General features: G+C 45.7%; 48 protein-coding genes (2 of these 48 running past the window's edge). 33 read left to right on the top strand and 15 right to left on the bottom strand.

Annotation, left to right across the window (positions count from 1 at the left end):
• Window positions 1-1,308 carry the 3' portion of a PhoH family protein gene (locus EP13_RS03030; protein ID WP_044055962.1) on the top strand. It extends 90 nt beyond the left edge of the window, so only the last 1,308 of its 1,398 coding nucleotides appear in the window; its start codon lies off the left edge, out of view; it ends in the stop codon at window positions 1,306-1,308.
• 82 nt (window positions 1,309-1,390) lie between these two features.
• Here the strand turns inward: EP13_RS03030 and EP13_RS03035 are convergent, their stop codons facing one another.
• The 3 genes from EP13_RS03035 to EP13_RS03045 all read right to left on the bottom strand — a co-directional run bounded on the left by EP13_RS03035 (window position 1,391) and on the right by EP13_RS03045 (window position 5,699).
• A complete protein-coding gene (locus EP13_RS03035; protein ID WP_231497916.1) occupies window positions 1,391-2,365 on the bottom strand; it encodes a hypothetical protein in 975 nt (324 codons plus the stop codon).
• A gap of 60 nt (window positions 2,366-2,425) precedes the next feature.
• On the bottom strand, window positions 2,426-3,814 hold the full coding sequence (gene cysG / locus EP13_RS03040) for a siroheme synthase CysG (protein WP_044055963.1): 1,389 nt from the start codon (window positions 3,812-3,814) through the stop codon (window positions 2,426-2,428).
• 121 nt (window positions 3,815-3,935) lie between these two features.
• The gene (locus EP13_RS03045; RefSeq protein ID WP_044055965.1) at window positions 3,936-5,699 is read right to left on the bottom strand and encodes a DEAD/DEAH box helicase; all 1,764 of its coding nucleotides are present in this window, start codon (window positions 5,697-5,699) and stop codon (window positions 3,936-3,938) included.
• 219 nt (window positions 5,700-5,918) lie between these two features.
• On the opposite strand from EP13_RS03045, the gene prsT reads away from it, so the two are divergent.
• The gene (gene prsT / locus EP13_RS03050) at window positions 5,919-8,696 is read left to right on the top strand and encodes an XrtA/PEP-CTERM system TPR-repeat protein PrsT (protein WP_044055967.1); all 2,778 of its coding nucleotides are present in this window, start codon (window positions 5,919-5,921) and stop codon (window positions 8,694-8,696) included.
• Between the two features lie 69 nt (window positions 8,697-8,765).
• Here prsT and EP13_RS03055 read toward each other — a convergent pair whose 3' ends face one another.
• Window positions 8,766-9,596 carry an ion transporter gene (locus tag EP13_RS03055; protein ID WP_044055969.1) on the bottom strand — a complete coding sequence of 277 codons (831 nt, stop codon included), beginning with the start codon at window positions 9,594-9,596 and terminating at the stop codon, window positions 8,766-8,768.
• 90 nt (window positions 9,597-9,686) lie between these two features.
• Here EP13_RS03055 and EP13_RS03060 point away from each other — a divergent pair, with 90 nt between their 5' ends.
• A complete protein-coding gene (locus EP13_RS03060) occupies window positions 9,687-9,866 on the top strand; it encodes a hypothetical protein (protein ID WP_044055970.1) in 180 nt (59 codons plus the stop codon).
• Between the two features lie 65 nt (window positions 9,867-9,931).
• Here the strand turns inward: EP13_RS03060 and tolC are convergent, their stop codons facing one another.
• The gene (gene tolC / locus EP13_RS03065; protein ID WP_044055972.1) at window positions 9,932-11,305 is read right to left on the bottom strand and encodes an outer membrane channel protein TolC; all 1,374 of its coding nucleotides are present in this window, start codon (window positions 11,303-11,305) and stop codon (window positions 9,932-9,934) included.
• Between the two features lie 280 nt (window positions 11,306-11,585).
• Between tolC and nudF the strand changes: the two genes are divergently transcribed.
• The 9 genes from nudF to EP13_RS03110 all read left to right on the top strand — a co-directional run bounded on the left by nudF (window position 11,586) and on the right by EP13_RS03110 (window position 24,317).
• A complete protein-coding gene (gene nudF, locus EP13_RS03070) occupies window positions 11,586-12,212 on the top strand; it encodes an ADP-ribose diphosphatase (protein WP_044055973.1) in 627 nt (208 codons plus the stop codon).
• Window positions 12,213-12,253: 41 nt separating this feature from the next.
• Window positions 12,254-12,649: a DUF1249 domain-containing protein gene (locus EP13_RS03075; protein ID WP_044449284.1), complete on the top strand. Its 396-nt coding sequence runs from the start codon at window positions 12,254-12,256 to the stop codon at window positions 12,647-12,649.
• Window positions 12,646-13,404 carry a metallophosphoesterase gene (locus tag EP13_RS03080; protein ID WP_044055975.1) on the top strand — a complete coding sequence of 253 codons (759 nt, stop codon included), beginning with the start codon at window positions 12,646-12,648 and terminating at the stop codon, window positions 13,402-13,404. The genes EP13_RS03075 and EP13_RS03080 overlap by 4 nt, the downstream gene beginning before the upstream one ends.
• 4 nt (window positions 13,405-13,408) lie before the next feature.
• Window positions 13,409-13,999 (top strand): YqiA/YcfP family alpha/beta fold hydrolase, encoded by a 591-nt coding sequence (locus tag EP13_RS03085; RefSeq protein ID WP_044055976.1) that lies wholly within the window; start codon window positions 13,409-13,411, stop codon window positions 13,997-13,999.
• A 141-nt stretch (window positions 14,000-14,140) separates the two neighbouring features.
• Entirely contained in the window at window positions 14,141-16,036 is a 1,896-nt protein-coding gene (gene parE, locus EP13_RS03090; protein WP_044055977.1) for a DNA topoisomerase IV subunit B, read from the top strand.
• 163 nt (window positions 16,037-16,199) lie between these two features.
• Window positions 16,200-20,699, top strand: coding sequence for a chemotaxis protein CheB (locus EP13_RS03095; protein WP_044055978.1), 4,500 nt, complete (start codon window positions 16,200-16,202; stop codon window positions 20,697-20,699).
• Window positions 20,700-20,731: 32 nt separating this feature from the next.
• Window positions 20,732-22,210: a GAF domain-containing protein gene (locus tag EP13_RS03100; protein ID WP_044055979.1), complete on the top strand. Its 1,479-nt coding sequence runs from the start codon at window positions 20,732-20,734 to the stop codon at window positions 22,208-22,210.
• A 67-nt stretch (window positions 22,211-22,277) separates the two neighbouring features.
• The gene (locus tag EP13_RS03105; RefSeq protein WP_044055980.1) at window positions 22,278-22,949 is read left to right on the top strand and encodes an HAD family hydrolase; all 672 of its coding nucleotides are present in this window, start codon (window positions 22,278-22,280) and stop codon (window positions 22,947-22,949) included.
• Window positions 22,950-23,024: 75 nt separating this feature from the next.
• On the top strand, window positions 23,025-24,317 hold the full coding sequence (locus EP13_RS03110; RefSeq protein ID WP_231497917.1) for a hypothetical protein: 1,293 nt from the start codon (window positions 23,025-23,027) through the stop codon (window positions 24,315-24,317).
• 10 nt (window positions 24,318-24,327) lie between these two features.
• On the opposite strand, the gene EP13_RS03115 is transcribed toward EP13_RS03110, so the two are convergent.
• Window positions 24,328-24,642, bottom strand: a complete 315-nt coding sequence (locus tag EP13_RS03115) for a hypothetical protein (RefSeq protein WP_044055982.1) — start codon at window positions 24,640-24,642, stop codon at window positions 24,328-24,330.
• A gap of 123 nt (window positions 24,643-24,765) precedes the next feature.
• On the opposite strand from EP13_RS03115, the gene EP13_RS03120 reads away from it, so the two are divergent.
• Complete coding sequence (locus EP13_RS03120) at window positions 24,766-24,957, top strand: hypothetical protein (RefSeq protein ID WP_044055983.1); 192 nt, start codon at window positions 24,766-24,768, stop codon at window positions 24,955-24,957.
• Window positions 24,958-24,959: 2 nt separating this feature from the next.
• Here EP13_RS03120 and epmB read toward each other — a convergent pair whose 3' ends face one another.
• Window positions 24,960-25,985, bottom strand: coding sequence for an EF-P beta-lysylation protein EpmB (gene epmB / locus EP13_RS03125; protein WP_044055984.1), 1,026 nt, complete (start codon window positions 25,983-25,985; stop codon window positions 24,960-24,962).
• 36 nt (window positions 25,986-26,021) lie between these two features.
• On the opposite strand from epmB, the gene efp reads away from it, so the two are divergent.
• From efp to EP13_RS03145, 4 genes are all read left to right on the top strand, one after another.
• Window positions 26,022-26,591 (top strand): elongation factor P, encoded by a 570-nt coding sequence (gene efp / locus EP13_RS03130; RefSeq protein ID WP_044055985.1) that lies wholly within the window; start codon window positions 26,022-26,024, stop codon window positions 26,589-26,591.
• 72 nt (window positions 26,592-26,663) lie between these two features.
• On the top strand, window positions 26,664-27,632 hold the full coding sequence (gene epmA / locus EP13_RS03135) for an elongation factor P--(R)-beta-lysine ligase (protein ID WP_044055986.1): 969 nt from the start codon (window positions 26,664-26,666) through the stop codon (window positions 27,630-27,632).
• 124 nt (window positions 27,633-27,756) lie between these two features.
• A complete protein-coding gene (locus EP13_RS03140; protein WP_044055987.1) occupies window positions 27,757-30,171 on the top strand; it encodes a TonB-dependent receptor in 2,415 nt (804 codons plus the stop codon).
• Between the two features lie 133 nt (window positions 30,172-30,304).
• A complete protein-coding gene (locus EP13_RS03145) occupies window positions 30,305-30,802 on the top strand; it encodes a GNAT family N-acetyltransferase (protein ID WP_044055988.1) in 498 nt (165 codons plus the stop codon).
• Window positions 30,803-30,863: 61 nt separating this feature from the next.
• Here the strand turns inward: EP13_RS03145 and EP13_RS03150 are convergent, their stop codons facing one another.
• The gene (locus EP13_RS03150; protein ID WP_044055989.1) at window positions 30,864-31,472 is read right to left on the bottom strand and encodes a peptidylprolyl isomerase; all 609 of its coding nucleotides are present in this window, start codon (window positions 31,470-31,472) and stop codon (window positions 30,864-30,866) included.
• Window positions 31,473-31,482: 10 nt separating this feature from the next.
• On the bottom strand, window positions 31,483-32,685 hold the full coding sequence (locus EP13_RS03155; RefSeq protein ID WP_044055990.1) for a methyltransferase: 1,203 nt from the start codon (window positions 32,683-32,685) through the stop codon (window positions 31,483-31,485).
• 29 nt (window positions 32,686-32,714) lie between these two features.
• Between EP13_RS03155 and EP13_RS03160 the strand changes: the two genes are divergently transcribed.
• Genes EP13_RS03160 through EP13_RS03175 form a run of 4 tightly spaced genes read left to right on the top strand, consistent with a single transcriptional unit; the run spans window position 32,715 to window position 34,962 of the window.
• Window positions 32,715-33,344 carry an alpha-ketoglutarate-dependent dioxygenase AlkB family protein gene (locus EP13_RS03160; protein ID WP_044055991.1) on the top strand — a complete coding sequence of 210 codons (630 nt, stop codon included), beginning with the start codon at window positions 32,715-32,717 and terminating at the stop codon, window positions 33,342-33,344.
• 7 nt (window positions 33,345-33,351) lie between these two features.
• Window positions 33,352-33,669 carry a BolA family protein gene (locus EP13_RS03165; RefSeq protein WP_044055992.1) on the top strand — a complete coding sequence of 106 codons (318 nt, stop codon included), beginning with the start codon at window positions 33,352-33,354 and terminating at the stop codon, window positions 33,667-33,669.
• 25 nt (window positions 33,670-33,694) lie between these two features.
• Window positions 33,695-34,366 (top strand): phosphatase PAP2 family protein, encoded by a 672-nt coding sequence (locus EP13_RS03170; RefSeq protein ID WP_044055993.1) that lies wholly within the window; start codon window positions 33,695-33,697, stop codon window positions 34,364-34,366.
• Between the two features lie 20 nt (window positions 34,367-34,386).
• Window positions 34,387-34,962 (top strand): nucleotidyltransferase family protein, encoded by a 576-nt coding sequence (locus tag EP13_RS03175; RefSeq protein WP_052364260.1) that lies wholly within the window; start codon window positions 34,387-34,389, stop codon window positions 34,960-34,962.
• Here EP13_RS03175 and EP13_RS03180 read toward each other — a convergent pair.
• Both EP13_RS03180 and EP13_RS03185 read right to left on the bottom strand, forming a co-directional pair.
• The gene (locus EP13_RS03180) at window positions 34,945-36,288 is read right to left on the bottom strand and encodes a nitrate regulatory protein (protein ID WP_044055994.1); all 1,344 of its coding nucleotides are present in this window, start codon (window positions 36,286-36,288) and stop codon (window positions 34,945-34,947) included. The two genes, EP13_RS03175 and EP13_RS03180, sit on opposite strands and share 18 nt — an antisense overlap.
• Window positions 36,289-36,571: 283 nt before the next feature.
• Window positions 36,572-36,859, bottom strand: a complete 288-nt coding sequence (locus tag EP13_RS03185) for a hypothetical protein (protein WP_044055995.1) — start codon at window positions 36,857-36,859, stop codon at window positions 36,572-36,574.
• Window positions 36,860-37,173: 314 nt separating this feature from the next.
• Here EP13_RS03185 and EP13_RS03190 point away from each other — a divergent pair, with 314 nt between their 5' ends.
• From EP13_RS03190 to mobA, 12 genes are all read left to right on the top strand, one after another.
• Complete coding sequence (locus EP13_RS03190) at window positions 37,174-38,739, top strand: SulP family inorganic anion transporter (protein ID WP_044055996.1); 1,566 nt, start codon at window positions 37,174-37,176, stop codon at window positions 38,737-38,739.
• Between the two features lie 296 nt (window positions 38,740-39,035).
• On the top strand, window positions 39,036-41,585 hold the full coding sequence (gene nirB / locus EP13_RS03195) for a nitrite reductase large subunit NirB (RefSeq protein ID WP_044055997.1): 2,550 nt from the start codon (window positions 39,036-39,038) through the stop codon (window positions 41,583-41,585).
• 15 nt (window positions 41,586-41,600) lie between these two features.
• Entirely contained in the window at window positions 41,601-41,957 is a 357-nt protein-coding gene (gene nirD / locus EP13_RS03200) for a nitrite reductase small subunit NirD (protein ID WP_156026794.1), read from the top strand.
• Window positions 41,958-41,992: 35 nt separating this feature from the next.
• A complete protein-coding gene (locus EP13_RS03205) occupies window positions 41,993-44,740 on the top strand; it encodes a nitrate reductase (RefSeq protein ID WP_231497918.1) in 2,748 nt (915 codons plus the stop codon).
• Between the two features lie 19 nt (window positions 44,741-44,759).
• Window positions 44,760-45,656 (top strand): uroporphyrinogen-III C-methyltransferase, encoded by an 897-nt coding sequence (cobA, locus tag EP13_RS03210; RefSeq protein WP_052364261.1) that lies wholly within the window; start codon window positions 44,760-44,762, stop codon window positions 45,654-45,656.
• Complete coding sequence (locus tag EP13_RS03215; RefSeq protein WP_044056000.1) at window positions 45,640-46,632, top strand: glycosyl transferase family protein; 993 nt, start codon at window positions 45,640-45,642, stop codon at window positions 46,630-46,632. The genes cobA and EP13_RS03215 overlap by 17 nt, the downstream gene beginning before the upstream one ends.
• Before the next feature lie 192 nt (window positions 46,633-46,824).
• Window positions 46,825-48,141, top strand: coding sequence for a methyl-accepting chemotaxis protein (locus EP13_RS03220; RefSeq protein WP_044056001.1), 1,317 nt, complete (start codon window positions 46,825-46,827; stop codon window positions 48,139-48,141).
• A 483-nt stretch (window positions 48,142-48,624) separates the two neighbouring features.
• Window positions 48,625-49,953 (top strand): CmpA/NrtA family ABC transporter substrate-binding protein, encoded by a 1,329-nt coding sequence (locus EP13_RS03225; RefSeq protein WP_375276771.1) that lies wholly within the window; start codon window positions 48,625-48,627, stop codon window positions 49,951-49,953.
• Window positions 49,954-49,986: 33 nt separating this feature from the next.
• Entirely contained in the window at window positions 49,987-50,982 is a 996-nt protein-coding gene (locus EP13_RS03230; protein ID WP_044056003.1) for an ABC transporter permease, read from the top strand.
• A gap of 15 nt (window positions 50,983-50,997) precedes the next feature.
• A complete protein-coding gene (locus tag EP13_RS03235; RefSeq protein ID WP_044056004.1) occupies window positions 50,998-51,864 on the top strand; it encodes an ABC transporter ATP-binding protein in 867 nt (288 codons plus the stop codon).
• Window positions 51,865-52,009: 145 nt separating this feature from the next.
• On the top strand, window positions 52,010-53,233 hold the full coding sequence (locus EP13_RS03240; protein ID WP_044056005.1) for an alginate export family protein: 1,224 nt from the start codon (window positions 52,010-52,012) through the stop codon (window positions 53,231-53,233).
• A gap of 13 nt (window positions 53,234-53,246) precedes the next feature.
• A complete protein-coding gene (gene mobA, locus EP13_RS03245) occupies window positions 53,247-53,846 on the top strand; it encodes a molybdenum cofactor guanylyltransferase (RefSeq protein WP_044056006.1) in 600 nt (199 codons plus the stop codon).
• Here mobA and EP13_RS03250 read toward each other — a convergent pair.
• The 4 genes from EP13_RS03250 to ccoG form a co-directional block, all read right to left on the bottom strand.
• Window positions 53,843-54,436: an HD domain-containing protein gene (locus EP13_RS03250; RefSeq protein ID WP_044056007.1), complete on the bottom strand. Its 594-nt coding sequence runs from the start codon at window positions 54,434-54,436 to the stop codon at window positions 53,843-53,845. The genes mobA and EP13_RS03250 overlap by 4 nt on opposite strands.
• Window positions 54,437-54,502: 66 nt before the next feature.
• On the bottom strand, window positions 54,503-55,135 hold the full coding sequence (locus EP13_RS03255) for a thiol:disulfide interchange protein DsbA/DsbL (RefSeq protein WP_044056008.1): 633 nt from the start codon (window positions 55,133-55,135) through the stop codon (window positions 54,503-54,505).
• 164 nt (window positions 55,136-55,299) lie between these two features.
• Entirely contained in the window at window positions 55,300-56,271 is a 972-nt protein-coding gene (locus EP13_RS03260) for a serine/threonine protein kinase (protein WP_044056009.1), read from the bottom strand.
• A protein-coding gene (gene ccoG / locus EP13_RS03265; protein WP_044056010.1) for a cytochrome c oxidase accessory protein CcoG crosses the window boundary here: on the bottom strand, window positions 56,268-57,671 show its 3' portion. It continues 30 nt past the right edge of the window; only the last 1,404 of its 1,434 coding nucleotides appear in the window; its start codon lies off the right edge, out of view; it ends in the stop codon at window positions 56,268-56,270. Before ccoG ends, EP13_RS03260 begins: the two co-directional genes overlap by 4 nt.

The raw sequence follows: 57,671 nt of genomic DNA on the forward strand, positions 1-57,671 counted from the left end.
GAACACGATGTGGTCATTCCCATGACAGTGTTAGAAGAGCTCGATTATATAAAAGACAGTAAAAAAGACGTGGCTCGTGATGCCAGGGTATCAATTCGCGCAATGGAAGATTTGCTACATGATGCCACACCGGAAGAAATGTTAGCGGGAGTCACGATGGAAGGCATGGGAGCGGGTTCTACCGCGCCCTCGGGAAGCCTCTCCATTTTCACTGATCTGAATATGGCGGAAACCCAGCAGGTTTTTACTAGCAATGAAAATGACAACCGCATTATCAATGTGGCGTTACATCTGCAAAAGACATTCGCGCCTCAGCAGGTGGTGTTGGTAACGAAAGACTTAAATATGCGCTTGAAAGCAAAAGGCGCAGGCTTAGCTCACGTTGAGGACTACCGAACCGATCAATTAATTACTGATATCAAATATCTGTCCCGAGGCTTTCATCAGTTCGAAGGCAATTTTTGGGATGCGGTTAAAAGTGTAGATAGCCGAACAGAAGGGCGTGACACCATTCACACGGTACCAAAATCTATGTTGCCAGAAGCCTACGTCAACGAGTTCTTACTGGACGACAGCAAACATTTTGCCGGGTTAGTGGAGGCTGTTAATCAGGACTCCCTTGAAATACTCGATTTAGGCTATGAGCGATTAATGAGTCGCCATGCCTGGGGCATTACGCCCAAAAATATAGGCCAGGCTATGGCGCTTCACGCGCTACTCGACCCCCATATCGATTTAGTGGTGCTGACAGGGCCGGCAGGCAGCGGTAAAACTCTTCTCGCCCTTGCCGCTGCTTTGGAAATGGTGGTAGAGCGTAACATGTACGATAAAATCATCGTGACGCGAAGTACGCCAGAAATTGCTGAATCCATTGGCTTTTTACCCGGTACCGAGGAAGAAAAAATGTTGCCGTGGTTGGCAGCCATTACGGATTCTTTAGAAGTGCTGCATAAGCACGATGAGAACACGAAAGGTTCGATGAATTACATCATGGAGAAAGCCAATATTCAGTATAAATCGGTTAACTTCATGCGCGGCCGAAGTATACAAAACTCCATTGTTATTCTTGATGAGTCGCAAAACCTAACTGCCTCTCAGCTTAAGACGATTATCACGCGCTGTGGCGAGGGGACGAAAATTATTGTGGGGGGGAATTTAGCGCAAATAGACAGCAATTACCTTTCGGCAGTCACCTCTGGTTTAACCTACTTAGTTGAGAAATTTAAGTACTTCTCAGGAAGTGCCACGATTAATCTTGATGGTGTGGTCAGAAGCCGCTTAGCCAGTTTTGCGGAAGAAAATCTATAAGCCTCTCAATACCAACCTGCTAAGCACACAAAACGCGGTATTTTATCCACGTTTAAGGGTGTGCAGCAGGTTTTTCACTTACTTAATCAATCACTTCTATTTGATAGCGACCGGTTTGCAGGTATCGTTGGGTTGACTCTGATACCTGCCCAAAAGGAAGCAGTGCAGGCCCCGTGGGGTCATACAGCACAAAGTCGCGTCCATCTATTTGTATGGTGCTATCGTCGATTAAGGGGGTAAGTGCAACGGCGAGCAATGCATGGTTCGGCAAGAATACCATTGCCATGTCGGTGGTAGGTAAAAACGCCCGTACCAACGCACTGGTTAATACCGCTTTACTGTCACAATCTCCCAGATTCTGGTTAAGTAGTCCAACCGGAGGCGCAAAACCCGAACCATTGCTGGCCACACGATCTTCTAAGGTGTCGTATGGAATGCTTTGTATCCACCCAAGCAGTAAATCGAAATAGTCTCGCGCATCAGCATCTTGTCTAATTTTTTCATAAAATGCTTGAGAAACAGGGACAAGGGCTTTAGTGGTTTCTTCAACATAGCGTAAGTGGTCGGGTTTCACGGCGCCTTGGTTGAATATGGTGGTAAAACGTACGTAGTAGTTTTGTTCAAGGTAGGTGTTAAAGGCTCGTACTTGCTCTGCTTGCAGTTCTTCTAAAATAACATCCGCGCGTGTTTCACTTTGCGCTCGAACTTCAATGTTAATGCGCTGATTATCATTTTTTATCGCGATACGGGCGTCTTTAGGGTCGTAGGTTTTGGCTTTCTTCATTAAGGCTACAGTAACGAAGCGCTGTGCTAAAGAAGGTTTATAGTTAGGCTGTAGCGTTGGCGCGGCTTTAAAGGCGGTATGGGGTAGGCGAAAGCGAATTTCTTGTACTTCGTTGTCAGCATCTAGCCAGCGATAATAATAATCGGTGGCATCACCTTTTTGTGTTTTTTGAAAATTCAATTGCTCCGCTAAAGCCGAGGGAGCCACACCTTGCAGCAGTAAGAAGCAAAGCATACAAGTATAGCGTAAGGGGGTTAAATACGTATCGGCCATAGCGCCTACAGAAGATTAAAGGTTAGTATCAGTATGCGCATGGCCGTTGAAAGTGCAAGTTTATGCTTGGGTAAACCAATCCAACTCTTTGTGCAAATTCACCACCGTACCCACAATAATAAGCGTGGGAGGCTTGAGGTTTGCGGTTTCAGGCAAAGAAGCAATAGTGTTAAGGGTGCCTGTTACCACTGTTTGATTTTCTGTGGTAGCGGACTGCACCAAGGCGATAGGCGTATCTTCATCGAGTCCGTTTTCAATTAACTTCTGGCAAATAATGGGTAAGCCAGTTAAGCCCATGTAAAACACTATGGTTTGATTGGCTTGGGCCAAAGAAGGCCAGTTTAAGTCTATGCTTCCGTCTTTAAGGTGGCCCGTAGCAAATACCACAGACTGGGCGTGATCTCTATGCGTTAGCGGAATGCCAGCGTAACTAGATGCCCCACTTGCTGCAGTAATGCCTGGCACAACCTGAAAGTCGATACCATGTTCAATAAGGGTTTGTATCTCTTCTCCACCGCGGCCAAAGATAAAGGGGTCGCCGCCTTTCAGCCTGACCACTCTATTGCCTTTTTTCGCTTCATCAACCATCAACTGATTAATATCCTGCTGTGGTAGCGTGTGATTGCTTTTTGCTTTACCTACATAAATCTTTTCAGCATCTCTGCGCACCAATTCTAAAATTTGCGGTGACACTAAGCGGTCGTATACCACAACATCGGCTTTCTGCATCAAACGTAAGGCGCGAAAGGTCAGTAAATCGGGGTCGCCAGGGCCTGCACCCACGAGATAAACTTGGCCTTCTAACTGCTGATTCCCTGCCGCAGCCTCCAGGGCTTTTAGAAAGGCATTATCGGCTTTTTCATCTTGGCCTTTTTCGACCATTTCTGCGATATCACCGTCTAATACATCTTCCCAAAAGTAGCGTCTTGCCGTCACGCTTGAAAGTGCGCTTTTAACTTTGTCCCTGAATTTTTCAGAAAAAGCGCCCAGCTTACTTAAGTTTGCGGGTATGACAGTTTCTAACTTCTGACGTAAGTAACGCAGTAGTACAGGGGCGACTCCTCCACTACTCATGGCAATAACGATAGGGGAGCGATCAACAATAGAGGGGGTAATAAATTGGCAAAGTGGCGTGTTGTCCACCACATTTACTAATACTTTTTGTTGGCGGGCAAGGTCATGAACGTATTGATTAACATCTCCCTTATCCGTTGCCACAAACACCATGTCTTTGTCATTGAGATCAGCGTCGCTAAATTCCCGTTCGATAAGGGTTACGTTAGGCGCATCAGCAAGTTGCTTTACCGTGCTGCAAACCCACGGAGCAACCACAGTGATAGTGGCGGGTGTTTTCATGATGAGCTCAAGCTTTCTGGCCGCTACTTCGCCAGCGCCTACAATTAAGCAGCGCATAGAACGAGCATCTAAAAACAGAGGGAAATAATCCATAATGAACAGGTACGCAAAAAAAAAGAACTAACGCTATTTTGCGCTAATTCTTTTTTATTAGAAACAACGAAATCAGCCTTTATATTCCCTTACGTTATATGCAGGCTGGTTTGTGTGCTATTTAGTTCTTACGTTTCTTGTCTCGGGTTCCGCGATTGTCACGGCTACCTTTCTCAGCACTACGTCCGCCGCGGCTTTCACGCTTAGGTGGCGTGTCTGACCAAGCACGAATAGACAAACGTTGGCCCGCAACACGGGTGCCCGTAAGCTTATCTTGCGTCTCTTTTGGCATACCTGCAGGTAAGTCAACCGTACTGAAGTTATCGTATATCTCGATAGCGCCAATGTGTTTCGAATTGATGTTACCTTCGTTGGCGATAGCGCCCACGATATTACCTGGCTTAGCACCATGTACATGGCCTACATCAATTCTATAACGCTGCATACCTTCTTCTGGTTTGCGGCTAGTACGAGTGGACTTGCCTTTACGATCTCGGCTTTCTCTTCCGTCACGGCGCTCTCGTTGTTCACGAGGTGGCTTGCTGTGAAGATCAGGGCGGTCGCTTTCTTTCAAGATAAGCGGTTCGTCACCTTGGGCAATTTTAAGTAGCGCAGCCATGATAACTTCAGGAGACGCTTCCGCTTCTTCCTTTATCATTTCAACAATAGGAATAAGCGATTCAATGCTATCGTCTTGGGCAGCTTCAACCACAGATTGTTTAAAGCGGCTAAGGCGAGTTTCATTGATTTCGCTAATTGAAGGAATGGGCATAGCTTCAATCGGCTGCTTGGTGGTTTTCTCTATAGAGAACAGCATGCGCTTTTCACGATGCGAAATAAACAAAATAGCATCGCCTTGGCGTCCAGCACGGCCTGTACGACCAATACGGTGAACATACGATTCACTATCGTAAGGAACGTCAAAGTTAACCACGTGACTTACACGCTCAACATCGAGGCCACGTGCTACTACGTCTGTGGCGACCAAAATGTCAATATTGCCTTGCTTCAATTTATCAACAGTACGCTCACGGGCGTTCTGTGGAATGTCACCATTAAGCGGTTCAACATCGTATCCACGCGCAGATAGTTTATCTGCAAGCTCTACGGTAGCGGTTTTTGTGCGCACAAAAATAATCATGCCATCAAAAGGTTCCACTTCCAGAATACGGGTTAACGCTTCAAGCTTATGGTGTGGAGCAACTTGGCAAAAACGCTGGCGAATCGTACTTGCGGTACTTACCTTCGATGCGATTTTAACTTGCTTAGGGTCTTTAAGATAACGCTGAGTAATCTTTTTAATAGGCCCTGGCATGGTTGCCGAGAACAACGCAGTTTGTCGCTCTTCTGGTGCATGGCTTAAAATAAGCTCTACGTCATCGATAAAGCCCATGCGTAGCATTTCGTCAGCTTCATCGAGAACCAAAAATTTAAGTTCGCTTAAATCTAATGTTTTACGCTTTATATGGTCGATAACACGACCCGGCGTACCTACAACAACCTGAACACCACGTTTAAGTTGGCGAATTTGGTTGTCATAAGACTGACCGCCGTATACCGGCAGTACTTTAATTTTTTGGCTAAAACTTGCGTAAACTTGGAACGCTTCGGCTACCTGAATCGCTAATTCGCGAGTCGGTGCGAGTACCAGTAATTGCGGCTTACGTTGCTCAGGATCAATATTTGCCAACATAGGCAGGGCAAACGCGGCGGTTTTTCCTGTTCCTGTCTGGGCCTGACCGAGTAAATCATGACCTTCAAGAAGTAATGGAATACTTTCTGCTTGAATAGGCGATGGTTTCTCGTAGCCAACTTTTTCAAGGGCTTGTAAGATAGGTTCTGGTAGTTTGAGATCTTTAAATGTCATGTCGACAGTTGTTGTCATTAAGGGTCCTGGTGCATTAAGTAAGGAGGGCGCGGCAAACGTGAACCGGCAATAGTTTGTGCCGGAGTATGCCTGCGGTATTGCAAAAAACGTTATTATATTCGAATAATGGGCAGGTTGCCACGAAATTGCACAATAATGATGAAAAAATGCACAGGCATTGGTGTAAGCTTCGATGAATAGACAACAAATAATTACATGCAGGGCAAAGGAAATAGAATGAACAAAAAATCTTCACACCGCTTTGTTAAGCGCGCATCAGTAGCTGCCATGCTACTCAGCAGCCTCATATTGACAGGCTGTGGTGAAAAATCGATGGAAGCGCACTTAGAAGATGCTCGGGCGTATGTACAGAAACAGCGTGTAGATGCTGCTATCGTGGAATACAAAAGCGCCATTCAGTTAAAGCCTGATGTTGCGCAACCGCGTTTTGAGTTAGGACGCTTATACCTGCAAAGTAACAACTATGTGGCGGCAGAGAAAGAACTGAATAAAGCCCTTGAGCTTGGTTATGCTGCCAGCGAAGTTATTCCATTACTTTCAGTGGCGTATCAGCAGTCAGGCGCGGAAACAGCATTGGCTGGGGTAGACTATCGCGCAGAAGGTATGACGGTGGTTGAGTCTGCAGAGGTGGGTTTCTACAAACTGCAAGCGTTAGTACAGCTAGAAAAATTTAACGATGCAGAAGCGTTGCTCAGCGATTTAATGACCTTAGATACAGAATCTGTTTATAAAGGGCTCATTGACAGCTACCAGTACATTTTAGATAAAGACTACCAAAGCGCCCTTACCGCGACTGAAGCGTTGCAGGAGCAAGCGCCGCAAAATAAAGATGTATTGTTACAGCTTGCACGCCTCTATTTACTCGCCGGGCAACAAGAGCAAGCATTAGGCGTATACGAAGACTATGTAAGCGCATTTCCCAATGACCTCACCAGTAAATTTGCTTTTGCCGCCCTGCTTATTGAGCAGCGAGAGTTAGGCAAAGCTGAGCCTATTGTTGATGATTTACTTACCCTGAATAACACGCACCCCTTATTGAACACGTTCAAAGGGATAATCGAGTCAGCGAATGGAAATTATGCCCAGGCGTTAGATTACTTGGAAGTGGCTATTCAAAATGGGCGCAGCGATCAAATTGTGCGTTTAGTGGCCGGCTTTAGTGCCTATCAAATTCAAGATTTTGAAGCGGCGCAACGTCACCTTGCCATGATTGCATCAACGTTACCTGATAACCACCCAGGCCTTCGTATGCTTGCCGACAGCATGTTGCAGTTAGGTGAGAATGATGAAGCACTAGAAGTGCTTAATCGTGTAGAAGGGCAGGCCAACGCAGACGCCGCTTTGTTTTCAAAAGCCAGTTATCAATTGCTTAAAGAGGGCAATGTGATAGGGGCGCAACAGATGGCGGAACGCAGCGAAACAGCGAGCTCGTCGCCAGAAGATTTAGCCCGTCTTGGTGTGCTTCAGCTTTCATTAAATGATATTGATGGTTTAGTGAAGATTGAAGAGGCAGTGCAGCAGGCGCCTGAGTCTACCACCACGCAAAATACCCTGTTGCGAGCTTACCTTGCCACGGGGCAAATTGATAAAGCGAAAGTGGCCGCCACCGAATGGCGCGAGCAGTCGCCAGAATTGGCGTTACCCATGGTGTATTTGGCGAATATTGCCATGGAAGAAGAAGACTACACATCGGCAGAAGGTTATTTAGCGAAGGCGGCCACCTTAGAAGGTGCCCAAAACGAAGTGGTTTATGCCAGAACTAAATTGTTAATTTTGCAAGAAAAACGCGACCAGGCAATAGCGCAAATCAAGCAGTTTATTGATGGCCAGCCGGCGGATGTGCAAGCCATTACGTTATGGTATGCCCTTGAAGCGAGTCAACAAAATGGTGACACGGTAATTCAACATGCCACCAAACAGTTAAACCGCGACAAAGACAATATCATGTTGCGTATTTTGCTGTCGCGTATGTACGCAATGTCCGGCGACCTTGATAAAACGGTTAGCTTACTTTCAGAAGTGGAAGGTGACGAAACTACACCAATGGCCTTTTGGAATCTAAAAGGGCAGGCATTGGTAGCCACCAATAAAGTGGAAGAAGCTAAAGCCTTGTTTGAGCGTTGGGTAGAGTTTTACCCACAAGACAAAAACGCGGTTTTAGGCATGTTGCTTATTTTTGATTCGCAGAAAAATTATCGCCAAGGTTTGTCCATGGCGGATAAAGTGTTAGCGAAACGCCCAGATCCGCAAATTCGTCTATTAAAAGCCTACTTCCATAGTATGCTGGGTCAAAGCCAGCCTGCATGGAGCATTATCGACAACTTGTCGAACGAGGCGAAGCGTTTACCTTTCGTGCGTGGCGTCATTGCCCGTTTGTACGTTATCGATAAGCGCCCTGAACAAGCCTTAGATCACGCGCAAGCTGCCTACGAAGCTACACCAAATGCAGATAACGCATTATTGATGGTGGCTATTCTGGAGATGACAGATAAAGCCGGTGAGGCGTACGCATTTTTAGCTACTCACGTTGAAAATAAGCCAAACGATATTAGAAGTGCAATGCTGTTAGCTGAGCGACAAATTAACCGTGATCGAAAGCAAGCGATAGGCACTTACGAGACAATTCTTGAGAAAACATCAGATAACTTCGTCGTGTTGAATAACTTAGCCTATCTCAAATTCAAGGAAAATGAGCTGGAAGAGGCGCAAAACCTTGCCAATAAAGCAATTGCGCTACAACCTGAAAATGCCGATGCCATCGACACGCTAGCACAGGTACTCATTGCAAAAGGTGAGAAACAAGAAGCGTTGAGTTTGTATGAAGAAATAGCAACACGGCCTATTGCCAATGAGGAAGTGTACTTAAATCACGTGGAATTATTACTAGAGCTAGACAAAGACAGTTTAGCGAAACGGCGTCTATCAAGCCGAGAGTTTAAGCAAAAAGTCTCGTTAGTGCGGATCGAAAGCTTGAAAACGACTTACGGTATTTAGATAAGACCATTCACGATTTAGCATGACATAAAAAACGGCCGTTTGAGTGATACTCAAACGGCCGTTTTTTTATTTTTCTTTATGGTCTATTTTAGCTTTAATGGTTTGCAGTTCAGACATCAATAATTCTAATGTGACTTCTCGATAGCCTTCAGCTTCTTTCTCAGCTTTTAGTAATGCGGCTTTTTCTGCACGGGCCTTTTCGTTCTCACGCTCCATGACATTCACCACGATGCCAATCACCATGTTTAAAAACGCAAAGGCGGTGAAAAAGATGAAGGTTAAGTAATATACCCAGCTTAACGGGTACACTTCCATGGTCTCATACATGACATCGGTCCAATCTTCAAATGTCATTACCCGAAACAGGGTTAGCAGTGAAATGGTGATATCGCCCCATAATACAGGGTTAATGTCCTCAAATAAGGTACTGCCAATGGCTGCGTAAATGTAAAAGATAATAAACATCAGCAGCATGACATAGCCCAATTGTGGGAGGGCTTTGACCAAAGAGACCAGAAGAATTCTAAGTTCAGGTATAATTGATATCATACGAAGTACCCGAAACACTCTCACTAAGCGGGCGATAACGGCCAGTTCAGCATCGTCAGCTGGGATTAAACTTATTATCACTATGAGAGTGTCAAACCAGTTCCAAAAGCTCTTGAAAAAGTGTCGTTTTTTGCGTTCTGCCAAAAATCGAATGGTTATTTCTGTTAAGAAAAACGCACTGATAAACCAGTCTAATACTAGCGTGACGGAACCAAAGCCAGCGGGTAACTCATAGGTTTTAGCTCCGACGAGTAGGGCGGATATAACAATGACGCTAACCACAAACGCTTCAAACCACTTATTGGCGCGAATGTGTTCAAAACGGTTTTGTAACTCAGAGGCTTGCATGTTTTTTTCGCTCAAAATACAAACTAATACTCCTTAGGCATTGAGCCTACACATCACTGGAGTATACTGGAATAAAAAAGGGGCAATATCATGGACGATGATTTACATTCGTTGCAAGAAAAATTATTTCGTGTTTCTGCTGCGCTAAGCCAACGTGCGGTGCACCGAGACAATGTCAGCGCACTTTGCGAGGATATCAAACACCTTATTGAAACCTTAGAACGCGCAGCTCAATGTTCCCATTCTTCGACGGCTGCAAAACCACAATAGCCCGTTAGATTGCTGATATAAAAATGGCGGCTAAATGCCGCCATTCATTGTGTACAGCATTTTTTTTAGTTGCTGGTGGTAGTTTCAACCGGTTTTAACCCTCGGTTTATCATTGCCACGTCTTCACTGGTTAACGTACCCGCTGCCTGCTTTAATGTGATCACGGATTGAATGAAATCATAACGTGCGCCGGATAAGTTTCGGCGAGCATCAAAGAGATTTCTTGTGCTATCAAGTACGTCCACGATAGTCCGAGTACCCACATCAAAGCCCGCTTCTGTTGCTTTCAAAGCGCTGTCAGCTGATACCACTGATTGCTCTAGTGCTCTGATAGTAGAAATCGCCGCTTTGACATCGTTGAACGAGCTTCGAACCGACTGTACTGTTTGACGGTAGGTTTGCTCTGCCACCTGGCTTGTCACTACATAGTTATACTGAGCTTGCTTGGTTGACGCAGAGACACTGCCACCTTGGTAAATTGGCACGCTAAGGGTAACCCCCACTGAGCGGCTATCTAAATACGGGGTTTCGTAAGCAAGAAATTCATTTTCTACGTCATTTTTAGTGCGGCTAACGCTCGCGCTTAAATCTAGTGTCGGTAAATGGCCTGTTTTTGCTACGGCGATGTCTTCTTTCGCAACATCCATGGCCAAACGGTCAACTAACAACGACAAATTGCTTTCTTCAGCAATTTCTAACCATTCGTCAACTTGCGCAGGAACGGGCATGGTCGCTGAGAAGTTTTCTGTGTTTAAACCGTAAAGGCGATCGTGGTATTTTCCCGTAATCACTCGAAGGGCTTCTAACGCCGACTCTAATGCGTTTTTAGCCTGAATTTCTTGTGCTACCGTGCTGTCATAATTTGCTTGTGCTTCATGTACATCAGTGATGGCCGTTAAACCCACTTCAAAGCGCTGGCGAGTTTGTTCTAACTGACGCTCAATAGCACGCTTTTCCGCGCCTACAAATTCAACGTTATCGCGGGCACGTAAAATATCGAAGTAAGCGGTAACTGTGCGCACAATCACATCTTGCATACTGGCGGCTAGCGCTGCGTCCGATTGCTGTGCGATTTTCTCAGCACGATTTAACCCCACCCAGTTTGCATGATCGTATAACGACATACTTAGCGATAGGCCGTAGTCGAGGGAATCAGCGTCACTTTCGAAGGTCACTACTTGCAAATCTTCGGCGCCTGAACCTAGTGTTTGGGCGCTTTCTGAGGTGGACTTTGTATAGTCAACGTAGCCTGAAATTTGTGGAAGTAAACTTGCACGACTAATGCTAATACCTTGATACGCAGCATCACGCTCCGCTTTTGCTTGGTTGACAATGGGATCGTTAGATACTGCTTGCTCATAAACCTGTACTAAGTCATCGGCAAGGGCGCTAGTGCTTATAGATAAACCGATTACCAGCGACAGAAGTGTTCGTTTCATGCTTACGTATTCCTGTTAAGTCTTGTTGAGTCTTATAGACTGCGAATTTTATTAGTTTAAGAATAATTAACGGTAAACCGAAAGCGTCTTCTCGTAACAGTCTTGGTTTAACTGTAACAGAATATGTGATCTGGCCTTTATATTTCACCAGTACCCAAGCTAATAATTATATTTGCTCTCGTGTTTTATCCACCCTTGTTGCAAAAAGCGCAGCGTATACAAAAATGGAGTCAATCTGTACTATGCATGATAAAGCGTTTCAAACCAAAAGTGTCTGCAAATGAGCAAGAAAATCCTTTCATTTACCTCAAACGATGTGGAAATATCTCAAATCACGCCAGTTTATCGTGGTTTTTTTACCATGCAAGAATATCAATTTAGGCACAAATGTTTTAATGGCGAATGGAGCGCCATGGTTAAACGTGAAATTTTCGAGCGAGGTCATGCTGTTGGCGTTTTACCTTACGACCCAGTTCAAAAAGAGTTTGTGTTAATTGAGCAGGTTAGAATTGGGGCAATGGCCACATCTTCAACCCCTTGGATGATAGAAATTATTGCAGGGATGATTGATGAAGGAGAAACGCCGGAAGCCGTTTGTCATCGGGAATCTATGGAAGAAGCGGGTATTATTTTAGACGGATTAACCAAGGCGTTAAGTTATTTGTCTAGCCCTGGCGGAACCACAGAGCGCCTGCACATTTATGTGGCTAAAACCGATGCCACCTTAGCCCAGGGGATTCATGGTTTAGCAGCAGAGTCTGAAGATATAAAAGTGCATCGGGTTTCAGAGGAAACTGCCCTTGAATGGCTAGAAAGTGGCCTTATAGACAACGCTGCGGCAGTAATTGCGCTACAATGGTTTTTCATGAACAAAACAAAACTACAGGAGCAGTGGCAGACCAGGTGACTTCTTTAACGCAGCGGAAATATGTTCCGAAGTTAGCAACTATGCAGGCACTGTGTGAGTTGAACTACGCTCACGTGCTCAAAATTTTACCCGATTGCGATACTGAAGCGTTGAAGTACGTTTTTGCAGTAGGAGACACGCTAACCTATGAAATTCGAATCATTGAAAGTTCTCGCTACACCAGCACGCTTACTGTACAACAGACCACCAAAGACATGCCGGCATACCTGACGCCATCAATGACAGTGCGGTTGTATCATGATGCAAGAATGGCGGAAGTGATCAATAGTCAAAATACAGGGGCTTTAGCACCCTCGTACGATTACCCCAATATTAAGATGCGACAACGCAACGAAAAGCAAATGGTTAATATTTTTCTCGCTGAATGGCTTCACTTCTGTCTTAGCTTGAAACCCAAGGTGGCGTCTGAAGCGTGATTCGGTTACTGCATCTGTCAGATTGTCATCTATTTGCAGAAGTTAACCGCAGTGGTTATGGGCAAGTTAACCCATTTTCTTCGTTAAAAAGCCTTCTTAAACGCGCTTTTGCCAACCAGGTTAACCATTTTGGGGTTGACGCTATTGTGGTTACTGGCGATATTTCCGGTGATAATTCAGCACAAAGTTATCACCATTTCCTCTCGCTTTTAGCGCGTTATTCGCCAGTGCCTTTTTTTGTGATTCCTGGTAATCATGATGACAACCCGTATTACCAAGAGTATTTGGGGGATGTCACCCTCGCCCCGGGCAAGAGTGTGGCGCTAAGGAATTGGCAAATTCATGGTTTAGACACCCGAGGGAAGGGAGCGAGTGGTCAGGTGTGCAGCCAGCAACTTGCCAGTATATCTGATGATATAACACAACATTCTTCTGCTTTTCATTTGTTGTGTTTGCATCATCATATACGCCCAAGTAACAGTTGGATGGACAAACATGCTTTAGTGAACCCCAGCGATTTACTGCATTGGCTAAATACCCAAAGGTTAATCCGAGGTATCATACACGGTCACGTTCATTATCCTATTTTTGATGAGTTAGGCGAGGAACACAAAGTGCCGGTGTTTGGCGCGCCATCCACTTGTTGGCAGTGGGCAATGACCTCAGATTTTGGGGTAAGTGAGCTAACCCCGGGCGGGCAAATTATTACACTTCACGACACAGGTGCCGTAACACGGCATATAGAGAGACTTTAACCCTATGCATCACATCTTGTATCTTCATGGATTTTTAAGTTCGCCGGCGTCGGTGAAAGCGCAAGCCACGAGAGAATATTTCGCCCAGTACTATCCCGATGTTCAGTTGCACATTCCGCAGATTTCTAATTCCCCAGCCCATGTTGAACAGCAGCTTCTTACCCTAATTGCCCAGCACCCTGGACTGATTGAAAACGGGCTAAAAGCGATAGGCAGTTCCATGGGCGGTTACTTATCAACCTACTTGATTGAAAAGTTTGGTGGTAAGGCTGTGTTAGTCAACCCAGCCGTACGCCCCTATGAACTACTCCAAAACTACTTAGGAGAACATGTTAACCCTTACACCAATGAAGGGTTTACTATTGTGCCTAGCGATATAGAGGTATTAAAACAGTTGGATACCGCTAGGCTGAATAATCCCAAGGCCTATCGCGTAATGTTGCAAACTGACGATGAGACCTTAGATTATCGTCAGGCAGAACAAAAATATGCCCATAGCCACCTTATTGTAGAGCAAGGTGGAGACCACAGTTTTGTTGATTACTCACGACACTTACCCGATATCGCTGAATTCCTGCTTAACGGGATAAAATAGTGAGTAGGTTGACACGCAACACGGTAAACGTGCTTTTCGTTGCTAGGCTCGAAAAGCCTTGATAACATCAAAATCGTTTGCTTTCGTCATGTGCATGTGTGCATGTTTTTCTTATTGCTGGCTTAAATAACAACCATAACTATGTCAAATCAATATAATTCAGATGCAATTGAAGTTTTAAATGGCTTAGACCCGGTTAAACGTCGACCGGGGATGTATACCGATACCACGCGCCCTAATCACCTTGGGCAGGAAGTCATCGATAACAGTGTAGATGAAGCCTTAGCGGGACACGCATCTAATATCAAAGTGATATTGCATGAAGATCAATCTTTAGAAGTGATTGATGATGGTCGAGGCATGCCGGTAGATATTCACCCAGAAGAGAAAATCTCTGGGGTGGAGCTTATCCTCTGTAAATTACACGCAGGGGGCAAGTTTTCAAACAAGAACTACGCGTTTTCAGGTGGTTTACATGGCGTGGGGATATCAGTTGTAAACGCCCTTTCTACCCGTGTTGAAGTGACGATTCGTCGAGATAGTAAGGTGTATCAAATTGCCTTTGAAAATGGCGACAAAGTGGAAGATTTAGCGGTTATTGATAGCTGTGGTAAGCGTAACACGGGGACCCGCGTTCACTTCTGGCCTGATGCACAATACTTTGATTCAGCGAAGTTTTCAGTAAGCCGCTTAATGCACAACCTTCGTGCGAAGGCAGTATTAAGCCCCGGCCTGCGCATTCGTTTTGATAATAAAATAACCAAAGACAGCCAAGAATGGTACTTTGAAGATGGCTTGAAAGACTACCTGTACCAAGCCGTTGAAGAGTTTGAAACCTTGCCCACCGATAGTCCCTTCATTGGTAACTTTAGTGGCAATACTGAAGCTGCCGACTGGGCGGTAATGTGGCTGCCTGAAGGCGGCGAGTTGGTCACAGAAAGTTACGTTAACCTTATTCCAACCGCACAAGGCGGAACCCACGTTAACGGGCTCAGGCAGGGCTTGCTGGAGTCTATGCGCGAATTCTGTGAATTTAGAAATTTAATGCCCCGCGGTGTGAAGCTTTCTCCAGATGATATTTGGGACCGTTGTGCTTATATTTTATCAACGAAAATGCAAGATCCACAATTTGCGGGGCAAACCAAAGAGCGACTGTCTTCTCGGCAAGCGTCAGCTTTCGTCTCTGGCGTGGTTAAAGACGCATTTAGCCTGTGGTTAAATCAGCATACTGAAGTGGCTGAAGCGTTAGCTGAAATGTGTATTAACAATGCTCAACGCCGGTTACGTCAAACCAAAAAAGTCGCGCGTAAGAAGGTAACGCAAGGGCCCGCCTTACCAGGAAAATTAACCGATTGTTCCTCGCAAGATATCTCATACTCTGAACTTTTCCTCGTGGAAGGGGATTCCGCGGGTGGTTCAGCAAAGCAAGCGAGAGATCGCGAGTTTCAAGCCATCATGCCGCTGCGCGGAAAAATTCTAAATAGCTGGGAAGTCGACTCGTCCCAAGTATTAGCGTCGCAAGAGATTCACGATATCTCGGTTGCCTTAGGCATAGACCCTGACTCTTCAGACTTATCGGGTCTGCGCTATGGAAAAATATGTATTCTGGCCGATGCTGACTCCGATGGACTGCATATCGCTACCCTGCTATGCGCGTTATTCGTGAAACATTTCAGAACCTTGGTGAATCATGGGCATGTTTATGTGGCTATGCCTCCTTTGTTTAGAATTGACGTTGGTAAAGAGGTTTTCTATGCGCTGGATGAGAGTGAAAAGCAGGGCATTTTAGATCGCATAGAAGCAGAAAAAAAACGTGGTAAGGTAAACGTACAGCGCTTCAAAGGACTGGGCGAAATGAACCCGATGCAATTGCGTGAAACTACTATGGATCCCAACACGCGCCGATTGGTTCAACTAACCATTGAAGATGCCGAAGAAATGTTAGAACTGATGGATATGTTACTCGCGAAAAAGCGCTCAGGTGACAGGAAAATTTGGTTAGAAAGCAAAGGAAATATGGCAGAAGTTGATCTGTAGTTCGCGACAATTCGAATCATACTAAGGGGTAATGATAACAATTACCCCTTTTTTATACCCTCAAACCTATACTTTAGTATAGGTTGGTTGAAGGGTTACTGGTATAGTGACGGTGTTCCTTTGGGGGCTGAGAACCGGTTGTTAAAATGAGGCGAAATGTAAAATGGATTCTTTACCTGTATCGAATGATGGGAAAACTGACGTTGCACCATTTGTCGTTGGCGTAGGCTCTTCAGCGGGAGGCATCGAAGCACTGATTAATCTTGTTAGCAACCTACCTAAGTCAATCAACGCCTCTTTTATTATTGCACAGCACTTATCACCCTCCCATAAAAGTCAAATGTCGGATATTTTGGCGCGTGAAACCGAATATCCTGTAGAAGAAGCTAGCCAGCAATGTCGCGTTAAAGCCAATACCATATACGTAGGGCCGCCGGGTTACCATTTGCGTTATACCGAAGGGCGCATTGCCTTAGACAAAACGCCCAGCGAATTGTCTCCAAAGCCTTCGGTCAATCTTTTGTTTGAGTCATTAGCCGATGAAATTGGGGACCATGCCATTGGCGTTATTTTATCGGGCACTGGCGGTGATGGCGCCCGTGGTCTAAAAGCCATTAAAAGTGTGGGGGGCTTTGCATTTGTACAAGACCCAGCCACCGCAAAGTATGACGGCATGCCCAAAGCGGCACTGGAAAGTGTTGCGGTTGACGGTATTTTAGAGCCGCAAGAAATGGGGCAGGAAATTGCCCATATTTCGCAAAACATTTCCCGAAACGTGTTTTCTTCTCAAGAAGATGATCGGCATGAGCTAATGAGTGAACTTTACGGAAAAATTCGTGAAGCCACTAAAATTGACTTTAGTTTCTACAAGCAATCTACCTTGCTACGCCGGGTTAATCGTCGTCTTATTGCTACGCAAACAACGGAACTAAAAGAGTATCTTAGCTACCTTGACGAAAATGCAGACGAAGTCGTCGCCCTCTCGAAAGAGTTGCTTATTTCGGTCACCGATTTCTTCCGTGACGCCAAGGCCTTTAACGCCATTCGTCATCACATTGAAGAAATTATAGCGCGAAAGCGTAACGGCGATAGTGTTCGTCTTTGGGTGGCAGGCTGCGCCACGGGGGAAGAAGCTTATTCACTCGCCATCGTATTTCTCGAAGCCATAGAAAATGCAAACTTAGAGATTACGCTTCAAGTTTTTGCCACTGATATTGATGAACATGCTTTAAACGTAGCGCGCAAAGGTGCCTATTCGGTGCAATCCATGTCAGGCTTAGACAGTGAAATGATGGATAAGTACTTTCGCTACGAGAGAGACGCTTATTATCCTCAGAAGCAATTACGAGACGTGATTACATTTTCGCGCCAAGACATTACGCGCGACCCGCCATTTTTACATTTAGATATGGTGTCGTTTCGCAACGTACTTATTTATTTCAACAGCGAGTTGCAGCATAGGGTGTTATCGCTATTTAGGTATTCACTGCTCAAAGATGGTGTTCTTTTCTTAGGAAAATCTGAATCTATTGGGTCCACCGAAGATATGTTTGTGGCCCTTGATAGGCGTTGCCGCATTTTCAAGGTTAGCCAAGCTTCGAAGCGGCCTAATTTGCCGAAAATGCTGAAAAGTCACTTATCCACATCGAAAGTGAAAGACACGGTCACTAACAGCTATGAAAACATCTTCACCCGTTCGGTGTTAGATTGTTTTGGCCCTAGCTTATTGATTAATGAACGCTTCTCTATTTTGCATTCGCATGGTCGGCTTGAGCCTTTTATTCGTTTTCCGTCTGGCATACCCGATCTTAATCTATCAAAACTCATTGCGGCGCCGTTTTCCGCTGAGCTTATTTCCTGCATGAACAAAGCCAGTCGAACAGGTGAGATGATCGTCAGCCGAAGTAAGCAGCTGGACGAAAGTGACGAAAAGCAATGGAAAATGCGGATCCTGCCGTTAGAGACCCACTCGCCTTCTCATTTTTTAGTGAATTTTTTCGAAGTAGAAGTCCAAGCATCAACCTCGCCGTCGCAGGAAGCGGATAACAGTGAAGCGGACGTGGCCGAACTCATTGCAGCACGAGAGCAATTGCAAACGCTAACCGAAGAAATGGCGGCCTCAGCAGAAGAAATGCAAGCGCTCAACGAGGAAGTTCAGGCTGCAAACGAGGAACTGCAAGCCAATAACGAAGAACTAGAAGCCACCAATGAAGAGCTTCAAGCCACCAATGAAGAACTCATTAGTGTGAATGAAGAAAGTATGCGTAAATCCGCAGAACTTGGAGCCGTAAACAGTGAGTTAATGAGTGTATATAACACCTTGGATTTTCCTATTTTGGTGTTCGACATGGATCATTGCTTAAATCGCACCAATGATGCGGCGAATAGGCGCTTTCATTTAAATAATGGGTCTTTTAGAAAGCCCATGGACACCCTTAACTTTCCTGATTATTTCGAAGACATTGAAATGCGTTTGAATAAAACGCTGCAAACGGGTGTGGCAGAGAATGTGATTATCAAGCCTTCGAGCCAAGAAACCTATAACGTATTCATTACGCCTATCTTCAACAGCCGCGAGCGTATTACAGGCGCAATTATTGTTATTATCGATAATTCAGAATTGGTATTGGCCCATGAACGTATAGAGAAGAGCCAAGAACAACTTCTTTCTATTATGAATAATTCACTGGCTGTGATTGCGCTTAAAGACAACGCGGGACGTTACGAGTTCGTCAACGCGCGTTTTGAAGAAGTGTTTGGACTGCATGCCGATGAGGTGGTGGGCAAAACCGATTTGCAAATATTCGAAAGAGAAACGGCTAAGCAGTTTCGTGATAAAGATTTAGATACTATGCGTACTTTATCACCATTGGAAACCATTGATGAATTCACACTACCGTTAGGTAAAGTCACGTTAAACAGTGTACGTTTTCCGATTTTTGATGCTGAAGGTACTATTAAGTCCATTTGCACTCAAGCCACCGACATTTCTAAGGAAAAGCACGCTAATGAACAGCTAAGACTGGCGGGGAAAATTTTTGAGCGTACCAGTGAAGCCATTTTAGTGACGGACGCTAACGAAAAAATTGTTACGGCCAACGAAACCTTCACGGAAGTTACCGGTTACACTACCCAGGAATTGACCGGAAATGCGCCCAGCATGCTTCAATCTTCCTCTCATTCCGACGATTTTTACCGGGGAATACGGGCCTCGCTAAGTGAACGCGGCTTTTGGCAGGGAGAAGCCGAGATAAAGGTGAAAAGTGGGTCGAGTGTCACTATGTGGCTAACCGTTAACGCTGTGAAAGGCGGCGATGGCGACATAGTGAACTATGTTGCAGCTTTCAGTGATGTTAACGAAATTAAAGACATGCAGCGGCGTATTGAATATCTGGCCACCCACGACGAGTTAACGGGCCTGCCCAATCGCGCGGTTTTGCTTGAGCGTTTAGAGTTGATGGTAGGTAACGCAAAGCGTGCGGAACAATTGTGCGCCGTGCTTTTTATCGACTTGGACAAGTTTAAGCCGGTGAACGATAACTTAGGACACAAAGTGGGAGACTTGTTACTTAAACAAGTGACGAAGCGAATCAACAAGTGCATTCGTGACACCGATATGTTGGCGCGACTAGGCGGTGATGAATTTGTGGCGATTGTTTCTGCGGCTCGTGTGGATGAAATAGATGAAATCGCTAAACGGATTATTACCCAAGTAGAAACTGAGTTCCAGGTGGCCAATCACCAAATTGCAATTTCTGCCAGCGTGGGAGTGGCTGTCTATCCTAATGACGGAATCACGCCAGACGTGCTGTTACACCACGCTGATGAAGCCATGTACCATGCGAAATCGCTAGGGCGAGGCCAGTATCAGTATTTTACTGCCCGAATGATGGAAAAGGCACAAGCCCGGGTTCAAATTGAAGCGCGATTAAAAAGCGCGTTACAAGAGCGTCAGTTTAGTTTGGTTTACCAACCCCAGTACGATATTGCCAGCAATGCTATAGTGGGAATGGAAGCGTTGTTACGTATTGCGAATGATGAACAAGATATTACCCGGGCAGCAGAGTTTATCGATGTTGCTGAAAAAGCGAATCTTATTGATGCTATTGGATTTCACGCGCTAGAGCTGGTGGCGTTCGATTTAAAAATGGCGATGCAAAAAGGTATCTCTCTACCTAGAGTATCTGTTAATCTTTCTGGAAAGCAGTTGCTAACATCAGACTTCACAAAACGCTTCGAACAACTACTGTCGCGCACCTCTCTACCCGCAGAAGCTTTTAAGTTTGAAATATCCGAGCGTGATATCCAAAAGGGTGAGAAGCGCATTTTCCACCGATTACAGTCGCTAAAATCGATGGGCGCGGTTATTTGTATTGACGATTTTGGTATTCACCAAAGTGCAGTTGCACAGCTACAGCAATGTGGTGCCAGTGAAATGAAGCTTTCTCGTCAAATTATTGAACAACCAGACGACGCCAGTGAGCAGTTGCTTCGCGCCTATATTGATGTCGCCAACGTATTGGGTATGACAGTGGTGGCTGACCAAGTGGAAACGGAAGAACAAATGGACTACCTCGTATCGGTAGGGTGCGAATTAGCGCAAGGTTTCGTGTTCTCTGCACCAGTAACGTTTGATAACATGCTCGAAAAACTAGACCGCTAACAACAATGCAGAAAATGACTAAGGGGACCAATTTGGAGACCGACGATTTCAATGAGCTCGTTGCAAATTGTGAAAAAGAAGCATTGCACTTAAGCGGTCAAATTCAAGGTTTTGGCGGTGCATTTTTTATTGACAACGAAAGCTTAACGGTCACTGCCGCCAGTGAAAATATTGCTGAGTATTGCCCTTTATCTGTCGCGCAACTCGTGGGGACAAAAGTTCACGATTTAACCTGGCTACCCTTAGAATTACTGTACAATTTGGGCATCAAAGCGGGCAATCGTGCTTATGCGTTTAATGACAATACCACGACAGCGTCTTTGAATTATAGAAGTCATCGCAGTGATGCAGGCATCTTAATTGAAATTGAACGCAGTACCGCCACTGTTACCCAGCGCCAGTATTTGCAATTGCGCGCGTCTATCTTGCCGCGCATTGATGCATCTTGGCAAGAACATGACTACTGGAACCAACTTATTCACACCCTCGATGAATTCCTCCCCTGTGAGCGAATTGTGCTTTACCGTTTCAATGAACATTGGTCGGGGGAAGTGGTGGCTGAAAAAGTGGTTACGGGGCTGCCGCCTTATCTAGGCCTAAAATTTCCTGCGTCAGACATTCCCGCCATTGCGAGGCAAATGTATTATCAGAATCCCTCACGGTACATTGCAGATAGTCGTCAGGAGGCAGTTAACTTCCTCACCCAATACGGCACGCCACTGGATTTGACCTATTCCGATTTACGCAGCGTGTCGCCCCTACACGGCGAATACCTTCAAAATATGGGGGTAGCAACGTCGTTTTCTGTTCCCATTATGCAAACGGGAAAATTATGGGGAATTATTTCCTGTCACCATGCTACAGCTACGCCCATTGACGCGCATCTGCGCTATCAGGCGGAAAGTTTAGTTAAATATTTTTCTATGATTTACTCTACGTATCAGTCGAAAAAGCGTTTAGCCTTATTGACCAGCCTAGACGATGAAGTTAGCGTACTAGCGCAAAAATTGAGAATAAAAGGTGAGCAGAGTATTCCGTCATTCTTGCAGGCAGCAAAGACGGCGTTTCAGGCCAGCGGCGCTGCTATGTACATTAACGATGATTGGCATCTTTGCTTGCCAAAGGCCGAACAGCGACTTGTGCGAGATATAGATAATGCCTGTCGACATGACACCTCAGATGTTCTTTTAAGTAAACAAGATATAAGGGACGTCGACGGACTCGCGAGTGTGTCTCATGAGGAAGTACGTGGCGTAATGTTAATTCGCTTGAACTTTGAGCTTAAAAGCTTGCGCCTCTATGTGTTTCGGCAACCTGAGAAGCAAATCACTCACTGGGCAGGTAACCCCGACAAAACCATGCAAAAAGTAAATTCTCACGGCGTTTTGTCACCCAGAGCGTCGTTTGAAAAATGGAGTGAGGTAGACGGTGAACAAAGTCTGCCGTGGTCAAAAAGGGATTTGTTATTGGCGAAAAAGCTAAGAGCCGCACTTATACGATTACTCACCTAATCACGCTAGATTCCCTGATGAGATAGGCGTAAGTTACAAATTTGATTTGACGCACCTAGGAGTTTACATGGTTAAAAAAGCTGTCACCGCCAACACGTCCACTTTACTGTTCGATCATGACGGTACTTTGATAAATTCAGAGGCTGTCCACTATAAATTGTGGTGCGAAATATTGTTGCCCTACGGCGTGTCACTCTCTGAGTCTTTGTATTGCGATATGATGGCTGGGGTGCCGGTGAAACAAAACGCCATCGATCTAAAAAATCACTTCGACATTAGCGCAAGTACGCTAGCCTTAGAAAATGAAAAACATGAAAAGGTTGAAGCCTTCTTGAAAGAGCAACCGTTTCCACTCATGCCATATGCTGCTGAGACAATAAAGGCGTGCCACGAAAAGGGGTATACCTTGGCGATTGTCACTGGTGGCAGTAAGCTTTCCGTCGAAAAAACCTTAGATGGCTATGGATTACGAGAATACATCAGCACAGTGGTGGCCGTCGAAGACGTTACCCGAAGTAAGCCAGACCCCGAAAGTTACCAGTTGGCAATGGAAAAGTTAGGTGTGGCAGCATCTGCCTGTGTCGCCATTGAAGATACGATGCATGGTTTGCAGTCAGCGGTCGCGGCGAAGTTAGATTGCGTGGTTATTCCCACCGCCCAAACCGCGAATCACGATTTAGGACTGGCCACCGTCAGTTACGGCTCGTTACAACATTGGTTAGAAGCCGAGGTGTTGTAAGCTAGCTTTTACGGGTGACTTTCAGTTACTATTTTTTTTTTCACAGGCTTAGCCACGAGGATTAGAAGTTAAATTATGGCGCGTGCATTTCGTTGGCTAATTGGCCTGCTTGTTACCCTGTTTATACTAATACTTGTTGCGGTGGTTGGGCTTAGCATCGCGATTATTCAAAAACAGCCATTAGTGGCGGCTAGCGCCCCGAACCAGTTAGATGGTGCAGACACGGTAAATACGCTTCTTGCGCAACTCAATACGGCCTTCTCTAAGCGGGAAGAAGGTCACACCATTGTGTTATCTGAAACTCAAATCGAGAGCTTGGTGGGCGTGCTGCAGCGCGCAGTGCCCCATTTTCGAGGTGTAGTGAATGTTACCGCGAATGGCGGTACAGTGGCCTTTACCTTTTCACCGAATAACGATGACATCTATATTAATGTGTCGGCGCTGATTTTACCGGGTAAAGCGCTGACAATTGATTACATCACCCTGGGAGATATCTCTATACCCGGTGATACCGCGTTAGGTTTAGCAGAGGCTGCTATTAATCGCTATACCCGTTCTGAAATCGGCACGCTTGCGCTAACACGGGTTGAAGCCGTGGTAATGAGAGATAATGAAGTAGAGTTACAGCTGGGGCCCCTCGACGAACTGCTTCATGAAATTGACAACGTCAGTAATCAGCTTTCGGTCGATACCAACAACGAATTAGAGACCCTTACCGCTTACTATTTGCGCTACATTTCTGGCCGAGAACTTGCCCTGTCTTCTACCCCGGTTCCACTTATAGAGTACCTACGCGAAGGTATGGCAAGAGCGAGAGAACAAAGTCAGACCCCAGATGACGCCGTAATACATAACAAGGCGGTTATTTTTGCTTTAGCCGCTTTTGTTGGACATCATAGAGTGGGGCATTTAGTGGGCAATATTCAACCTAATCCAGACAAAGCACTAAAGCCACGTTCAGCGGCAATTTTGGCTGAACGCAACGATTTAGCGCGCCATTTTATTATCTCTGCTGCATTAGAATTAATGGGGGAAGCGGGTATGTCCTTGGCCATTGGTGAATTTAAAGAACTTATGGATAGAGGGCTAGGCGGTTCCGGATATAGCTTTGTCGATTTAGCGGCCGATATGGCTGGTGCTGAATTTGCCAAGGTTGCAAATCATCCAGACCATGCAATAGAGGTTCAAAATGCGGTGGCGCGGATACAATCTGATTTGGATATTATGCCCCCTATCGAAGGCTTGCCCGAAGGGCTCAGCAAGGCAAAATTTACTGAGCGCTACCAACGGGTAGATAGCCCGCCTTACATTGCACAAGTCAATGAAATCAGACGCCGACTAGCCAACATCCCCCTGTATCGTGATTAGAAACACGAGATTACTTTTTGCTCAGTGTTGACTGAAACTGGGCAATAGTGACTAAGGCCAACTCTATTTTTTTTATCAGCAGAGGCAATGCTGCTTTTGCCTCTTCTTCAGACATCGCTTTTAGCGCTTGCCAATCTTGCGCTATTTCTTCCACGTAGGGGCCAAATCGTTTGGATGAGGTATTAAACGGGCTGTCTGCGGTGAAAACCGCCGCAAACTTACCCTTTTGGTCTTTTTGTAAATGATCGAGCGCTTGATCTGCATCGACGGCTTTACGGTAAAGGGTTTGAATGGTGTCTTGAAGTTTTTGATGTATCGCTTGCATGGTTACCCTCAAAGCTGCCTATGTAAAAAATGATTAAAGATACTGTTTAAGGTGTCGATACCTTAAGAGGTGGGCAATTCTGCCCACTTTTTTACTTTGCTACAAGCAACAAAGGAAATCGGTATGGATTTACAAGGTGCAAGTGCATCTGGAACGTCCGGTGCGTCACTTGAGGTAGCTTCGCTAAAGTTGGCAAAAAGCCAACAGGAGCAAGAAGGAAAAGCGACGCTTCAGCTACTGGAAACAGCAGCTGACGTACCAAAACCTGCGTCATCTAACCCGTCACTAGGTGCCAATATTGACACCTATGCGTAAGATTATGGATGCAAATGTAAGTCGATAGGCGTCTTGCCAGGTTGCCCACCAATTTCTCTCACCAGTTTTGGTACTAGGAAACCTGGCAGACGTTTTATCGTTTCTTTCATTAGCTGCCGTGCGCTATCATCACAAACATAAAAGTGATGCGCCCCTTCAACCTTATCCAGTACATGTAGATAATACGGCAATATACCAGCATCAAACAGGGTTTCGCTTAAATCGCACAGTGAAGATGCATTGTCGTTTACACCTTTAAGTAGTACAGCCTGATTCAGTATTGTCGTGCCTTCTCGTCGCAAACCACTTAATCGCTCTGCCAATGCGGGTGTTACTTCATTGGCATGGTTCGCGTGCAGCACCAAAACGGTTTGTAGCGGTAAACGGGTTAGCCATGTGGTAAAGGCGTGGTCTATACGCTCTGGCAACACCACAGGGAGGCGTGTATGTATGCGTAAACGTTTAACGTGGTGAATCGCCGCTATTTCCTCGGCAAGCCATGCTAACTGGTTGTCGTTAGCCATTAGCGGGTCGCCACCGGAAAATATCACCTCGTTAATATTAGGATGACTCGCAATATAGGCGAGGGCGTCGTCCCATTGCCTTTTGCTTACCGCATTATCTTGATAAGGGAAGTGGCGACGAAAGCAGTATCGGCAATTGACGGCGCAGCCCGTTTTAACCATAAGCAACACGCGAGAGTCGTATTTATGCAGCACGCCTCGACCCGCAGTGTCATGCTCTTCAAGGGGATCTTGGGTATAACCGGGTTCGCTAACAAATTCATCACTTAACGGTATGACTTGCTTCAATAGAGGGTCATTGGGGTTTCCCTTTTCTATTAAGTGAGCAAAATGCCGAGGTACACGCATCGGAAATAAACGACGCGCTTTTATGTGTTGGCGGTAGTTTTTGCTGTCTAAATCTAAAAAATCGAGCAATTTAGTGGGATCAGTAAAGCTCTTTGCTAATTCTTTTTGCCAGTTTGACTCTACAGAAATCGGTTTTTTAGGTATTATTTGTTCCACGAAACTTTTTGTACCTTATGTTTAGACAGAGGAAATATGGCTAATTACAGCACTAACGAGTTCAAAGGCGGCCTGAAAATCATGCTGGACGGCGAACCATGCAACATTCTAGAAAACGAATATGTGAAGCCGGGTAAAGGTCAAGCCTTCAACCGTGTAAAAATCCGTAAGCTTATTTCAGGTAAAGTTCTTGAAAAAACCTTCCGCTCAGGTGAATCAGTAGAAGGCGCTGACGTAATGGATACAGAGCTAGCCTACTTGTACACCGACGGCGAATTCTACCACTTTATGAATAACGATACATTCGAACAAATCGCTGCTGACGAAAAAGCCGTGGGCGAGAATGTAAAATGGTTGGTAGAAAACGATGTATGTACCATTACGTTATGGAACGGCTCGCCCATTACCGTTACACCGCCTAACTTTGTCGAACTAGAGATTACTGAAACGGATCCAGGTCTAAAAGGGGATACTGCGGGTACAGGTGGCAAGCCTGCGACACTCAGTACGGGTGCTGTAGTTCGTGTCCCACTGTTCGTTCAAACCGGAGAAGTTATCCGTGTAGATACGCGCTCTGGTGAATATGTGTCTCGCGCGCAAAAATAAGCCATACACCTATTGCCGATATGTTCTTCATGCATATCGGCATTTTCATTCCACATTTCGCTTTTCTTTTTTATGCATCATTGGCAACCAACAACCTCTCATGAAAACCGCTTAGCCCGAGCTAAATTGCTTTCTACCATTCGTGACTTTTTCGCCCAGCGGGATGTGTTAGAGGTAGACACGCCAGTGCTTTCTCATGGCACAGTGACCGATGAACATCTTGACGGGTTTTGTACTGAATTTCACTACGACGAGTCAGGTAAGCCGACAACCTTATACCTTCAAACGTCACCTGAATATGCCATGAAGCGTCTTTTGTGCGCACAAAGCGGGGCAATCTATCAAATAGGTAAGGCCTTTCGGCATGAAGGAGAAGGTCGCTGGCACAACCCAGAATTTACCATGCTTGAATGGTACCGCCCCCACTTCACCCATGTTGAATTAATGGAAGAAGTGGATGCGCTTCTAATGGCCACCTTAGACACAGAACCCGCCGATAAAATGAGTTATAAAGAGGCATTTATTACGTATTTAAGGGTAGATCCGCTTATTGCGTGCAGTGACGAACTACTGAACGCAATGGAGGCATCGGGCATTGATATCGACACACCGGAATTGCTCAGTGATGATGCCAAATTACAATTGCTTTTTTCTGTGGTGATAGAACCCTCAATCGGTCAAGTACGGCCCTGTTTTATCTATGGTTTTCCCGCTACACAAGCTGCTCTGGCAAGAATCAACGAAGAAGACAGTCGCACCGCAGACAGATTTGAGGTGTACTATAAAGGCGCGGAACTGGCAAACGGCTTTTATGAATTATGCGCTCCAGAAGAGCAGCGAAACCGCTTTTATCAAGACAATGCGAAACGTAAAAAAGCCAATTTACCTGAAAAACCAATAGACGAGTATTTTTTAGCCGCTTTAGCATCGGGGTTACCTGATTGCGCTGGCGTTGCCCTTGGTATAGACAGGCTTCTTATGTTGAAAGTGGGCGCCTCTCATATCCGCGAAGTCATTAACTTTCCCATTAGCCGCGCTTAAATTTATTTCACGATAAATGGAATCTTTATTCCGGTTAACGGCTGTTGACTTTCTCGCGCACATCCTTAAGAATGTTATAACATCACAGCTAATAACAACATTCTCTTTTAAAAAAGGAAACCACATGAAGATGCGTTCACTGCTAAGCTTGTCTATAGCAGCGTTATTAAGTACGCCTGTCCTTGCCACAACCATCACGGGAAAAGTGACCGATCCTGCGGGGAACCCTGTAGCGGGTGCTGAAGTGAAAATTGAAGGCACACGTCGCGTAGCGATGACCGATGAAAGTGGTGTCTATCGATTTGAGGACGTCGCACAACCTCATGTCCATCTTCATGTTTTTTCACCCCAGTTTATCCACGGCGATAATGACTTAGGCGACATCCAGGGCGATCAAACGGTTAACTTTATACTGAGCCCAGCCTCGGTTGAAAACATCGTTGTGACTGCGACAGCATTAAACTCGTCGGTATTAGAGTCAGTGACTCCTGTCACGGTTATCAGCGCTGATAAACTTCGTAAAATTGAAGCACCCACTCTAGGTGAAACACTCAAAAACACCGCAGGTGTGCACAGTACCTATTTCGGGCCTGTCTCGAGTAGCCCGATTATTCGTGGCAACGATGGCCCACGAGTTAAGATTGTTCAAAACGGGTTAGATGTGTCTGATGTTTCCCGTGTAGGTCCAGATCACAATGTCGCTTCAAGCACGGCGAGTGCAACCCAAATTGAAGTATTGCGCGGCCCAGCAACCCTACAATACGGTAGTGGCGCTATTGGTGGAGTGGTGAATATTGTTGATAAACGTATTCCACAGTACCACGTCGACGGTGTAGAAGGTGAGGCTGAAGTGAGTTACAGCACTGTAAATGAGGGTAAGTATACCCGCGGTGATGTAACAGGTGGCAGCGGCAATATCGTTTGGCACCTAGATGGATACTATCGCGACACTGAAAACGCGGATATTCCTGGTTATGCCTCCGTAGACCCAGATGAAGACGAAGAAAAAGGGGTACTGGAAGACAGTCAAATGGAGACCTCTAATCTTGTCGCGGGGATTTCCTATGTGGCAGATGAAGGGTACTTTGGCTTTGCGGTTGAACAATTAGACAACGAATACGGTGTACCGGGTCACAGCCACGAGCATGAAGAGGAACACGAAGACGAAACGGAAGAAGAGCACGAAGATGAAGAAGGCGTGTCTCTTGACGTAGATATGACCCGCTACCAAGTGGCAGGTGAATGGCATTCACCAATGGAAGGCTTAACGAATATTAAGTTTGCCGGTTCATACACGGACTATGAGCATACAGAAATAGAAGATGGTGAACCCGCCACCGTTTTCTCTAATGAATCAAGTGATATCCGAGTCTCGCTTTATCATGAAGAAGTGCAGGGCTGGCATGGCGTGTTCGGCATGCAGTTTGCTCATAGTGATTATGCTGCTGAAGGCGAAGAAGCTTTTACCCCTGCTAACACCAGCACCAATTACGCTTTTTATGTTGTGGAGCAGAAAAAAGTCGGAGACCTCACATTCGAGCTTGGTGGCCGGCTAGAAAATACCGCTTATGATGCACAAGACAGTGACGTAGAGTTAGATATTTTCCATGAAGATGAAGAAGAGCATGAAGAGGAAGACCATGATGAAGAAGAGCATGGGACCGAGTTTAGTTTCCCTGAGTATGACTTCACCAGTTTATCTTTGTCAGCGGGTGTGAATTGGGAATATACCGATGGTCAGTCTGTTGCTGTTACCCTATCACGGAGCGAGCGAGCGCCGAGTCAGCAAGAGCTATTTTCGGCGGGCCAGCATTTAGCGACCGAAAGTTACGAAGTAGGCCTAGTGTTTGATATGGACGACGAAGGCCATATTGAAGATGAATTAAGGGATGTGAATGAGGAAGTAAGCACAAACTTAGACGTTACTTTCCGTAAGTTTACCGGCGACTGGGGCTACAGTGTTTCCTTCTTTTATAACCAAGCCGATGATTATATCTTCCAGTCGAACACGGGCTTGCTCGCGTTAACCGAGCATGAAGAACATGATGAAGATGACGCCGAGTTGGAAGAGGATCACAGTGACGAAGATACAACCCCTGTGTATTACTTCCAACAAGCCGATGCTGATATTTGGGGCGTAGAAGCTGAAGCTTATGTCGATTTAAACGATGCTTTCCGTTTAACCGTTTTTAGTGATTATATTAATGCTGAAGTGGAGGACGACAATTTACCTCGCACGCCGCCTATGCGATTTGGCAGTGAACTAAGCTATGTCAATGACGGCTTAACTGCCGATGTCGGTTTTACGTGGTATGACGACCAAACCGATGTGGCTTCATACGAAACCACGACCGACGGCTATACGCTGGTTAATGCCAATGTGCAGTATGAGATATCTGGCCAGGGTGTTGATTGGGTACTGTTCGCTAAAGGCAGCAACCTTACCGATGAAGAGGCACGTGTTCACACATCCTTTTTGAAGGACAAGGCGCCGCTTCCGGGCAGAAATATCACCTTTGGTGTAAGAGCGCTATTCTAAAAAGCCTACCTCGACGCATTGGCAGCGTTGTTGCCAATGCGTCATTTTGTTGAGTTTGTGCGACTGTTGGTTTGAACATACCCAAGTGTGACAGGTATTATCAGTAGCGTCCTTGTCTCTCGGCTCAAATGGTATGAACATTGTTACTCCTCGATTACGTTTACGCCCGCTTTCATTAGATGATAAGCACTGGATCCTCACCCTAAATCGAGACCCCCTATGGCTTAAATTTATTGGCTGTAAATCAATCTTCACCTTACAAGATGCATGTGATTACATTGCGCGTACCAATGCCCAACGAGATGAGTGGGGATATGGTTTGTGTGCTGTGGTATGTCAGTCTACGGGTAACCCTCTAGGGGTATGTGGTTTGTTTAATCGGTTTTCGTTTCGCTGCCCAGATTTAGGATTTGCATTACTGCCAGAAGGACGAGGAAAAGGCGTGGCAAATGAAGCCTGCCAAGGCGTGATGGCGTGGGCGAAGCAACAAGGTTTTGATTTTCTTACCGCCATGACCCACCCACACAATGTCGCGTCACAGCAATTACTGGTGGGTTTGGGGTTTCACAAGCACGGTTTTTATGCAGATAAAGGCTTTGATGTTCAGCATTTGTATTGGCTTAAGTTTTAGTAAACCTTTATAAATGCAGGCGTTCAGCGAGGCCACCTATGTGCACCTCGCAAAGGAGTGATTAAAGTGGTGGGAGTACCGTCACTTTCTTTATCACAATGGGCTCAATAGGCACGTTGTTCGCATTTAGCACCAATGAGTACTCTGTTTCTACTTCTGACATGGCATCTACCACATCTTCCCCTTCCACGATGAGGCCAAAAACCGCGTAGCCCCAATCTCGCCCGGGGTTCAGGCTTTCGTTATCGTTAACGTTGAAGAAAAACTGACGGTTTGCGGTATGAGGATCATTTTGGCGAGCCATGGCAATGGTGTGTAAGTCATTAGTTAACCCATTACCCGATTCGTTAAAAATAGCAGGAAAGTTCGACTTCCCTTCAAAATCAGTGGTGTAACCGCCGCCTTGTACAACAAACCCAGGCACAATACGATGAAAAATGGTGTCTTCATAACTGCGTTTATCTACGTACCGTAGAAAGTTATTGACAGTAATTGGCGCGCGACGCCTATCAAGTTCTACAACAATATCACCCATGGAGGTTTCAATCTTAACCCGAGGATAATAGTTGTCAGGTTGAATATGTGAACCATCGGATTTATTTGCCGCATGGGCAAGGCTGGTGACTGCCACACTCAATACAAAAATAATGGAGGCAAATGTTTTTAACATAAAAAGTCCTTTAACGTTTTGCTGTGCCTAGTACTACGAATTTATTGTCACTTGCTATCACCTTAGCACCGCCGAATAGGCGTTTAAGTTTTATGTGATATTCAAGGTGTCTGTTACCTACAACAATAAGGTGACCACTTTTCACCAAGCATTCTCGGGCATCTTGAAACATCTGCCACGCAATATGATCGGTAATCGCATTTTGCTGATGAAACGGCGGGTTGCAGAACACTTTAGTGATTTCAGGTGTGGGCTTTTTGTTTAGCAAGGCTTCAAGACAGTTACTGGCCACAAATTCACACTGATCTATTTTGTCTGGGAAATTTTCTAAGACATTTAAGCGGGCGCTTTCCACAGCCATGTAAGATTCATCCACAAAAAACACTCTACAATCCGGTGCCATCGCCAGTGCCTGTAACCCTAATACGCCATTGCCGCAGCCTAAGTCTACGACCACATCATTGCTGCTCACTGTCATGTGAGGCAAAAGTACGCGGGCACCAATATCTAGCGATTGACGAGAGAATACATTGGCATGGTTATTCAGTTGCACTGTTTTGCCGGTGGGCAATGTGCAAGTCCACCGGCTAGGGTAATCATTGGTTTTTGGGCGAAGTGCCGGCGACACTTGGCAGAAGATGAGACGAGACTTCTTCTTAGCCAGCGACGTTGTGGTTGGCCCCAGTATATTTTCAAACAGTGCTAAAACAGATTTAGTGATAGATTTCACTTTGCCTGCAGCGATAATCTGAGTATCCGGTGTGGCCACCTTTCTAATATCGATAAGCTGTTGTTCTAACAGCGCCAAAGTGCGAGGAACTTTGATTAATATGATGTCAGGCGCTAAATGTGTGTCTAGCGTAAGGCTTTCCACACTGGTGAGTGACCTTACCGGTGCGCTTATTTTGTCGTTATCATCAATGACGGGGTTCAATTGGTTGGCTTTTAAGTTTTCACCTAGGCTTTTTAACGCAATGAAAGAATCTGAAATCCAAATAGGGTTATGTTGCGTAAACCAACAACCAAGAGCACCAAAGTCGTCATTGAGAATGAGCATGTTTGCGGTTAGTGATTGCTCGCTCACTAAATCGTCCACATGAGAAATGAGTAGCTCGTCGGCACTGTCCCATGCTTGTAAACTCACATGTTGGTGCTTTTCGGGATAGCGAATTAAGGTAAACTGGCGCTCGGCCAGAATAAATTCTGTGTTCATTTAATTCTTTCTAAGGTTGTCGGGTCATTATGCAACTACCCCTTTTTTCCGGTACAGAAAAAGCAGTGAAGTCACCGTTCACGCTTCCGTTACCAGAAGCCCACGTGCGCTATTATCCGCAATGGCTTACCACAGAGCAAGCCAACCTTTACAAGAAGCGGCTCGTCGAGTCGTTGCCATGGCGCCAAGACAGTCTACGTATGTTTGGTAAGTCTATCCCAATTCCTCGATTACAGTCGTGGCACGGCGATGCCAATTGTCACTACACCTATTCAGGTTTGTCCCTTTCCCCCGCGCCATGGACCAAGGAGTTGGCCGCTATTCGTGACTTATGTTCGGCCGAAGTTGGCGCACATTTTAATAGCGTACTGGCAAATTGGTATCGAGATGGTCAAGATAGCATGAGTATGCACGCCGACGACGAACCAGAGCTTGGCCCCGCGCCCACGATTGCGTCGGTAACCTTGGGTGAAGCCAGGCCGTTTGTTTTTAAGCACAAAGAAACAAAAGCGCGCCATGTTCAAGTGTTGGAACACGGAAGCTTGTTAGTGATGTCAGGTAGTACACAACACCATTATTTTCATGGTATTGCAAAGACGACAAAACCAATCGGTGATAGAATCAACCTCACGTATCGACAGTTAATTTTGCCTGATTGAGTTAACCATGAATGTACAAGATTTTTTAACGTCTGCACTAAAAGAGGCGTTGCACCCGGTCTATTTAGATATCCGCGACGAAAGCTTTATGCACAGTGTCCCCGACGGCGCGCAAAGTCATTTTAAGGTGACAGTGGTGTCAGACGAATTTGAAGGTAAACGCTTGATTGCTCGTCATCGCCAAGTTAATGCGTTGGCAGATGAGGCCCTTAAAGGCCCGGTACACGCATTGGCGTTGCATACTTATACGCCACAAGAGTGGGAAGCGCGCGGCGGTCAAGCGGCGAATTCCCCTGCGTGCCTTGGTGGCAGTAAACGCGATTAACCCTTTATAAGGAGCAGATACAAACATGGAAGTGAAAAGTACCTTTAAGGCCTACTTTCAAATTCTTGAAACCCCCACGGTGCAAGTCGTGCTATTAGGCGGTGGTTTTTTGTTACTTATGCTGTTTGAGACAATGGGAGTATTAACGCCATTCGATACCCAGCTTCATGGCGCCTTATCACAGTACCCGTTGGCTGAGTGGCAGCAGGATATACTGAGGGATGCTACCGCCATGGGCAGCAACAGTGTGTTGTTGTTTATTGCTTTTGTAGCGGCATTAGGACTTAAATTTCAAGGCTATACTAAACAGGCGAGTACCCTGGTATTTGCCGTTATTGCGGGGTTAGCATTAACCTTTGCGTTAAAGTATGGAATAAGTCGCGGTCGTCCACCGCTGGCTCAACACCAGGTAGACGTATACACGCAAAGCTTTCCCTCTGCCCATGCAATGATGTCTACCATAGTGTATTTTTATATAGCTCGCCTTTTTGCTAAATCGACCACGCAGATCTCAGTCAAAATATGGGTGTACATGGTGGCTGGTTTACTTACCTTTTTTGTGGGGGTTAGTCGGGTATTTTTGGGCGTACATTGGCCTACCGATGTGCTGGCGGGATGGTTAGGTGGTGGTGCCTTTGTGGCATTTTGCTTTTATATTCTAAAGTGGCAGCGAAAACTGCGTATTCGCCATCAGTAAAGGGTAGGGCAGCATTAACATTGGCAGGGTCAAATGAATATCACGCGCGTATTGGGTTATTGCTAAAGGCAGACCCGTTTCGCTGGCGGTGCTTACTGGCCCTGCAGTCTCTTCAACTTCCCCAAGGTTATATCGGTGCTGGCTTTTTACGTAATTGCATTTGGGACAGCCTGTTACCAGAGCATCGTTCAAACTTCACTCATAGTTCACCGCTTAACGATATCGACGTTATCTATTTTGATGTAAAGGATACGAGCAAAGAAACAGAACGCTTATTGGAAACACAACTTAGCCGTAGGGTTCCTGAAGCTAACTGGCAGGTAAGAAATCAAGCGCGTATGCACCTTAAGCATGGTCATGCTGCCTATAAAAACTGTGAAGAAGCTTTGTCGTATTGGATAGAGCGAGAAACCTGCGTGGCGGTAAGATTAACCGATGAGGGAAAATGCGATATTCTTGCGCCTTACGGTATAGATGCGAATTTTTCAGGTACGCTAAGTATTAATCCGCAATACCCCAGACCCAGTGTATTTCGTCAAAGAGTGAACGACAAAGGCTGGTTGACCCTCTGGCCTTTTTTAACCCTTTCGGGGTGACGCCGCTTTCTGCGCTATCTCTACCACTTTATTCGCGATGGAAGGCAAAGTGGTATTTTCATTCATGGCTTGTTTTTGCAATCGTCGATAGGCCTCGTGCTCACTGATTTTAAATTGCTGCATTAGAATTAATTTCGCTCTATCAATAAGCTTATGTTCTGTGATGGCGCGCTTGGCTTCTTCTAGCTCACGGGTCATATCTTCGATGTATTGTGCCTGCCCTCGCAATAAATCATAAAACGAGCGATGTGCCGATAGCGTTTCAGTTTGTCCGTCTAGCGTAGGGTGGGGATGTGCATCATGATCTTCCACTAGCCCAGGCATGCTGGGGTCAAACAACAACGTTAATGGGGAGCCTTCTGGCACATACTCATCAGAAAAACTACTAATGAGACGCTGATGGTTTTTCATTTCATTTTGGGCGTTCGTGACTTTGTGTCTCGCCTCGTTAATTAACCCTTCGGTGAGGGTATTTTCAATTTCTTGCATGGCATCGATGCGGCGAGTGGCAACGTCGAACCACACTTCACTAATTTCAGGTGCAATAGGGCTACCATCGGCCAATTGCGCAATCATTTTTCGTAGCTGGTTAATATCATGCGCCGCAGGGCTATCGTTTAATTTATCTAGTAAGGCGGTTTGCTTGGCGGCGGCGAATTCTTGAAATACAGAGAAGTGGTGCAATTGCGCTTGTTGGAGCGTGCATAGTTTTTCACATAAACGTTTATCAAAATGAGTTTCGGCAAAACCAATGGCCCCCCAGGCCCTTTCTTGGCCCGCATACTCTTTGCCCTGCATAAAGTTAAACAGTGCCACGAGGGTGCGAGTGATAGTGGGATCACTGGCAATATCCGCAGCTTCAAATATCACGGTAAGTAACCCAGCCACTAACCGACAATATGCACGAGTAGACTCGAGGGCTGATAATGATAAGCCCGACACCTTTTCCCTCAACACAGGCAAATAGTCGATGCCTTGAAGGGCTAACGTGATGCTGCTTAACAGGCGCGGGTTAGCGTTGACTCTATCTTGAGTTAGAAATAGCGATTTAAGCTGGCTGCGTAATATGGATTCAGCGTCTTTTGCGTGCGCAATATGAGTGTCTCTTTGCTCAACGAAACGGGTACCTTTCGATGCAAGGTAAATGTTACTGGCTCCCCGCTCTTTTTGCAGAGCATGCACTACATTTTTCACGGCAATAACAATACGGCAGTTGCTGGATAACTGTTCTAGCACGTTAATTTCAGCATGCTTGGCAGCTAATAAAAAGCGCTTGGTTGCATCGCTTAAATTATCGGCATGTGCAGTTTGGGTATCGGTAGGCATGATTCAGTGTTTACACCCTAATAGATGAGCTTATACCGGGCGTGTGCGCCGTCTCACGTAAGCTCACTATCCGTATGCATAAAATTTGAGTGAATAACATAAGAAAAGCAATGGCTATGCCCACTTTTCGCCTCTTGCATAAAATGAGCTAGATTGCTGAATTTAAACGTATTTCTTTAAATATTGTCGCAGTGTGGAGAAGCAATGAGAGACATTGATAGTCTCTGTTTGCGCTATTTTGGTGCAGCACGACCCTTTCTAGCAGAAATACCTCTGCCTTGCGCTACTGTCTTACTACTCTTAAAAACCAGCCAACAAAGAGGGAAATCAAAAAGCCGAAAAATGCCATAAGCAGCGTTATAGTGGGAAGTTTGCCAGAAAAATTAGCGTTTTCGCCGGTTTCTTCACTGATCAGCATGCCAGAGGCTTGAAAGATGAATAATGCGGCGATTGAGAATAACAGAATGACGCCAGTGGACATAAAGGTGGCTTTCCAATAAGACTTGGGGGCAGTCCAGTGTATGGCGCCTGCAACCAATACACACAAAAGGGTCAATATATAAGGGACCACATACACTCCTTAACACGTTAATTAAGATTCAGGGTTGGCCGTTAGACAAAAAATAAACACCTGACACGACGACACTAGCAAAAAAGTAACGATGCCATGTATTACTATGAATGTCAGCTTACTTAGGTAATTTATTCTACGCTTTCATCGTCATAGAGTGTGCTTTAGGTTGGTGCCCTTTAACATTCTATTAAAAGATTTTAAGCCAAAATGGTGATAGAATCGCCACCACTTTCTACGTGCTTACTTAGTGCTGCTTGTCTGCAAGCACAGCGTAGCATGCCTATATTAATTATTTTAACTCCTGAGAAAACATGTTTGATTTAATTACGAGTCGCGATAGCAATGTTAAAAATGACGTGCTCTCTGGCATTACCGTTGCGTTAGCATTGGTACCAGAAGCAGTGGCCTTTGCCTTTGTTGCAGGTGTTGAGCCTATGATAGGCCTCTATGCCGCCTTTATGATGGGCTTGATTACGTCAGCAATTGGTGGACGTCCTGGAATGATTTCAGGGGCCACAGGTGCAATGGCGGTGGTCATGGTAGCCCTGGTTGCTCAGCATGGCGTGCAGTACCTTTTCGCTGCGGTCATCCTTGCCGGTTTACTCCAGATACTGTGTGGCGTGTTCAGGTTGGGTAAGTTTATTCGACTTGTACCCTATCCCGTCATGCTAGGCTTCGTGAACGGGTTAGCCATCGTCATCTTTCTTGCCCAGTTAGGACAATTTAAAGTCATTAACGCCGCTGGCGAACTTAGCTGGATGCAAGGCACTATGCTTTATTGGATGCTAGGTTTGGTGGCACTAACCATGGCAATTATTTACTTGCTGCCTAAGCTGACCACCGCTGTACCGGCTTCCTTGGTGGCGATTATTACTGTCACAGCACTGGTGCACGGCTTAGATTTAGAGGCTCGTACTGTGATTGATTTCGTTCGCGATTTATTACCTGCTGAACAAAAAGCCAGTGCCACCTTAGCGGGTGAGTTGCCTAGTTTTGCTATCCCTATGGTGCCGTTCAATTGGGACACCCTAATGATTATTCTACCTACCTCAGTCATTCTCTGCTTGGTGGGCTTAATTGAGTCGCTTCTTACGTTGTCGCTTATTGATGAAATGACAGATACACGGGGTCGAGGCAACAAAGAATGTGTGGGTCAGGGCGTTGCTAATACAGTAAATGGTTTCTTTGGCGGCATGGGCGGTTGTGCCATGATTGGGCAGAGCATGATCAATATTAATTCAGGTGGTCGTGGTCGACTTTCTGGTATTACAGCGGCGTTAGTTTTGCTCGGGTTTATATTGTTTGCTGCGCCACTTATTGAAATGATTCCTTTGGCTGCCTTGGTAGGTGTGATGTTTGTAGTGGTTATTGCCACTTTCGAATGGGCTTCATTTCGCATTATTCGAGGTGTTAACAAAGAAGACGCCTTCGTTCTGTTTTTAGTCACCGGCGTGACTGTTATTGCTGACCTTGCCATTGCGGTGGTCGTGGGGGTCATCGTGTCAGCGCTTGTTTTCGCTTGGAAGCATGCACGTCACATCGAAGTGAAAAGCCATATCGATAAAGATGGTTGGAAAGTCTACGACCTTGAAGGGCCATTATTCTTCGGATCAGTGACTCACTTTAAGGATTTGTTTGATATAGCCAACGATCCCCAAGACGTGGTTATCGACTTTAAAGAGTCACGTATATGGGACTCTTCAGGTATAGATGCATTGGATACCTTGGCTGATAAATATGAGCTACAAGGTAAGAAGCTACACATTCGTCATATTAGTGACGAGTGCCGAAGCTTACTTCGCAAAGCGGATAAATTTGTTGAAATCAACGTGAGTGAAGACCCTCGCTATCGTGTAGCCACAGACAAACTTGCTTAAGGGAAGCCCGCTCTTGTTCGCACCATGGAAAGGCATTTTTGCCTTTCCATGGTGCACTAAAGGCTAGTGTCATTTGCGAATAAGCGAAAAAACCTCGATAAATTAAGCGCCTACTAATATGGCATCGTTTTTGGATACGTATTTAGTGAAAGTGTGAATGTGTGTCGAGCAATTTGCTCAAAACAATGTGTGTGTTGTGATTACGTGAATGGTCATAACAGTAGATAGGCAACGAAGCCCGCTCCAACGTTAGTTGGAGCGGGCTTTTTTTTTGCGATGAAAAAAGAGGAGAGACCATGACATCTCTGGCTTCGAAAGAACGAATTCTTGTTGTTGGTAACGGCATGGTGGGACACCACTTTGTTGAGCAGTTACATCAGGCCAACGAAAATGCTCAAATTACCGTGTTGTGCGGCGAGTCGCGCTTGGCCTATGACCGTGTTCATCTGTCCTCTTATTTCAGTGGTGCCAGTGCAGAAGACCTTGCATTAACTGATGCTGCTACTTATACAGAGTGGGGAGTGAATTTCGTTACGAACGCCATGGTAACCGACATTCTCCGTGATGAAAAAAAGGTATTAACCTCTGAAGGTCAGGCCTATGTGTACGACAAACTCATTTTGGCAACGGGTTCGTACCCCTTTGTTCCTCCTATTCCAGGCAATAACCAACCCCACTGTTTGGTTTACCGAACCATTGACGATTTAGAGGCAATAGAAGCTTCTGCCAGAGAAAGTAAAACAGGGGTTGTTGTAGGTGGCGGTCTACTGGGATTAGAAGCTGCAAATGCTTTGAAAGAAGCCGGTTTAGATACCCACGTGGTGGAATTTGCACCTCAGCTCATGGCCGTGCAACTTGATGTTACTGGCGGTCAAGTCCTCAAGGACAAGATTGAAGGTTTAGGGGTGACTGTGCATACCCAAAAAGCCACTCAGGTCATTGAGAGTGGCGAGCAGGCGCGATACCGTATGGTGTTTGCCGACGATACTTATTTAGAAACGGACATGATCCTGTTTTCTGCAGGTATTCGTCCTTCCGACCAGTTGGGCAAAAAAGCCAATTTGGCGCTAGGTGAACGTGGGGGCATCGTCATTGACGATAGCTGCCTAACCTCAGATCCCGATATCTACGCCATTGGTGAATGTGCCTTGTGGCAAAACCGTATTTTTGGCTTAGTCGCGCCTGGTTATACTATGGCACGCGCCGCCGTCAGTCATTTGACCGGTGGCGATACACGCTTTTCCGGCGCAGATATGAGCACCAAATTAAAGTTAATGGGTGTAGAGGTTGGCTCTATTGGTGATGCTCACGAGCGAACCGAGGGGGCGCAAAGTTACACCTACTTTAATCAACCGGAAGGTGTGTATAAAAAATTAGTGGTCGATGCTGAGCAAAAGCAAGTGTTAGGTGCTGTACTTGTGGGTGACACCAGTGATTACGACACGTTGTTGCAGTATGCCTTAAACGGAATTGAACTGCCCGAACAGCCAGAAAGCCTTATCCTCCCAAGTAGCGATGCCGCACCTGCGCTAGGGGCAGATGCATTGCCTGATACCGCCACGATTTGTTCGTGTCATAACGTAGCCAAAAGCGACATTGTCACTGCAATTGATGGGGGTTGCTGTAGCTTAGGGGATGTGAAAGGCGCAACGAAAGCAAGCACCGGCTGTGGCGGATGCACTGCATTGCTGAAAAATGTCGTAGACAGTGAGCTTGAAAAGCGCGGTGTTGAAGTGTCTAAAGCTATTTGTGAGCACTTCAATTATACCCGACAAGAGCTTTTTCACATTGTTAAAGTGAATGGCATTACCTCGTTTGAGCAGTTGCTTGAAGGTCATGGCAAAGGATTAGGCTGCGAGATTTGTAAACCTGCCGTGGGCTCAATTCTGGCCTCTGTGTACAACGACTATATTCTTAAACAAGAGCACCTCCCCCTGCAAGATACCAACGATATTTACCTTGGTAACATGCAAAAAGACGGGACTTACTCCATTGTACCAAGGGTGGCTGGCGGCGAAATTACCCCAGAAAAACTCATTCTTCTGGGTGAGGTCGCCAAGCAATATAACCTCTATACAAAAATAACCGGTGGCCAACGTATCGACCTTTTTGGGGCGCGGGTGGAGCAATTACCTGAAATTTGGGAAACCTTAGTGGCCGGTGGATTCGAAACGGGCCATGCCTACGCGAAAGCGCTGCGAACAGTGAAATCCTGTGTAGGCAGTACTTGGTGTCGATACGGTGTTCAAGACTCAGTAAAAACCGCTATTGATTTAGAAAACCGTTACAAGGGATTGCGCGCGCCACATAAAATCAAATTTGCGGTCTCTGGTTGTACCCGTGAATGCGCAGAAGCGCAAAGCAAAGATATTGGTGTTATCGCCACCGAGAATGGCTGGAATTTATATGTGTGTGGCAACGGCGGTATGAAGCCTCGTCATGGCGACTTGTTTGCCACCGATTTAGATACTGAAACCCTAGTACGTTATATCGACAGAGTCTTGATGTTCTACGTGCGTACTGCCGACCGACTCCAACGTACCTCAGTTTGGATGGACAATTTAGAAGGTGGCTTGGCATACCTTCAAGATGTGGTGATAAATGATTCGTTGAATCTCAACGATGAACTTGAAGCACAAATGAATACCTTGGTAGCAAACTATCAGTGCGAGTGGAAAACCACTATTGAAGATGAAGCATCACGCAAGCGTTTCCGTCAGTTTGTAAATAGCAAAGCTGCAGATGCCAATATTCAATTCGTTGAAGAGCGTGGACAAGTTCGACCGGCAACAGAAATGGAAAAAAAGCTAGGTACGAATAAAGCGATTCCAGTGGACGTAATTTAATTCCGGGAGAAGATGATGACAGCAACAACACAACTTGCCGCTCAGTGGCATGATGTCTGCGGGCTAGACGATTTAGTGAACAATAGTGGCGTATGTGCCCTCATCGGCGAACAACAAATTGCCATTTTTTCACTCACTATCAAGGGTGAGCAGCAAATCTACGCGATTAGCAATTGGGATCCCGTAGGGAAAGCAAATGTACTTTACCGCGGTTTACTTGGCTCTATTGGCGATGAAATTGTCGTAGCCTCACCGCTGTATAAAGAGCATTACTCATTAGTGACGGGGCGCTGTCTAGAGCGAGATGACGTCAGCGTGCTGGCATATAAAGTGAAGCGAGACGGTGACCGTATTTTTGTTGCCGTTGAATAATTCCAAATAAGATTGCGAAGTGAAATAGGATGAATATGGCCACACCCACCTACCAAGCGAATACATCGACAGAACAACTAAGGCAATCTACCTGCCCTTACTGTGGTGTGGGCTGCGGTGTGGATATCAGTTGCAACGTAAATGGGCGTGTCGTATCCCTGGACAAGATTTGTGGTACGCCCGAGCATCCGGCCAATCACGGTCGCTTATGTGTGAAAGGTACAAACCTGCTAGAAACAAACAGCCTTGGCGGGCGTTTGCTCCATCCAACCATAGCAGGGGAAAAGGTGGAATGGGACACAGCAACGCGCCTGATTGCCGACAAAATAACACAGACCGTAGCGCAGTATGGCGCGGATGCCGTTGCTTTTTATGTCTCGGGTCAGCTCCTGACAGAAGACTATTATATTGCCAATAAGCTAATGAAAGGCTTTATTGGTAGTGCCAACATAGACACCAATTCTCGCTTGTGCATGTCCTCAGCAGTAGCGGCATATAAGCGCGCATTTGGTGAAGATGTGGTGCCTTGTCAATATACCGACTTAGAGAGCACTGAATTGCTGGTGCTTACTGGTAGCAACACCGCATGGGCCCACCCTGTGTTATTTCAACGAATTCAACGGGCGAAATTGCGTAATCCCAACATGAAAGTGGTGGTGCTAGATCCGCGTAAAACAGAAACTTGTACCCTTGCAGATTTGCATTTACCGCTTAAGCCAGGTACAGACGTGGCGGTGTTTAATGGGTTGCTTAACTTTGCTCACACCAATGGCAGCATTGACGCAAACCGCGTACATACCTTTGCCGATGGACTGGATGACGCTGTGGCGGCTGCTAACGACATGGACATAGATAGCGTTAGCCAATATAGCGATGTAAACGCTAACGATTTACTCACCTTCTATAGGTGGTTTTGTGACGCTGAGCGCGTGATTACGTTTTACTCAATGGGCATCAATCAATCGGCCTTTGGCGTAGACAAAGCAAATGCCATCATCAATTGTCACCTAGCACTGGAGCAGATAGGTCGAGAAGGGGCGGGGCCATTTTCTATTACCGGCCAACCTAATGCCATGGGGGGAAGAGAGGTGGGCGGATTAGCGAATATGCTTTCGGCTCACAGAGACATTGAAAACCCCAAGCACCGGGACAGTGTCAAATCGTTTTGGAACGCGCCGCATATTTGTGAACATCAAGGCCTTAAGGCGGTGGATCTATTTGATGCTATGGCATCAGGTAAAGTGAAGTTTGTGTGGATAATGGGCACAAACCCCGTGGTGAGTATGCCACACCGAGAACAAGTGGAAAATGCCCTTCGCCGATGTGAAACCGTGGTGGTGTCAGATATTGTCAATAAAAATGATACCCTTGATTTTGCACATATTGCTTTGCCTGCAACCGGGTGGTCAGAAAAAGATGGGATGGTGACAAATTCAGAGCGAAGAATGTCTCGTCAAAGAGGCATACTTCCTCCCCCCAAAGAGGCGCGTCACGATTGGCAAATTATGTGCGATGTTGCCAAAAAAATGGGGTTTGAAGATGCCTTTGATTATTCTCATCCTTACCAAATTTTTGATGAGTTTGCGCGTCTTACTGCTTACGAAAATGACGATGAAAAATTGCTGAATTTAGCCGCTTTGGTTGGCATGACTCAACAGGAATACGACAACTTCAGCCCTGTACAATGGCCTCTTGAAAGGCGCTCTGATGGAAGTGTACAAACTATTCGCCCCTTTACTTCGTTAACCTTTCCAACGGATAACGGTAAGGCGAAATGTATTGCAGTGACGCCTCAGTTACCCCAACAAGTCACCACCGCTAGCTTTCCATTTGTGCTTAACAGCGGCCGCTCTAGAGACCATTGGCATACCATGACACGTACAGGGAAGGCCGCTAAATTACATGCGCATATGCCACACGCAAGCGTGTCTATGCATCCAATGGACGCACAAGCCCTGCAGCTTTCCTCAAAGGCTTATGTGAGTTTAAGCAGTGAAGTCAGTGGAGAAACCCCGTGTATTTTCCCTGTAAGTATTGATGAGGGTATCAGACGGGGAGAGCTTTTTATTCCCATTCACTGGTCCGGAGTTTGGGGTTCCCACAGCAAGCTCGCAAAGCTTTATGCTCCGGCGACAGATGCTATTTCTGGCCAACCCGAGTTAAAGCATGCCGCGGTTAATGTGGTGCCAACCTCATTTAAGAGTTTCGGGCAAGTGTGCATAAGAGAACAAGATGCGCAGCGTTTAGGCGATAGCTGGGGAGATTACTGGGCCAAAACTCAAACGGCACATGGCGTCAGCTGGTCAGTGGCAAGTCACCTTGATATTTCACAGTGGTTATCACACCTTTTAACCCGTTTACCCAAAGATTGGGTAATATACCAACACAAAAATACCTCAGGCGTCTGCCTAGTCGGTGTTCATAACGATACCGTGTGTGCCTTCGTCTCCCTTGGCCAGGTATGTCCTAGTCAATCACCGGATTGGCTACTGCCAATGGGGGGGATTGATAGCTTACTCAACTCAGCGCTCACTAACGACACCTTATCCAATTTGCTTCATGGACGTGTGGACGATGCCTTCACAAAAGGGGCACAGGTTTGTAGTTGCTTTAATGTGAGAGAAAAGACCATCAGTGAAGCGATTGAAGCTGGATGCCAAACGGTGGATGAGTTGGGTGAGCGATTAAAGTGTGGCACCAATTGTGGTTCTTGTAAGCCTCGACTGAGCGAAATGCTTAACGCTTTTGCTTCCCTTGAAATCCCCTCTGTTGAAACAGCCTAATTAAATAGGAGGCATTCACATGCAAACACTCACGCATCGTTGTCATTGTTTTTTGAAAGCAACCATTGATACTTCAGTGGAGTTAAAAGAGGTATTTTCACGTTATTTATCATCTTTTAGCCGCTCTGGAGCTAATCGCTCTAAGTATGGTCATGTCTTTATTGTTGGGGCAGGACCAGGGGATGCTGAGTTACTTACGGTTAAAGCGGTCAATGCTATTCAAAGCGCTGATGTGGTTTTGTTTGATGCCCTGGTTAGTAAAGAAGTATTGGCGGTGATCCCTCACCACGTAAAACGAGAATTTGTTGGTAAACGCTGTGGCAAGCACAGCATGACTCAACAGGAAATTTGTCAAAAAGTAGTGTTACTTGCTCAGCAAGGTGTCAACGTAGTACGGCTGAAAGGCGGTGACCCAGCGCTGTTTGCGCGTACCTGCGAGGAAACCACCGCGCTCACTCAAGCCAGCGTCGAATTTGCTATTATCCCTGGTATTACAGCCGCATCCGGTATGTCGGCCTACACGGGCATCCCTTTAACCGACAGACGCTGCGCCCAAGCCGTCAGTTTTATCACCGCACATTTTAGCGATCCTAAGACCTGGCCTGATATGCAGCGCCTTTGTGCCACTATGCAGCAGCAAACGGTCGTGGTGTATATGGGGTTAAGTCGTCTAGCACTGTTATCTGAGCGATTAATCGCCGCGGGGCTAAGTGCACAATGGCCGGTGGCAGTTATCGAAAATGCGACGTGCGCCAATCAACAAACGATGACCGGCACCCTTGAAACCATTTCACAGCAGGTTAAGACAGCAAACCTTCAAGGTCCGACGTTACTTGTATTTGGAAAAGTGGTAGAGTCGAGACAAGACGTTTCATTATCTCTGCTTCAATCGAATCTCAATGTCACAGCAATTTAGCGAATATATTAAAATAATTGGCAAGGGCCAAAAAGGTAGCCGAAGTTTAACGCGGGAAGAAGCTTACCACGCGATGAAAATGGTGTTAGCTGATAAAGTCACGGGCGAGCAACGAGGAGCTTTTTTAATGTTGCTGCGTACCCGTGAAGAAACGCCCGAAGAGGTGATTGGGTTTATAGACGCGTGTAGGGAACTGCTAGCGCCTGATTTATCAACCCTTACTCCACAAATCGATATAGGGTGTTACGCAGGTAAACGTCGGCAATTACCTTGGTATTTACTGGCGGTGGCGCTATTAGCACGAAAAGGCTACACCGTTATGCTACACGGCGCGCACGAGCCGGGTTCAGGCCGTTTGTACGCCAGCAAAGCGCTGCCCCTCTTAGGTTTACCTCCGGCAACAGATATACCTCACGCAAAATCACAATTAGCACAGGTTGGCGTAACCTACCTGGACTTGTCCCATTTACTCAGCCCGCTTAATAAACTGATTAAATTACGCGAGTTTTTTGGTTTGCGCTCATGTGCGAATACCTTAGCAAGGCTATTGAATCCCACCTTGGCCAAATGTTGCGTACAAGGTGTTTATCATATGCACCTTGATCATAAACATTGTCGTGTGAATGAAGCGTTTCCCGAGTTCGATGCACTTTGCTTTCGTGGCGATGGGGGAGATCCTGAGGTAAACAGCGAGCGAGACACCGAGCTATTTATTACCCGAAGCGGACAAACTCAAGAAATTATCCTGCCAGCACAAACGCAAAAGTGGGCATTGAAAGATACCGCAATGGATGTCAACGATATGCTCAAATTTTGGCGAGGTGAAATTCAACACGCTTATGGACAACAAGCGGTTATCGCAACCTTAGCAAGTTACTTAGTCCTGTTGGAAGATATTAGCGTCGAGCGAGGTATAGCGCTGGCTCTCGAGTTATGGAATCAACGGGAAGCAACACAATTACCCTTCAGCGGTTAGCCCAATCATTTTTCAGAAAGCCGGTTTTGACCGGCTTTTTTTGTTTTTCGTGGCCAAAACAGGACAAGTGAAAATCCTCTGCTATCTTTAATGCACTACATACGTAATGTGTTATTCCTCGCCTGATCTACTTAATTTTCCATTTCAACACAAACATAGGCGAGCAGGGTGCTGTGATATTAGGAGCAAGAGATGTTTTTTAAAAACAAAGAACTAGAAGCAGAAAATGCACGTTTAAAAAAGGAGCTGGCTGCCTTTTTGACGGTACAAGATGAGTTGCGGGAAGAAATGTTACACATTGCCCTTAACCCTCAAGGGCAAATTACTGATATTAATGATGGCTTCTCAACAGTATCAGGCTATGGATTACCCCAGTTACAAGGCAAAAGTTTATCTTCTTTAATTCCACAGCATCTAACCCAACATGATGGCGTAAAGCGTATGTTGAAGGCCATAAAAGATGGCGATCATTGGCATGGTATGATGAACTTTCTTCACGCCAACGGCGAGGAATTATGGTTTCGCGGTATTTTACAGCCCATTGAGGGGCAGAAGGACAACGTGATCCAGTTTGCCATTTACATGGCAGAACAGACCAAAGACATCACCAAAAGCCATGAAATGAAAGACATGCTAGCAGCGCTTCACAATGCCTCGGCCGTTATCGAATTTGATTTAAACGGAAATATATTGAAAGCCAACCATAACTTTCTTTCTACCATGGGCTATAGCGAGTCACAGATTGTCGGTAAACATCATCGAATATTCTGTAGTGCCGAAGACGCTGAATCTCCCGAATACAAAAGGTTTTGGCAAGATCTGAGCCAAGGTAAAATGTATTCAGATCGCTTTAAACGGGTGGACAGTCGCGGGAATGAGGTTTGGCTTGAGGCCTCATACAATCCCATTAGAGACGAATACGGAAAACTGTACAAAGTGGTGAAATTTGCCACTGTGATTACTGAACAGATGCAAAGGGAATTTGCTATTTCTGAGGCAGCTAACGTCGCTTTTAGTATTTCAAAAGAAACCGGCGAGCACGCAAAAAATGGCAATCAAGTGTTAGATAACACGGTTCGCATTATGGGAGAACTCACAGAGCAAACCGGGAAGGCGAGCAGTGGAATTAAAGAATTAGACGAGCAATCTCAAAAAGTGGCTGATTTGGTGCAAAGTATAAGTGGTATTGCTGACCAGACTAATTTACTGGCTTTAAATGCCGCTATTGAGGCCGCGCGTGCTGGGGATCAAGGTCGAGGATTTGCAGTGGTTGCCGATGAAGTTCGCCAACTCGCTTCACGCACCAGCAGTGCGACAGAAGAGATTGTTAACGTAGTGGTAGAGAACAGAAAGCTCACAGAAAATGCTGTACAGCTTATTGAGGCAGGACAAGAAAAAGCACGTGAAGCCCTAGAGTACTCAACAGAGTCAGGCAAAGTGATGAGTGATATTGAGAAAGGCGCCACAGAAGTGGTAAATGCCATCGGTCAATTTACCCAAAGGTTATAGCGGCCGCTTGACGTTCCAAGGCCTCGCTCGTTATGCACAAAAACGTGCTTATCTAGTGCATGGTTTGCACTTTTTTTGTTCAGTCTCTTTTGTGGCCTGAAGGGGGTAAAGTCAAAAGTTTAGTAATTTCATAAGGTTAAACTTTTGGCATGATCAGTGCTTTTTATAAATGTAACTCGTTCAATGCATAATATGACATTGAGTGATAATAAAAATAAGAAACGCTAGGAATATATCGCGTACATCTTCAGAGGTATGCAAGGAAGAGAAGGAATCCTCTTCATATAACAATACAGTCGCTTGTTTCTCATCGCGAGGTGACATAACAGGCATGGCAACGAAGCCCACCAGCAAATAATGCTAATCCATTATTCGCTGGTGGGTTTTTTTTTGGTTCGAGGAACGCAAATGTTTACGTTAAAAACTAGCTCGCTGTTAAAAAATGTACCCAAAACACTGACGAAAGTACTCGCCCTGACGCTCATGGTCAGTGCTCCCCTAAGCCTTGCGCAAAGCGAAGAAAGCGTGGGGTGGCCAGAGAAAGAAGAACTTAAATTCGGTTTTATTAAACTAACCGATATGGCTCCCCTTGCCATTGCCTATGAAAAAGGCTTCTTCGAAGATGAAGGACTGTACGTAACACTGGAAGCACAAGCGAATTGGAAAGTGTTGCTTGACCGTGTTATCGACGGGCAATTAGATGGTGCGCATATGTTGGCTGGGCAGCCACTAGGCGCAACCATTGGGTTTGGTACGGAGTCCCACGTTGTCACTGCATTTAGTATGGACTTAAACGGTAATGGTATCACTGTCTCCAACGAAATTTGGGACAAAATGAAAGCCCATATTCCCGTAAAAGAGGGTAAACCAGTACATCCTATTAAAGCAGATTACCTAAAACCTGTTGTGGATGAATACCGCGAAGCGGGTAAGCCATTTAAAATGGGGATGGTATTTCCTGTCTCTACTCACAACTATGAACTTAGATATTGGTTAGCAGCAGGTGGTATTCATCCTGGTTACTATGCACCTCATAAAGGTGATACCTCTGGGCAAATAGATGCTCAAGCGCTACTGTCGGTTACGCCACCACCACAAATGCCAGCCACGATGGAAGCCGGCACCATTTACGGGTATTGCGTAGGTGAGCCATGGAACCAGCAGGCGGTATTTAAAGGTATTGGTGTGCCAGTGATCACCGATTACGAAATTTGGAAAAACAACCCAGAGAAAGTATTTGGCGTAAGCCAGGCTTGGGCGGATAAATACCCTAATACGCATATCCGAGTGGTTAAAGCGCTTATCAGAGCCGCCATGTGGTTAGATGAAAACAACAATGCCAATCGTCCTGAAGCAGTAAAAATTCTTGCTAAAAGCACGTATGTAGGTGCGGATGAAGAAGTACTGGCTAACAGTATGACAGGTACTTTCGAATACGAAAAAGGCGACAAACGCGAGGTGCCTGATTTCAACGTGTTCTTCCGTTATAACGCTACCTTCCCTTATTACAGTGATGCCATCTGGTACTTAACGCAAATGCGTCGTTGGGGGCAAATTTCTGAACCTAAGTCAGACGACTGGTACAAGGACATTGCGCGCAAAGTGTACAAACCTGAAATTTATGCGGTGGCGGCGAAAGCCCTTATCGCTGAAGGCAAAGCCGATGCGGCAGACTTCCCAGAATTCGATACAGAAACAGGGTTTAAACCACCGCAAAGCGAGTTTATCGACGACGTCACTTACGATGGTTCAAAACCCAACGCTTATTTAGAGCAGTTTAACATTGGCTTGAAAGGCGAAACGGTACTGTAATCCGAACATCCACAGGTATTCATGGAGAAATTTATGAGCAAAATGGCAAATATCCTCAGTGTGTCCCCTACCAGAGCCCCCTCTGGCGGGGCACTCGCTAAAGTGTATCAATCAGCACCGGTATTGTTGTTGCCATTGATTGGACTGCTGATGTTTTTAGCGGTGTGGAATGGTGTGGCGAAATCCATTGATACGTCTTTAGGGCAGTTCCCTGGTCCTGCTCAGGTATGGGAACAAGCGGGTGTATTGATTGATGAGCACAACGCACAGCGCGAAAAAGCGGATGCATTTTACGAGCGACAAGCGCAGCGTAATGCGGCAAGAGTGGCACAAGATCCAAGCTATGAACCTAAAGTGAGAGACTTCACCGGCGCACCTACTTTCATTGACCAAATATGGACAAGTTTGTATACCGTGATGGTGGGGTTCTTTATCGCGTCTATCATTGCTGTGCCGTTGGGTATAGTGTGTGGTTTAAGTAAGTCAGCTTATACTGCGATTAACCCGCTTATTCAGCTGTTCAAGCCGGTTTCCCCGCTTGCGTGGCTGCCCTTAGTCACTATGGTCGTGAGTGCCTTGTATGTCAGTGATGACCCCGCCTTTTCGAAGTCGTTTGTTACCTCAGCATTTACCGTATCACTCTGCTGCTTATGGCCGACGCTTATCAATACAGCCGTTGGTGTATCCAGTATCGATAGTGACCTTATAAACGTGAGTAAAGTACTTCGCTTAACACCGTTTTCCCATCTCACGAAAATTGTATTGCCATCGTCCATCCCTATGATTTTCACCGGTTTGCGCTTGTCCTTAGGCATAGGTTGGATGGTATTGATTGCGGCAGAAATGTTGGCGCAAAACCCTGGGTTAGGGAAGTTCGTCTGGGATGAGTTCCAAAATGGTAGTTCAGAGTCACTGGCTCGAATTATGGTGGCAGTGCTCACTATTGGGGCTATCGGCTTTGTGTTAGATAGAGCCATGTTATCGATACAGCGATTCGTAAGCTGGGACAAAACCAGCGTATTACGCTAGTCAAAGGAGACACATATGCAACCTAAACATTTAGAACTAACCCAAGTAGGGATTGACTTCCCTACACCAAAGGGCCCGTTTACTGCGCTCACCGACGTTAACCTTAAAATAGCGAAAGGTGAATTTGTTTCTCTTATTGGCCACTCAGGTTGTGGTAAATCCACCGTACTGAATATTGTCGCGGGCTTGCATACAGCCACTACCGGAGGCGTCATCCTCGATGGTGCGGAGGTGAACTCTCCGGGGCCTGAGCGTGCAGTCGTGTTTCAAAATCATTCATTGCTGCCTTGGTTAAGCGTGTATAAAAATGTTGAGTTAGCGGTAAAACACGCTATGCGTGGAAAATCGAAACAGGAAATGCGTGATTGGGTCATGCACAACCTTGAACTCGTTCATATGACCCATGCTTTAGATAAGTTGCCCAGTGAAATCTCTGGTGGCATGAAGCAAAGAGTCGGTATTGCCAGGGCACTGTCTATGCAACCTAAAGTGTTACTTATGGATGAACCCTTTGGGGCGCTTGACGCACTTACACGTGCACATTTGCAGGATGCGCTTATGGAAATTCATGCAAATTTGGGTAACACAGTGATTATGATTACCCATGACGTGGACGAAGCCGTTTTGTTATCCGATCGTATCGTGATGATGAACAATGGCCCAGCGGCCACCATTGGTGAAATACTCAACGTTGAACTGCCACGCCCACGTGAACGTCTTGCGCTGGCGGATAATCCTGAATACAACCACTATCGTCATGAAGTGCTCACCTTTTTGTATGATAAACAAAAAAAAATTGAGCCTGTCTCGCCACATATTAAAGCCAATAAGGAAAAGGAGACGTCTGAATCAAAAGCTTCAAACAGTTCAGATGCTGCCTAAGCTGTACGCCGTAATCTGATTTAAATACGTTAATTGTAAAAGGAACGTTTTCTTGGTTTTACACCAGGAAGGGAGCCCTTTACCTAAAAATCACTATTTGAAACTCACATTTAAGAAAGAGTTTAGTTCGATAAGGGAACGCATAATGAAAAATCAAAAGAGGTTCACACTGGCGTTAGTCAGTACAGCGGTATTGTCATCGTTGAGTGTTTCAGCGATGGCTGATGAAGATTGGTACGACATACTTAGCAATTCCAAAGCATGGGCAGACTTAAACTTGCGCTATGAAGGTGTTGATCAAGATAATGCCTTAGACGATGCCAGCGCGTTAACACTAAGGACACGCTTGGGCTTTCAAACAGGCAGTTTAAATGGGTTTTCATTTACTGCAGAAGTAGAAGACAGCCGAATTGTTATGGGGCAGGGCGATTATACTGTGGGACCTACAGGCTATAATGTAGGCGAGTATTCGGTGATTGCAGACCCTGAAACCACCGAAGTAGATCAAGCATTTCTACAATACAAGACTGAAGGTTTGACCTTAAAAGCAGGCCGCCAAGTTATCGCATTGGACAATCATAGATTCATCGGCCATGTGGGCTGGCGTCAAGACCGTCAAACGTTTGATGGCGTAAGCGCGAAATACGTAGTCAGTGAGAACGTGGATGTATTTTATGCTTACCTCAATCAACGTAATCGTATCTTTGCAGAAGCTGCAGATTTTGATTCTAAAGATCACCTGATCAACGCTAATTTCAAAACTGAAATGGGTAAGTTCACCGCTTATGCGTACCTGTTAGAAGTTGATAATGATACCGCCAATGGCTTAGATACCTATGGTATTCGCTATAGCGGTAGCTATAAAACACAGAGCGTAGGCTGGGGATACGGCGCTGAATACGCTTCCCAAACGAGTGAGTCAGGGTCTGGCGATACTGCCACCGAATACGATGCTAACTATTTGAATGCGTACTTAGCGGCAACGGTTTCAGGTATTACAGCGAAAATTGACCACGAAGTGTTAGGCAGTGACGACGGTGCTTACGGTTTCTCTACCCCTCTTGCGACTTTGCACAAATTTAATGGCTGGACCGATCAGTTTCTTGCCACTCCAGCGCAAGGTTTAGTCGACACAACATTCTCTTTAAGTGGGAAGTTGGGTAAAGGTAAATGGTTATTGTCTTATCATAACTTTAGCGCAGATGAGAGTACCGAAGGTGTTGACGACTTAGGTAGTGAAGTGAACGTGCAATATACTGGGAAGCTGATGGAACGTTTCAATTTTGGTATTAAATATGGTCATTACATGGCTGAAGATATCAAAGTAGATGCGGATAAATTCTGGGTCTGGGTGGGGACAAAGTTCTAAGCCTATGCCGAGGATGACGTTACCACAAAATGTGCTTTTGTTTCTTCTCTGCGGCGGCCAGTCACGTCGTATGGGAAGAGACAAAGGCTCATTGTTGTTTCAAGGAACTAGCTTTGAGCAACGTACCAAGCGAATTGCCCTTGACGCCGGTGTTACTGATGTTTGCACTGTGGGAGGCAAGGGTAAAGATATTGTCGATTGTATTCCTCATCGAGGGCCGGCAGCGGCCACGATTTTTGCCATGAATGAGGCAAAAGAAAACATCCTTAATCAGGCACATGCGCTGGTTCTTTTACCGGTAGATATGCCGATGTTAAGTGCGGTGTTACTGCACCAGCTTATTGGGTTGAGTTTATCTCAGCAAACAAGCTGTTATTACAATAGAGACTGGTTTCCATTGGTTATCTACAAACCCGTTGATTACCTCGAAGAACTTAATAAGTTAATCACCGACTCACCGATGCCTTCAATGAAAGCGCTTGCCAACGTGTGTCACGCACAATCGGTTCCCCTTTCTTCGCGTTTGCACTTAGCATTACTCAACGTCAATACGCCACACGACTTTTCACAGTTGCAATCACTAACCCAACGTAGCCAAACGCAGATTTCTTAAGGCAGAAGCCACCCCTTTTTTACGGCATTATCCAACTGTGTATTAACGTAATCCCATAAGCTTGGTGCACAGGTAATAAGGTGTTTGTTTCTTTGTGCAATTTTCTCCCGTGTCACCCCATGCTTTTTCCAACTGCCCCCTTGATTTTGCATGTTTTGAAACACAGGCAACACTCTATCCATCGCTTTTGCAAATTCAGCGTCAGGCGTTTCTGCCTCTTCAAACTCTAGCCATAATGCCAGCAGCTCCTGATTTAAAGGCGCAGGAAGCAAACCAAAGATTCGTTTAGCGGCTGCCAGTTCTTTTTCTGCTTGGGCTTCATGTTCGGCTGCTTCTTGAAAGGCAAACAAATCTCCGGCATCAATTTCTACTACGTCATGTATAAGAATCATTCGAACAACGCGGCTAATATCAATCGGTTGTGCAGCAAAGGGAGCAAGCGTCGTTGCCATTAAAGCAACATGCCAGCTATGCTCCGCAGAATTTTCTTGCCTATCGTTATCAAGGGGGAGGGTAATTTGCCGCTTTACTGCTTTTAATTTATCTAATTCGGTTATAAATTCGCTAAATTGGGCTGGAGTTAATGTCATAAAGATTCCAATGCTAATCAAAAAAGGCCGATAAGAGTATCGGCCTTCAAAATAACTCAATGTATTTTACTTTTGCTTAGATAACCAACCAATAAGGTCGGAAATATCGTCAAGAGACATGTCTGAGGTAAAGGTGGGTTGATACTTGCCGTTTACAATAAAGCTAGGCACACCTTTTATGTAATTTCTATTTTTATCAATTTCTTGCTGGTTTTTGCGCATCATACTGTTCACGCCAAAACTATTGGCGAGTTTATCAAACTCAGCGCCGTCAACACCATTAACAACAAAGATATTACGTAAGTCTTTTAGACCAGTAACAGATGCACGTTGTTTGTGAATATAGTTGAAAATAGCAGTGTTAAGCGCGTCTTCTTGCTTCATTGCGCGGGCAATGAGCATTGCCTTTGTTGCATCGTTTTGTACATCAGGGCCAGTGAAGCCCATAAAGTTAACGTGGACTTTGTTAAATTTGACGTTGTCGCCCATTTTAGTTTTGATGTCTTTTATCACTGGCTCAAACTGAAAGCAATGTGGGCACCAAAAAGAGAAAAACTCTGTAATCACAGGCTTGCTGGTGGCGTCTTCATCAAGCACCTTATAGTGAGTGCCTTCTTTCCATTTTACGTCACTATCTTGTGCACACGCGGTAAGCGGGATAAGTAACGCCATAATAAACAGTACTGCAAACTTTTTCATTGGAGTAAGTCCTTCGATGAGATTTTTTATTGTTACGATGAAGGTTAACACAAGCCTTTACAAGGCACTAGCGTACGCGACCATCTGGGTATTTTATGCAACGAATGGCCTGAGTATGCTCTTGTACTGAACCTGTAAGCGGCTTCATCGTTTGCTTGTCAGCGCTAAAACCCTAATTTAAGTGGGGGCTCTTGCATGGCAGACATTTGCTCTTTTAACGCAAGAATTTGACCTTCCCAGTATTTGTCGTCGGCAAACCAAGGAAAGGCACGTGGGAACGCGGGGTCCTCCCAGCGTCGCGAAAGCCATGCCATATAATGAACCATACGCATGGCCCGTAACGGTTCGATAAGCGCCAGTTGGCTGTTATCAAATTCATTAAATTCTTCGTAAGCTTCCACCAGTGTGTCTAGCTGCAGCAATTGTTGTTGTCTGTCGCCACTTAGCATCATCCATAAGTCTTGAATCGCGGGACCCATTCGGCAATCATCCAAGTCAACAAAAGTGGGGCCATCACGCCATAGAATATTACCGGGATGACAATCTCCATGCAGGCGAATAACGCCCTGACTTTTATAGTTAGCAGATGCTTTTTCAATGACCGGATTTAAAATGGCAAAAAATGCCGTCTTTAAATGGTCGGGTAACAATTGGCTATTTTCCAGTATCCGCTTTGGCTCATCTAAGTAGCTCTGGGTGTCAATGGCTGGGCGATCCGCAAACGGCTTTGCTTGTGCTACTCGGTGAATGCGCCCAATGAACCTGCCCATCCATTCAAGCTGGTCAAGGTTATCATTTTCAAATTGTCGCCCGCCCACTGATGGAAACAAAGTAAAGCGATAGTCTCCATGGTGATGCAGTGTCTCACCATTGATAAGAAGGGGAGCCGCTATGGGAATCTCATTTTCAGCTAACTCAAGGGCAAAAGCATGCTCCTCTTCAATCTGTGTGTCGGTCCACCGCCCGGGCCGATAAAACTTCACCACGTAACGCTGATTGTCCTCGGCCTGGAACTGATAAACCCGATTCTCATAACTATTAAGCGCCAACAGGCCGCTTTGTAAAAAAATGCCCTGGTCTTCCAGGGCATCTAAAATGGTATCTGGATTTAAACCAGAAAATGAAAAGTCTGTCATCGATATATAAATTTCGTTGGTTCGTTGACTGTGACCACGTCACCGTCAATGGTGGTGGTTTGTACAGTAAACATGATTTCTGTTACCACATCTTCCAGATTATACGGGTCTGTTGCAACCGATATCGGCGTACTAAATACTTCGCCCCCTTTTACCGTGACCTCCTGTTCGCCATAAAAGCGATATTCAGGTAAACCCTCCACACTAATAGTATAAGTTTGGGTGGTTTGGGATTTATTGAGTACCTTGATGGTATAGACATTTTCAATCAAGCCGTCGTTTGTTTCTCTGTATAAAGCGTTTCTATCTCGAATGATATCCACGGCGAGAGGAATTCGAGTGACAATATCGGCAATCAACAGCCCCACCATGATGAGCAGAACAATAAAGTAACCGATAAGTTTGGGGCGGATAATATGCGTTGTACCGCCAGAAAGTCGCTCCTCAGACGTAAAGCTAATCAGTCCTTTGGGGTAACCCATTTTATCCATTACACCATTACAGGCATCGATACAGGCACCACAGTTAATGCATTCGTATTGTAAGCCATTGCGGATATCAATCCCTGTAGGACAAACCTGAACACACAGGTTACAGTCGATACAGTCGCCCAGCCCTTTTTCCTGAACCTGTTCGTGACTGAGCTTACGCGGTCGGGGCCCGCGCTGCTCGCCTCGATGGGCATCGTAAGATACAGTAAATGTATCTTTGTCGAACATAGCAGACTGAAAGCGGGCATAAGGACAAATGTGCGTACACATGATTTCTCGCATGTAGCCTGCGTTTGCGTAGGTACAAACCGCAAAAAACAACACCGAGAATGCTGCCCAAGAGCTGGTACTGAAAGTGAAAAAGTTAATGAACAGAGCGCCAATAGGCGTGAAGTAACCCACAAAGGTTAATGCGGTTAACAGCGCCACAGCCACCCATGCGGTGTGTTTCAACGTTTTACGGATAAACTTGTCTGCATCCATAGGGCGCGCATCTAACTTAATTCGTTTATTGCGAGGCCCCTCTATTTTTTCTTCAAACCACGTATAAATATAAACCCAAGTGGTTTGAGGGCACATAAAACCACACCACACTCGCCCAGCAAATGTGGTGACAAAAAACAACGCAAACGCCGAGACGATAAAGATGTAGGCCAGCAGAGTTAAGTCTTGAGGCCAAAGTGTCAGCCCAAATATAGTAAATCGTTGTTCAACAATATCCAATAATACGGCTTGCTTGCCATTGTATTGAATCCAAGGGATCACGGCGAACAACGCAAGGAAAATAAGCCCAAAAAACCGACGAAAGGTTTCTAACGGGCCCTGTACGGCACGAACATAAATTCGGCTTCTACTGTCATGGCGTTTGCCACCATCGCCAGAGGATGGCTTGTGTACCTTAACAGGGGT

The sequence above is a fragment of the Alteromonas australica genome (assembly GCF_000730385.1).
Lineage (GTDB): Bacteria > Pseudomonadota > Gammaproteobacteria > Enterobacterales > Alteromonadaceae > Alteromonas > Alteromonas australica.

What these genes read in the sequence shown, in the direction of transcription:
- EP13_RS03035 (WP_231497916.1), bottom strand. Translation starts at nt 2,365, where the DNA reads ATGGCCGATACGTATTTAACCCCCTTACGCTATACTTGTATGCTTTGC.
- cysG (WP_044055963.1), bottom strand. Translation starts at nt 3,814, where the DNA reads ATGGATTATTTCCCTCTGTTTTTAGATGCTCGTTCTATGCGCTGCTTA.
- EP13_RS03045 (WP_044055965.1), bottom strand. Translation starts at nt 5,699, where the DNA reads ATGACAACAACTGTCGACATGACATTTAAAGATCTCAAACTACCAGAA.
- prsT (WP_044055967.1), top strand. Translation starts at nt 5,919, where the DNA reads ATGAACAAAAAATCTTCACACCGCTTTGTTAAGCGCGCATCAGTAGCT.
- EP13_RS03055 (WP_044055969.1), bottom strand. Translation starts at nt 9,596, where the DNA reads ATGCAAGCCTCTGAGTTACAAAACCGTTTTGAACACATTCGCGCCAAT.
- EP13_RS03060 (WP_044055970.1), top strand. Translation starts at nt 9,687, where the DNA reads ATGGACGATGATTTACATTCGTTGCAAGAAAAATTATTTCGTGTTTCT.
- tolC (WP_044055972.1), bottom strand. Translation starts at nt 11,305, where the DNA reads ATGAAACGAACACTTCTGTCGCTGGTAATCGGTTTATCTATAAGCACT.
- nudF (WP_044055973.1), top strand. Translation starts at nt 11,586, where the DNA reads ATGAGCAAGAAAATCCTTTCATTTACCTCAAACGATGTGGAAATATCT.
- EP13_RS03075 (WP_044449284.1), top strand. Translation starts at nt 12,254, where the DNA reads ATGCAGGCACTGTGTGAGTTGAACTACGCTCACGTGCTCAAAATTTTA.
- EP13_RS03085 (WP_044055976.1), top strand. Translation starts at nt 13,409, where the DNA reads ATGCATCACATCTTGTATCTTCATGGATTTTTAAGTTCGCCGGCGTCG.
- parE (WP_044055977.1), top strand. Translation starts at nt 14,141, where the DNA reads ATGTCAAATCAATATAATTCAGATGCAATTGAAGTTTTAAATGGCTTA.
- EP13_RS03095 (WP_044055978.1), top strand. Translation starts at nt 16,200, where the DNA reads ATGGATTCTTTACCTGTATCGAATGATGGGAAAACTGACGTTGCACCA.
- EP13_RS03105 (WP_044055980.1), top strand. Translation starts at nt 22,278, where the DNA reads ATGGTTAAAAAAGCTGTCACCGCCAACACGTCCACTTTACTGTTCGAT.
- EP13_RS03110 (WP_231497917.1), top strand. Translation starts at nt 23,025, where the DNA reads ATGGCGCGTGCATTTCGTTGGCTAATTGGCCTGCTTGTTACCCTGTTT.
- EP13_RS03115 (WP_044055982.1), bottom strand. Translation starts at nt 24,642, where the DNA reads ATGCAAGCGATACATCAAAAACTTCAAGACACCATTCAAACCCTTTAC.
- EP13_RS03120 (WP_044055983.1), top strand. Translation starts at nt 24,766, where the DNA reads ATGGATTTACAAGGTGCAAGTGCATCTGGAACGTCCGGTGCGTCACTT.
- efp (WP_044055985.1), top strand. Translation starts at nt 26,022, where the DNA reads ATGGCTAATTACAGCACTAACGAGTTCAAAGGCGGCCTGAAAATCATG.
- epmA (WP_044055986.1), top strand. Translation starts at nt 26,664, where the DNA reads ATGCATCATTGGCAACCAACAACCTCTCATGAAAACCGCTTAGCCCGA.
- EP13_RS03140 (WP_044055987.1), top strand. Translation starts at nt 27,757, where the DNA reads ATGAAGATGCGTTCACTGCTAAGCTTGTCTATAGCAGCGTTATTAAGT.
- EP13_RS03145 (WP_044055988.1), top strand. Translation starts at nt 30,305, where the DNA reads ATGAACATTGTTACTCCTCGATTACGTTTACGCCCGCTTTCATTAGAT.
- EP13_RS03150 (WP_044055989.1), bottom strand. Translation starts at nt 31,472, where the DNA reads ATGTTAAAAACATTTGCCTCCATTATTTTTGTATTGAGTGTGGCAGTC.
- EP13_RS03155 (WP_044055990.1), bottom strand. Translation starts at nt 32,685, where the DNA reads ATGAACACAGAATTTATTCTGGCCGAGCGCCAGTTTACCTTAATTCGC.
- EP13_RS03160 (WP_044055991.1), top strand. Translation starts at nt 32,715, where the DNA reads ATGCAACTACCCCTTTTTTCCGGTACAGAAAAAGCAGTGAAGTCACCG.
- EP13_RS03165 (WP_044055992.1), top strand. Translation starts at nt 33,352, where the DNA reads ATGAATGTACAAGATTTTTTAACGTCTGCACTAAAAGAGGCGTTGCAC.
- EP13_RS03170 (WP_044055993.1), top strand. Translation starts at nt 33,695, where the DNA reads ATGGAAGTGAAAAGTACCTTTAAGGCCTACTTTCAAATTCTTGAAACC.
- EP13_RS03180 (WP_044055994.1), bottom strand. Translation starts at nt 36,288, where the DNA reads ATGCCTACCGATACCCAAACTGCACATGCCGATAATTTAAGCGATGCA.
- EP13_RS03190 (WP_044055996.1), top strand. Translation starts at nt 37,174, where the DNA reads ATGTTTGATTTAATTACGAGTCGCGATAGCAATGTTAAAAATGACGTG.
- nirB (WP_044055997.1), top strand. Translation starts at nt 39,036, where the DNA reads ATGACATCTCTGGCTTCGAAAGAACGAATTCTTGTTGTTGGTAACGGC.
- nirD (WP_156026794.1), top strand. Translation starts at nt 41,601, where the DNA reads ATGACAGCAACAACACAACTTGCCGCTCAGTGGCATGATGTCTGCGGG.
- EP13_RS03205 (WP_231497918.1), top strand. Translation starts at nt 41,993, where the DNA reads ATGGCCACACCCACCTACCAAGCGAATACATCGACAGAACAACTAAGG.
- cobA (WP_052364261.1), top strand. Translation starts at nt 44,760, where the DNA reads ATGCAAACACTCACGCATCGTTGTCATTGTTTTTTGAAAGCAACCATT.
- EP13_RS03215 (WP_044056000.1), top strand. Translation starts at nt 45,640, where the DNA reads ATGTCACAGCAATTTAGCGAATATATTAAAATAATTGGCAAGGGCCAA.
- EP13_RS03220 (WP_044056001.1), top strand. Translation starts at nt 46,825, where the DNA reads ATGTTTTTTAAAAACAAAGAACTAGAAGCAGAAAATGCACGTTTAAAA.
- EP13_RS03225 (WP_375276771.1), top strand. Translation starts at nt 48,625, where the DNA reads ATGGTCAGTGCTCCCCTAAGCCTTGCGCAAAGCGAAGAAAGCGTGGGG.
- EP13_RS03230 (WP_044056003.1), top strand. Translation starts at nt 49,987, where the DNA reads ATGAGCAAAATGGCAAATATCCTCAGTGTGTCCCCTACCAGAGCCCCC.
- EP13_RS03235 (WP_044056004.1), top strand. Translation starts at nt 50,998, where the DNA reads ATGCAACCTAAACATTTAGAACTAACCCAAGTAGGGATTGACTTCCCT.
- EP13_RS03240 (WP_044056005.1), top strand. Translation starts at nt 52,010, where the DNA reads ATGAAAAATCAAAAGAGGTTCACACTGGCGTTAGTCAGTACAGCGGTA.
- mobA (WP_044056006.1), top strand. Translation starts at nt 53,247, where the DNA reads ATGACGTTACCACAAAATGTGCTTTTGTTTCTTCTCTGCGGCGGCCAG.
- EP13_RS03250 (WP_044056007.1), bottom strand. Translation starts at nt 54,436, where the DNA reads ATGACATTAACTCCAGCCCAATTTAGCGAATTTATAACCGAATTAGAT.
- EP13_RS03255 (WP_044056008.1), bottom strand. Translation starts at nt 55,135, where the DNA reads ATGAAAAAGTTTGCAGTACTGTTTATTATGGCGTTACTTATCCCGCTT.
- EP13_RS03260 (WP_044056009.1), bottom strand. Translation starts at nt 56,271, where the DNA reads ATGACAGACTTTTCATTTTCTGGTTTAAATCCAGATACCATTTTAGAT.